This window comes from Corynebacterium sp. HMSC062E11, from assembly GCF_001811845.1.
GTDB lineage: Bacteria > Actinomycetota > Actinomycetes > Mycobacteriales > Mycobacteriaceae > Corynebacterium > Corynebacterium hesseae.
Genome location: NZ_KV806781.1, coordinates 1 through 56,050 on the forward strand (window position 1 = coordinate 1; position 56,050 = coordinate 56,050).

General features: G+C 60.1%; 53 protein-coding genes, 1 tRNA gene and 2 pseudogenes (1 of these 56 cut by a window edge). 26 read left to right on the plus strand and 30 right to left on the minus strand.

Features of this window, described 5'->3' with window-relative positions; translation table 11 throughout:
* Both HMPREF2822_RS13835 and HMPREF2822_RS02700 read right to left on the minus strand, forming a co-directional pair.
* Window positions 1–170, minus strand: a 170-nt coding sequence (locus tag HMPREF2822_RS13835) for a transposase (RefSeq protein ID WP_158014567.1), incomplete at its 3' end; no start/stop codon positions are given.
* Between the two features lie 83 nt (window positions 171–253).
* Window positions 254–1,433 (minus strand): annotated as a pseudogene (locus HMPREF2822_RS02700) (IS1249 family transposase).
* A 269-nt stretch (window positions 1,434–1,702) separates the two neighbouring features.
* On the opposite strand from HMPREF2822_RS02700, the gene HMPREF2822_RS02705 reads away from it, so the two are divergent.
* The 5 genes from HMPREF2822_RS02705 to HMPREF2822_RS02725 are packed head-to-tail and all read left to right on the plus strand — an operon-like array spanning window position 1,703 to window position 6,024.
* Window positions 1,703–2,560 carry an ABC transporter substrate-binding protein gene (locus HMPREF2822_RS02705; RefSeq protein ID WP_070520607.1) on the plus strand — a complete coding sequence of 286 codons (858 nt, stop codon included), beginning with the start codon at window positions 1,703–1,705 and terminating at the stop codon, window positions 2,558–2,560.
* A gap of 29 nt (window positions 2,561–2,589) precedes the next feature.
* Window positions 2,590–3,522, plus strand: a complete 933-nt coding sequence (locus HMPREF2822_RS02710; protein ID WP_209168001.1) for a FecCD family ABC transporter permease — start codon at window positions 2,590–2,592, stop codon at window positions 3,520–3,522.
* A complete protein-coding gene (locus HMPREF2822_RS02715; protein ID WP_046646996.1) occupies window positions 3,512–4,495 on the plus strand; it encodes a FecCD family ABC transporter permease in 984 nt (327 codons plus the stop codon). Before HMPREF2822_RS02710 ends, HMPREF2822_RS02715 begins: the two co-directional genes overlap by 11 nt.
* Before the next feature lie 2 nt (window positions 4,496–4,497).
* Window positions 4,498–5,310: an ABC transporter ATP-binding protein gene (locus HMPREF2822_RS02720; protein WP_046646995.1), complete on the plus strand. Its 813-nt coding sequence runs from the start codon at window positions 4,498–4,500 to the stop codon at window positions 5,308–5,310.
* A 24-nt stretch (window positions 5,311–5,334) separates the two neighbouring features.
* Window positions 5,335–6,024: a kinesin gene (locus HMPREF2822_RS02725; protein WP_070520613.1), complete on the plus strand. Its 690-nt coding sequence runs from the start codon at window positions 5,335–5,337 to the stop codon at window positions 6,022–6,024.
* A 67-nt stretch (window positions 6,025–6,091) separates the two neighbouring features.
* Here HMPREF2822_RS02725 and HMPREF2822_RS02730 read toward each other — a convergent pair whose 3' ends face one another.
* From HMPREF2822_RS02730 to HMPREF2822_RS02755, 6 genes are all read right to left on the minus strand, one after another.
* Complete coding sequence (locus tag HMPREF2822_RS02730) at window positions 6,092–6,373, minus strand: DUF1990 family protein (RefSeq protein ID WP_369815742.1); 282 nt, start codon at window positions 6,371–6,373, stop codon at window positions 6,092–6,094.
* 275 nt (window positions 6,374–6,648) lie between these two features.
* Window positions 6,649–8,421: an ABC transporter ATP-binding protein gene (locus HMPREF2822_RS02735; RefSeq protein ID WP_029158873.1), complete on the minus strand. Its 1,773-nt coding sequence runs from the start codon at window positions 8,419–8,421 to the stop codon at window positions 6,649–6,651.
* The gene (locus tag HMPREF2822_RS02740) at window positions 8,414–10,162 is read right to left on the minus strand and encodes an ABC transporter ATP-binding protein (RefSeq protein ID WP_012714929.1); all 1,749 of its coding nucleotides are present in this window, start codon (window positions 10,160–10,162) and stop codon (window positions 8,414–8,416) included. Before HMPREF2822_RS02740 ends, HMPREF2822_RS02735 begins: the two co-directional genes overlap by 8 nt.
* A 7-nt stretch (window positions 10,163–10,169) precedes the next feature.
* Window positions 10,170–11,639, minus strand: a complete 1,470-nt coding sequence (locus HMPREF2822_RS02745; RefSeq protein WP_012714930.1) for an ABC transporter ATP-binding protein — start codon at window positions 11,637–11,639, stop codon at window positions 10,170–10,172.
* The gene (locus tag HMPREF2822_RS02750) at window positions 11,636–12,361 is read right to left on the minus strand and encodes an energy-coupling factor transporter transmembrane component T family protein (protein WP_070520616.1); all 726 of its coding nucleotides are present in this window, start codon (window positions 12,359–12,361) and stop codon (window positions 11,636–11,638) included. Before HMPREF2822_RS02750 ends, HMPREF2822_RS02745 begins: the two co-directional genes overlap by 4 nt.
* The gene (locus HMPREF2822_RS02755; RefSeq protein WP_012714931.1) at window positions 12,358–12,993 is read right to left on the minus strand and encodes an MptD family putative ECF transporter S component; all 636 of its coding nucleotides are present in this window, start codon (window positions 12,991–12,993) and stop codon (window positions 12,358–12,360) included. Before HMPREF2822_RS02755 ends, HMPREF2822_RS02750 begins: the two co-directional genes overlap by 4 nt.
* 140 nt (window positions 12,994–13,133) lie before the next feature.
* On the opposite strand from HMPREF2822_RS02755, the pseudogene HMPREF2822_RS12885 reads away from it, so the two are divergent.
* Window positions 13,134–13,411, plus strand: a pseudogene (locus tag HMPREF2822_RS12885) (IS481 family transposase); the annotation flags it as partial.
* Window positions 13,412–13,432: 21 nt separating this feature from the next.
* Here HMPREF2822_RS12885 and HMPREF2822_RS02765 read toward each other — a convergent pair.
* The 5 genes from HMPREF2822_RS02765 to HMPREF2822_RS02785 all read right to left on the minus strand — a co-directional run bounded on the left by HMPREF2822_RS02765 (window position 13,433) and on the right by HMPREF2822_RS02785 (window position 16,017).
* A tRNA-Arg gene (locus HMPREF2822_RS02765) sits at window positions 13,433–13,505 on the minus strand.
* Between the two features lie 71 nt (window positions 13,506–13,576).
* Window positions 13,577–13,870, minus strand: coding sequence for a mycoredoxin (locus HMPREF2822_RS02770; protein ID WP_010187687.1), 294 nt, complete (start codon window positions 13,868–13,870; stop codon window positions 13,577–13,579).
* Window positions 13,870–14,415, minus strand: coding sequence for a dihydrofolate reductase (locus HMPREF2822_RS02775; protein WP_070520619.1), 546 nt, complete (start codon window positions 14,413–14,415; stop codon window positions 13,870–13,872). The genes HMPREF2822_RS02770 and HMPREF2822_RS02775 overlap by 1 nt, the downstream gene beginning before the upstream one ends.
* Window positions 14,415–15,221 (minus strand): thymidylate synthase, encoded by an 807-nt coding sequence (locus HMPREF2822_RS02780; protein WP_070520622.1) that lies wholly within the window; start codon window positions 15,219–15,221, stop codon window positions 14,415–14,417. The genes HMPREF2822_RS02775 and HMPREF2822_RS02780 overlap by 1 nt, the downstream gene beginning before the upstream one ends.
* Before the next feature lie 37 nt (window positions 15,222–15,258).
* Window positions 15,259–16,017, minus strand: coding sequence for a 3'(2'),5'-bisphosphate nucleotidase CysQ (locus HMPREF2822_RS02785; protein WP_198530949.1), 759 nt, complete (start codon window positions 16,015–16,017; stop codon window positions 15,259–15,261).
* A gap of 34 nt (window positions 16,018–16,051) precedes the next feature.
* Here HMPREF2822_RS02785 and HMPREF2822_RS02790 point away from each other — a divergent pair, with 34 nt between their 5' ends.
* From HMPREF2822_RS02790 to HMPREF2822_RS02810, 5 genes are all read left to right on the plus strand, one after another.
* Window positions 16,052–21,001, plus strand: a complete 4,950-nt coding sequence (locus tag HMPREF2822_RS02790) for an Lhr family ATP-dependent helicase (RefSeq protein ID WP_070520626.1) — start codon at window positions 16,052–16,054, stop codon at window positions 20,999–21,001.
* An 87-nt stretch (window positions 21,002–21,088) separates the two neighbouring features.
* A complete protein-coding gene (locus tag HMPREF2822_RS02795) occupies window positions 21,089–22,357 on the plus strand; it encodes an alpha-hydroxy acid oxidase (RefSeq protein ID WP_070520631.1) in 1,269 nt (422 codons plus the stop codon).
* Window positions 22,358–22,384: 27 nt separating this feature from the next.
* A complete protein-coding gene (locus tag HMPREF2822_RS02800) occupies window positions 22,385–23,206 on the plus strand; it encodes a DNA-formamidopyrimidine glycosylase family protein (RefSeq protein WP_070520633.1) in 822 nt (273 codons plus the stop codon).
* A 10-nt stretch (window positions 23,207–23,216) separates the two neighbouring features.
* The gene (locus HMPREF2822_RS02805) at window positions 23,217–23,630 is read left to right on the plus strand and encodes a YccF domain-containing protein (RefSeq protein WP_049155174.1); all 414 of its coding nucleotides are present in this window, start codon (window positions 23,217–23,219) and stop codon (window positions 23,628–23,630) included.
* Between the two features lie 52 nt (window positions 23,631–23,682).
* Window positions 23,683–24,750 (plus strand): HNH endonuclease signature motif containing protein, encoded by a 1,068-nt coding sequence (locus HMPREF2822_RS02810; RefSeq protein WP_070520636.1) that lies wholly within the window; start codon window positions 23,683–23,685, stop codon window positions 24,748–24,750.
* A gap of 142 nt (window positions 24,751–24,892) precedes the next feature.
* On the opposite strand, the gene pgi is transcribed toward HMPREF2822_RS02810, so the two are convergent.
* The 3 genes from pgi to HMPREF2822_RS02825 all read right to left on the minus strand — a co-directional run bounded on the left by pgi (window position 24,893) and on the right by HMPREF2822_RS02825 (window position 27,962).
* Window positions 24,893–26,527: a glucose-6-phosphate isomerase gene (gene pgi / locus HMPREF2822_RS02815; RefSeq protein ID WP_070520639.1), complete on the minus strand. Its 1,635-nt coding sequence runs from the start codon at window positions 26,525–26,527 to the stop codon at window positions 24,893–24,895.
* 101 nt (window positions 26,528–26,628) lie between these two features.
* Entirely contained in the window at window positions 26,629–27,531 is a 903-nt protein-coding gene (locus tag HMPREF2822_RS02820) for a chymotrypsin family serine protease (RefSeq protein ID WP_070520642.1), read from the minus strand.
* A 68-nt stretch (window positions 27,532–27,599) separates the two neighbouring features.
* Window positions 27,600–27,962, minus strand: a complete 363-nt coding sequence (locus tag HMPREF2822_RS02825) for a chorismate mutase (protein WP_070520647.1) — start codon at window positions 27,960–27,962, stop codon at window positions 27,600–27,602.
* Window positions 27,963–28,083: 121 nt separating this feature from the next.
* Here HMPREF2822_RS02825 and pcrA point away from each other — a divergent pair, with 121 nt between their 5' ends.
* Complete coding sequence (gene pcrA, locus HMPREF2822_RS02830) at window positions 28,084–30,609, plus strand: DNA helicase PcrA (protein WP_070520652.1); 2,526 nt, start codon at window positions 28,084–28,086, stop codon at window positions 30,607–30,609.
* A gap of 4 nt (window positions 30,610–30,613) precedes the next feature.
* Here the strand turns inward: pcrA and HMPREF2822_RS02835 are convergent, their stop codons facing one another.
* The 5 genes from HMPREF2822_RS02835 to HMPREF2822_RS02855 all read right to left on the minus strand — a co-directional run bounded on the left by HMPREF2822_RS02835 (window position 30,614) and on the right by HMPREF2822_RS02855 (window position 36,723).
* Window positions 30,614–31,369 (minus strand): M23 family metallopeptidase, encoded by a 756-nt coding sequence (locus tag HMPREF2822_RS02835; RefSeq protein ID WP_070520656.1) that lies wholly within the window; start codon window positions 31,367–31,369, stop codon window positions 30,614–30,616.
* A 386-nt stretch (window positions 31,370–31,755) separates the two neighbouring features.
* A complete protein-coding gene (locus HMPREF2822_RS02840) occupies window positions 31,756–34,452 on the minus strand; it encodes an FtsX-like permease family protein (protein ID WP_070520661.1) in 2,697 nt (898 codons plus the stop codon).
* A gap of 1 nt (window position 34,453) precedes the next feature.
* Window positions 34,454–35,170 carry an ABC transporter ATP-binding protein gene (locus HMPREF2822_RS02845; RefSeq protein WP_070520666.1) on the minus strand — a complete coding sequence of 239 codons (717 nt, stop codon included), beginning with the start codon at window positions 35,168–35,170 and terminating at the stop codon, window positions 34,454–34,456.
* The gene (locus HMPREF2822_RS02850) at window positions 35,167–35,718 is read right to left on the minus strand and encodes a PadR family transcriptional regulator (RefSeq protein WP_070520673.1); all 552 of its coding nucleotides are present in this window, start codon (window positions 35,716–35,718) and stop codon (window positions 35,167–35,169) included. The genes HMPREF2822_RS02845 and HMPREF2822_RS02850 overlap by 4 nt, the downstream gene beginning before the upstream one ends.
* Window positions 35,719–35,970: 252 nt before the next feature.
* Complete coding sequence (locus tag HMPREF2822_RS02855; protein WP_070520676.1) at window positions 35,971–36,723, minus strand: M23 family metallopeptidase; 753 nt, start codon at window positions 36,721–36,723, stop codon at window positions 35,971–35,973.
* A gap of 348 nt (window positions 36,724–37,071) precedes the next feature.
* Between HMPREF2822_RS02855 and HMPREF2822_RS02860 the strand changes: the two genes are divergently transcribed.
* Genes HMPREF2822_RS02860 through purH form a run of 3 tightly spaced genes read left to right on the plus strand, consistent with a single transcriptional unit; the run spans window position 37,072 to window position 41,021 of the window.
* Complete coding sequence (locus tag HMPREF2822_RS02860) at window positions 37,072–38,802, plus strand: cell division protein PerM (protein ID WP_070520678.1); 1,731 nt, start codon at window positions 37,072–37,074, stop codon at window positions 38,800–38,802.
* Between the two features lie 41 nt (window positions 38,803–38,843).
* Complete coding sequence (purN, locus tag HMPREF2822_RS02865; RefSeq protein WP_070520680.1) at window positions 38,844–39,449, plus strand: phosphoribosylglycinamide formyltransferase; 606 nt, start codon at window positions 38,844–38,846, stop codon at window positions 39,447–39,449.
* Between the two features lie 39 nt (window positions 39,450–39,488).
* The gene (gene purH / locus HMPREF2822_RS02870) at window positions 39,489–41,021 is read left to right on the plus strand and encodes a bifunctional phosphoribosylaminoimidazolecarboxamide formyltransferase/IMP cyclohydrolase (RefSeq protein WP_070520683.1); all 1,533 of its coding nucleotides are present in this window, start codon (window positions 39,489–39,491) and stop codon (window positions 41,019–41,021) included.
* Window positions 41,022–41,136: 115 nt separating this feature from the next.
* On the opposite strand, the gene HMPREF2822_RS12890 is transcribed toward purH, so the two are convergent.
* Complete coding sequence (locus tag HMPREF2822_RS12890) at window positions 41,137–41,580, minus strand: hypothetical protein (RefSeq protein WP_232755556.1); 444 nt, start codon at window positions 41,578–41,580, stop codon at window positions 41,137–41,139.
* 277 nt (window positions 41,581–41,857) lie between these two features.
* Here HMPREF2822_RS12890 and HMPREF2822_RS02875 point away from each other — a divergent pair, with 277 nt between their 5' ends.
* Entirely contained in the window at window positions 41,858–42,772 is a 915-nt protein-coding gene (locus HMPREF2822_RS02875) for a hypothetical protein (protein WP_070520686.1), read from the plus strand.
* The gene (locus HMPREF2822_RS02880; protein ID WP_230310895.1) at window positions 42,772–43,731 is read left to right on the plus strand and encodes a serine hydrolase; all 960 of its coding nucleotides are present in this window, start codon (window positions 42,772–42,774) and stop codon (window positions 43,729–43,731) included. Before HMPREF2822_RS02875 ends, HMPREF2822_RS02880 begins: the two co-directional genes overlap by 1 nt.
* 17 nt (window positions 43,732–43,748) lie before the next feature.
* Here the strand turns inward: HMPREF2822_RS02880 and HMPREF2822_RS02885 are convergent, their stop codons facing one another.
* Window positions 43,749–44,414, minus strand: a complete 666-nt coding sequence (locus HMPREF2822_RS02885; RefSeq protein ID WP_070520688.1) for a hypothetical protein — start codon at window positions 44,412–44,414, stop codon at window positions 43,749–43,751.
* A 144-nt stretch (window positions 44,415–44,558) separates the two neighbouring features.
* Between HMPREF2822_RS02885 and HMPREF2822_RS02890 the strand changes: the two genes are divergently transcribed.
* Complete coding sequence (locus tag HMPREF2822_RS02890) at window positions 44,559–45,881, plus strand: serine/threonine protein kinase (protein ID WP_070520691.1); 1,323 nt, start codon at window positions 44,559–44,561, stop codon at window positions 45,879–45,881.
* A 134-nt stretch (window positions 45,882–46,015) separates the two neighbouring features.
* Window positions 46,016–46,696, plus strand: coding sequence for a DNA-binding response regulator (locus tag HMPREF2822_RS02895; protein WP_118790669.1), 681 nt, complete (start codon window positions 46,016–46,018; stop codon window positions 46,694–46,696).
* Here the strand turns inward: HMPREF2822_RS02895 and HMPREF2822_RS02900 are convergent.
* The 6 genes from HMPREF2822_RS02900 to rpmB form a co-directional block, all read right to left on the minus strand.
* On the minus strand, window positions 46,693–47,409 hold the full coding sequence (locus tag HMPREF2822_RS02900) for a TetR/AcrR family transcriptional regulator (RefSeq protein WP_070520700.1): 717 nt from the start codon (window positions 47,407–47,409) through the stop codon (window positions 46,693–46,695). The genes HMPREF2822_RS02895 and HMPREF2822_RS02900 overlap by 4 nt on opposite strands.
* A gap of 88 nt (window positions 47,410–47,497) precedes the next feature.
* On the minus strand, window positions 47,498–48,292 hold the full coding sequence (locus tag HMPREF2822_RS02905; RefSeq protein WP_070520707.1) for a hypothetical protein: 795 nt from the start codon (window positions 48,290–48,292) through the stop codon (window positions 47,498–47,500).
* Between the two features lie 241 nt (window positions 48,293–48,533).
* Window positions 48,534–48,788, minus strand: a complete 255-nt coding sequence (gene rpsR, locus HMPREF2822_RS02910; RefSeq protein WP_010187626.1) for a 30S ribosomal protein S18 — start codon at window positions 48,786–48,788, stop codon at window positions 48,534–48,536.
* Window positions 48,789–48,803: 15 nt separating this feature from the next.
* Window positions 48,804–49,109, minus strand: coding sequence for a 30S ribosomal protein S14 (gene rpsN / locus HMPREF2822_RS02915; protein ID WP_010187625.1), 306 nt, complete (start codon window positions 49,107–49,109; stop codon window positions 48,804–48,806).
* Window positions 49,110–49,112: 3 nt separating this feature from the next.
* Complete coding sequence (gene rpmG / locus HMPREF2822_RS02920; protein WP_010187624.1) at window positions 49,113–49,277, minus strand: 50S ribosomal protein L33; 165 nt, start codon at window positions 49,275–49,277, stop codon at window positions 49,113–49,115.
* A 2-nt stretch (window positions 49,278–49,279) separates the two neighbouring features.
* Window positions 49,280–49,516, minus strand: coding sequence for a 50S ribosomal protein L28 (rpmB, locus tag HMPREF2822_RS02925; RefSeq protein WP_005279911.1), 237 nt, complete (start codon window positions 49,514–49,516; stop codon window positions 49,280–49,282).
* A 474-nt stretch (window positions 49,517–49,990) separates the two neighbouring features.
* On the opposite strand from rpmB, the gene HMPREF2822_RS02930 reads away from it, so the two are divergent.
* The 7 genes from HMPREF2822_RS02930 (at window position 49,991) to HMPREF2822_RS02965 (ending at window position 55,550) form a co-directional block, all read left to right on the plus strand.
* The gene (locus tag HMPREF2822_RS02930) at window positions 49,991–50,260 is read left to right on the plus strand and encodes a type B 50S ribosomal protein L31 (protein WP_070520710.1); all 270 of its coding nucleotides are present in this window, start codon (window positions 49,991–49,993) and stop codon (window positions 50,258–50,260) included.
* Between the two features lie 15 nt (window positions 50,261–50,275).
* On the plus strand, window positions 50,276–50,449 hold the full coding sequence (gene rpmF, locus HMPREF2822_RS02935) for a 50S ribosomal protein L32 (RefSeq protein ID WP_010187615.1): 174 nt from the start codon (window positions 50,276–50,278) through the stop codon (window positions 50,447–50,449).
* Window positions 50,450–50,688: 239 nt separating this feature from the next.
* On the plus strand, window positions 50,689–51,387 hold the full coding sequence (locus HMPREF2822_RS02940; protein ID WP_070520714.1) for a response regulator transcription factor: 699 nt from the start codon (window positions 50,689–50,691) through the stop codon (window positions 51,385–51,387).
* Window positions 51,384–52,994, plus strand: a complete 1,611-nt coding sequence (locus tag HMPREF2822_RS02945; RefSeq protein ID WP_083306800.1) for a HAMP domain-containing sensor histidine kinase — start codon at window positions 51,384–51,386, stop codon at window positions 52,992–52,994. Before HMPREF2822_RS02940 ends, HMPREF2822_RS02945 begins: the two co-directional genes overlap by 4 nt.
* Before the next feature lie 111 nt (window positions 52,995–53,105).
* The gene (locus HMPREF2822_RS02955) at window positions 53,106–54,608 is read left to right on the plus strand and encodes a S1C family serine protease (RefSeq protein WP_246817342.1); all 1,503 of its coding nucleotides are present in this window, start codon (window positions 53,106–53,108) and stop codon (window positions 54,606–54,608) included.
* Window positions 54,609–54,717: 109 nt separating this feature from the next.
* Entirely contained in the window at window positions 54,718–55,311 is a 594-nt protein-coding gene (locus tag HMPREF2822_RS02960; protein ID WP_070520727.1) for a MogA/MoaB family molybdenum cofactor biosynthesis protein, read from the plus strand.
* The gene (locus HMPREF2822_RS02965) at window positions 55,311–55,550 is read left to right on the plus strand and encodes a hypothetical protein (RefSeq protein WP_070520730.1); all 240 of its coding nucleotides are present in this window, start codon (window positions 55,311–55,313) and stop codon (window positions 55,548–55,550) included. The genes HMPREF2822_RS02960 and HMPREF2822_RS02965 overlap by 1 nt, the downstream gene beginning before the upstream one ends.
* 87 nt (window positions 55,551–55,637) lie before the next feature.
* Here HMPREF2822_RS02965 and mscL read toward each other — a convergent pair whose 3' ends face one another.
* Window positions 55,638–56,050 carry the 3' portion of a large conductance mechanosensitive channel protein MscL gene (mscL, locus tag HMPREF2822_RS02970; RefSeq protein ID WP_070520733.1) on the minus strand. Its footprint extends 16 nt past the window's final position, so only the last 413 of its 429 coding nucleotides appear in the window; the start codon falls outside the window, past its right edge; the stop codon is at window positions 55,638–55,640.

Sequence of the window (56,050 nt, forward strand, 5' to 3'; positions counted from 1 at the left end):
GCTCCTCGGCGTTCACGCTCGAGTTTGACCCACCGGCCTAAAAGCCCGGCGGAAACACCGATTTCCTTAGCCACATGAGCGATCGGTCGCTCTGACTCGATTACCAGGTTCGCGGCTTCACGCCGGTACTCCGGCGTGTACTTCTTGCGCTGTTGACTCACAATGAACATCCTCTCCTACGGACACAAGATCCGTACAAATAGGGTGTCCACTAAACGAGGGTAACCTCATCTGGCTCGGCGTGTCGCTGGGGTTAGATTTGGCCTTTTTGGATGCCGATTGAGTGGGTGTACTCGGTGTCGATACCGTTGTCGTAGAGGGCTGGTCGTCCTGTTTCGTGGTCGGCTTGGTTCTCGGTGTGGGTCAGGATGGATACTTTGGCGAGTTGGTCCTGGCCCCAGTGGGACTGTCTGGCGATGCGTAGTGGATCGTCGGGCAGTTCTGTTTTTAGGTACAGCCACCAGTCCAGCATTTTGCGCTGGTGTTCATTTGTTCTGCCCCGGTGAGCACGCGCAATCTCTTTCAGGCGAGCGTTAATCCCGCCTTCAAGACTGTTGGTCGTAGATTTGATGCGGGCAGGTTCTAAGACGCCTTTAGGTTGATTGATGTAGACAAAGAGCATGCCTTGGCGCCATAGATGGTTCAGACTGTTGTAGGCCTTTCGCACGTTGGAATGTGTCCATACCCATGTCCAATTTCCTGTATCAGGGTCTTTAACCCTGGTCCTCTCGTCCATCCACCTGCGGTAGACAGTGTTGAAGTTATGGAGCAATACACCCCAGTCAGCTACCTCTTCTTTAGTTCGCACTCGGGTGAGTTTCAGCGCTAGCGTGTAGATAGCTTTGCCGGCATCAGTGCGCGGACGTGAGGTTGTATAGCGGCGAACTACACGCTGTGCGTGGACGAGGCAACGCTGCACATGTGTTGTTGACCAGCAGGTTTTTATTGCACTTGCTGTTCCTTGCCCGCCATCTGTCGTTGCGATTAACGGGGCGGGGATGCGTTCGAGCAGGCGTGTGTAATCGGGAGCGGTTTCGTGTTTGGCACCAGTGCCAAGCAACAACATGATCGAGGGTGGAAGCTACAATCAAGCATCCGCCAGCGGTGTAGGTACCGTCGAGAAATATCTGGTCATAGACTCGGCCTGTATGTGCCACGGTGGGATCCGGTACGTCAATAAGCCAGTACCATGTAAATCTGCGCTTCATAGTGGAATGGCTTACATTGTTGCGTTTAGCCAGTGCAGTTAGCGAGATTGTGGTGGTGCAATGCTCGATAAAATCCGCAAAAATTCTAGCGTTGGTGACGTCGGGGCGACGTTTGATGCCTGATGCCCCACAGGCTTTACATCGCCATCGTGTGGTTCCTTTGCTGGTAGTTCCGTTGCGTTTCATGTCGCCGCCGCAGTGGCAGCGTGGTCGATTCTTCGGCATCAAGCCACCACACCACCAGGGCCTACCACATCCAGGTAGAAACACCGGGGATTTACCGTCAAGGACAGCGATATACGGTCGTGAAGCCTATACTTTCAACAATCACACTGGACAGTGACTATAAATCACCGATCCCAGACACACTTTCTGACCCTTAACCCATTTTAGCGGACGTGCGGCAACATGGTCCGTATCGGGAACGTGGCAATCAGACCCTTGACAGCAAACCCTTACCTAAGTAAGGTAAGGCTATACAAAAGAAAGACTTCATGAATGTGCGTGCAGTTATCGCACTCGTAGCCACTCTAGCCCTAGGCGCAGGCCTTGTTGCGTGTTCTTCTGATTCTTCTTCTAAGGAAGGAAACGGAGAAAAGAAGATCGAGCGAGTTGTGGCGCTTGATTGGCGCTACGAGGAAATTCTCAAGGCCCTCGATGTGGACCCAGTGGGAATCGTGGAAATCGGTAAGTCGGAGGCACCGACCACTTTGAAAGGGCAGCTGGGTCAAGCGACCTCTGTGGGCCAGGCCAAGCAGCCGAATCTAGAGGTTATCCAGTCCTTGGAGCCGGATCTGATCCTGGCTAGCCCTACCCGTCAAGCCGATATCATGCCGCAGTTGGAAGAGATTGGGCAGACCGAATCCTACCCAGATGAGACTTACTTGGACGTGCTGGACTCGATGGATGAGATCGCGGCCAAGCTAGGTAAAGAGGAAAAGGCCAAAGAAATCCGTCAGCGCATCGAGGACAAGATTGCTCATACCAAGGACGCGGTAAAGCCGGGGAGTCGTGCGGTCGTGGCTGGCTGGTCCAGTGAGATGCTCTATACCTGGGTCAACCCTTCCTTCCCCCAGTCGCTACTAAGTGAGGTGGGCTATGACTATGCCTTCGAAGGTGAGAAGTCATCCATCGAATCTAAGACTGATGTAGCGGAACTGACCGGCGATAAGCTCCCTGGTATGAAGGCTGACCTAGTCTTTATGTACAAGGACGTCGATGCGTTTAAAAAGACGCCCTATGCCAAGGGTAGCGGCGACATCGTAGAGGTGGACCAAGATATCTGGTCGCGCGCCCGCGGGCCGCTTTCCGCCGAGCATATGCTCGATGACATCATCGCCGCCGAAGAGTAGTGGCACCTCGAACTAAAACCAGCGCCTGCCTGGTCCTTGCAACCGCTGCCGTCGCCTTCGTGTGGTGGTGGCGGCTTCGCCATGTTCAGGTGCCAGCTGATACCCCGTGGCTGGAAGAAGAGCTGCATAGCGTGGCCTTTGACCGTCTCCTTGCCACCACGGTCGTCGGTATCGCATTAGGGGTAGGCGGGTTATTGCTGCGGACGGCAACTGCGAATCCGCTAGCCGATCCGTCCATCACTGGTGTGAACTCCGGTGCGGCACTCGGCGCAGTCGCAACAGCAATGTTTATAGGAAGCGAAACCTCGAGTGTTGACCAGTTGCCCGGTGCGCTGTTGGGTGCGGGGATTGCTGTGGGGGTGACGGTGGGCGTCGGTAAGAGCGGTGCGATCCAGCGCATGGTACTCGTTGGCGTTGCTGTTTCCGCGCTGTGTAGCGCATTGACCTCCATTTTCTTGGTAGTAGATGAAGCTCAACTGGCTACGGTGATGTCATGGCTTTCTGGTCGGCTTGCCGGTGTGCGCCTAAGCGGTATCATGCCGGCGCTGATTGCCGTGCTGGTCGTGGTTCCCTTGACCTTAGTCGGTGCAAAAACGCTGGACTTGCTCGTAGCAGGCGATGCCGTGGCTGGTGCTGTCGGCGCGAAGCCGGAGCGCATTCGGTTGGCAGCCATTGTGGCGGCGGTAGTGCTTATTGCTCCGGCCGTAGCTGCAACTGGGCCGATTGGCTTCTTGGGGTTGATGGCCGCGGCCGTAGCGTGGCGGGTGTGCGGCTCACACCACCGCATGGGGCTGTGCGTGGCTGGAATTGTTGGAGCAGCGGTGCTTTTGGTGGCCGATTCGGTTGGCCAGGCAATCTGGGCGCCAGCCGAGACCCCAGTGGGCATCGTGACTTCTTTGGCTGGCATGCCATTAGTGTTGTGGGCCGTCCATGCGCTGGGGAGGAGGAAGCATGCGGCATAAGAGATTTGTTGGGGTGCTAGTAGGACTCATCCTGGCGTTGGCGTTGAGCGCAATCATCGGCATGGGCGTCGGTGCGGTGATGAAACCGCCGGGCGAGGTGATCACCGCCTTCGTTACCGGAGAGCCGCTCATCTGGAAGTACCGCGCCCCGCGGATCTTGGTGGGAATCTGCGCTGGTATTGCCATGGCCGTCTCTGGCTGTCTATTGCAGTCCGCGCTACGCAATCCTTTGGCCGCACCAGATACGGTGGGTATTACCTCCGGCGGCGGACTCGCGGCCGTTGCGGTACTCATGGGATCAGGCGCCCTGCCGGCCCACCTGCTGACTTTCATAGCCTTTATTGGAGCGTTGGCTGGAACTGGGCTGGTTCTTCTCCTCGCCGGGCGCGGGGCAAGTGATCCGGTGCGCCTGCCGCTTACCGGGGTGGCGGTATCTTTTGGGCTGGGCGCCATCACCGAATTGCTCCTGGTGCGGGCTGCCCCAGAGGCAGGAGCGGCCATGACATGGTTGAAAGGTTCGCTTTACGCCCGCTCGCTTGGCGATGCCACCATTGTCGCCCCCTTTATCCTTCTCGCCCTAACCGTCGCGATGGTGGTGGCAAAACACCTGGATATGCTCGCGCTGGATGATTCCACCATGGCCGGCATCGGCGTGAGCACCAAGATATGGCGCCTAATAGCAGTAGCCTTAGCCGTCATCCTCGGTGCCGCGGGAGTCGCCGCGGCCGGGGTCTTGGGCTTCGCCGGACTCATCGTCCCCCATGCTGCTCGCTTGGTTGTTGGCGCGAACCTGCGCTGGCAAATACCCGTGGCAGCCCTAGGCGGCGCGGTCCTTGTGACCGCATGCGATACGCTCGGTCGCTGGGCCTTCGCCCCCACGGAAATCCCCGTTGGCGCGCTCATCGCGCTGATCGGTGCACCGTATTTCATTTTCCTATTGACTCGACTGACCCGAGTGCGAAACGGAGGCTAGACATGACACTGACGTGCAGCGGATTAACCGTGGGCTACGGTGGACCCGATGTGGTCAAGGACGTAAATCTTCACTTATCCAGCGGTCAAGTAACCGCTCTGATCGGGCCGAATGGCTGCGGCAAGTCGACGCTTCTCAAGACATTGGGCCGCCAACTTACGCCCAGCGCAGGTGCGGTGTACCTCTCGGACCAAAATATCAGCAAGTATTCCTCGCGTGCCTTTGCCCGTGAAGTTTCTTTTCTGCCACAACATCCCGTGGCTCCGGAAGGGGTATTAGTGCGTGACGTCATCGGTTACGGCCGCTATCCCTATACAGGGGCGCTAGCGACGATGCGGGCCGGAGATCATGCAGCGGTTGAGCGTGCTGCCTCGCGTGCTGGGGTGAGCGAGCTTCTCGACGCCCCCGCGGCAGACCTTTCCGGTGGTCAGCGCCAGCGCGTCTTCCTCGCTATGACTTTGGCCCAAGAAACGCCAATTACCTTGCTTGACGAGCCGACTACTTACCTCGACCCCGCGCACCAATTGTCCATTTTGGATCTGATTCGAGATCTCAATGGCGCCGGGGTCACAGTGGTCATGGTGGTCCACGATATGGTCCATGCCGCGCGTTACGCCGATAGAATCGTAGCCATGCGTGAGGGACGCATTGTGGCCGAAGGGGCCACCGAGGAGGTGATGACCGCTGAACTCGTACGCGAAACCTTCCATGTTGAGTGTTTAGAGATGACTGATCCCTCCACCGGTCGACGCTTTCCCATACCCATTTCCGTGCACGCTCCTGAATTTTCTGGAACCCTAGAAGGAAGAAGATAAATCTATTTAAAGGAGTACGTAGCAATGGCAAACGAACTAGGCCACGAAGTTGACCTGGATCGCAACGAATACAAGTACCTGGCATCTGAGGACACTGTGTCTTCGGCAGCTAACTCTGGCACCTCCGCTCGGTCCGGCGCGGCTGCAGCAGGTGCAGGGGTTGCAGCGGCAGGCGCCGCGGGCACAGCCGGCCTATCTACCGCCAGCAAGTACGAGCCGCAGAATCACGTCGTTGCTGGCGCCGACGAAGAGCATGTAGGCTCTGCCTCCGAGCAGCCGGACCTGCAGGAGAAGCTGGACGAGGAGAACTCGGACTATGCGCCGAGCCAGCACATCGTAGGCGGCGCGCAGGAAGAGCACATTGGTTCCGCCCCGCAGCAACCGGACCTGCAGGAGAAGCTGGACGAGGGTAACTCTGACTACGCCCCGAGCCAGCACATCGTAGGCGAAGCAAACGAAGAGCGTGTTGCTACTGCGCCGAACCAGGACAACGTCAACGGTCAGCAGTCCTCTGAGCGCCTGGATCAGCTAAAGGACAAGGCATCCGAGGCTGGTAGCGCCGTCGGCGATGCGTTCCAGCGCGCTAAGGGCTTCGTGGAGGACAAGGCACACGAGTACCAAGAGGAGTCCACGAAGAAGGGTGGCTTCTTTGACCGCGTCAAGGGCGCTGTCCGTGATGCTCGCGAGTCCATCGAAGACAAGCGCAAGAACTAACCAGCGCTGATACTAAGCCGCTTTCCCAGGGCTCGGGGAGGCGGCTTTTGTCGTATGCGCAATCCTGCTAATCGTCTAAGGCGTGAAGGTAGAGTTGGCTAATCAGCAGGCGCCTTGGCACGTCCACAAGTGGGCGCAGGGAGGGGAGGAAGGGCTCTGAGGCGGCGTCGATAAGCAGCAGTGTGCGGCCATCGCGCAGGCGCTCCAGAGCGAAGGTCTCCTCGCCGCGCTCAAGGTGTCCGGGAAGGGTGCCGTAGGTGAACCCGCAGCGGCCGTCCTTGTGGAATACATCGACCACGCGGCAGCGAAAATCCCATGGGCCAAAGCCACGTTTCGCGGCGGCCTCTATTTGTTAGAAAGGTCGCTTGACTGATTCGGCTTCACAGTGCTTCGTGGGCCCGAAATCGCTAGGGCAGCATGTGCTTGCCCGTGCGCAAGGAACTGAAGATTAAGGAGAACCATCATGAACAACAAACTGGCGAAGGCATGGCCAACGCCGCGCAGTGGTCGCTCGTAGCCGCTACCGCATTCTTCGCTCTGAGCTTTGTCGGTGCACTTAGGGTGCTCCGTGCTGCGGGGGGGAGAAGGGTGCCCCCGCAAACAACGCCGATCTCGGTGCCCGCGTTAATCGCGTCCCGAACTGATTTTCCACCCGCGTGCTGCTTTGCGTTGCTGCCAGAAGTGACGGTAGATACCGGGGACATCGGAAAGCTCAGAATGCGTGCCCAGCTGGCTGACTTGCCCGTGTTCATCCAAGACTACGATTTGATCAGCAGATTTGATTGTATCCAGCTTATGGGCGATGACAATAAAAGTAGATTGCTCCCGTAGCTCGTCCATCGCAGCAAGAATGTTTGCCTCATTTTCTGCATCGAGCGCGGAGGTAGCCTCATCAAAGAGTACAATCGGCGCTTGCTTGAGAAGCGCGCGAGCTACAGATACGCGCTGGCGTTCACCACCGGATAGAAGCCGACCGCCTTCACCAACAGGAGTATGCCACCCTAGGCGGTTGGCAATAGAAGTCACGCCTGAAAGATCAGCTGCGCGGAAGACTTCCTCATCGGAGGCGTCGGGACGACCAACGCGGATATTAGCGATTAACGAGTCGTCGAAGAGGTAGACATCCTGAAAAACCATGGACAGTCTGGACATTAACTGTTCGGTTCCAAGCTCGCGGATATCTACGCCGTCAACCATCACCGCCCCGGAATCTACATCCCAGAATCGCGAAATAAGGCGCGCAATTGTGGTCTTTCCGGAGCCAGAAGGACCGACAATGGCGGTAACGGTGCCTGGTCGAGCATGGAAAGCGATATCTACCAATACTGGTTTATCGCCGTATCCAAACGTGACATTACGCAGCTCTACACTTCCCGAACCATCGCCTGGGCGCGGAGTAGTGGGTTCCGGTAGGGAAGGGGCATCGGTGATGAGCTCAGTTTCTGTGAGCGCGATACGGCCGGCATCTAAACCGACGAAAGAAGAACCCAGCTGCTCAAGCGTGCGGGTAAACCTCAAGCTGATTCCGATGATCGCAATTGTTTCTAGTGGCGATAGGGCGCCTTCAACGGCAAGATCCGCGGAGACCATAATGAGAGCCACAATGAAGATCTGCACTACTATGCCGTTGAGTAGCAAAGCTAATGTGGATACCCATAGCTCGCGTATTCGTGCTTTATGGTCGATTTCTAGCGCTTGCTCTAGTGGCGCAAAAACTTGTGATTGTCCTGCCGCGCGCAGGGCTGGTTGACGGTTAGCAAATTCTACGATGCGCTGGGAGAGCTCTTTACTCGGCCCCAGTGCGCGGTTCGATGCTTTCTCACGAATCCATGCAGCCAACTGCATCACCACGAGCGCCAATGGTGCGATGATAAGAAGGACCAAGCCCAGCTTCGGGTTCCAGAAACACGCTCCTACTAACAAGGTGACAAGTGCCGCGCTATCGCGGTATATCGTTCCTTGAATATGCGCAATGGTCTCGGCCGCCACCATAAAGCGATCTGAAACGAGGCGAGATAGGCCGCCGGTATTAGCCGGTACGAACCAGCCGAGCGGTAGCGTTGCTAATTTATCGCCCACAGTCGTGTGCGCGGCTCGGATGAAATCCAAGGCCGTGTGGTAAGAGGCCATGGTTGCGAAAAATCGTAGCGCAAAAGCTACGAGCGCAATTGCCAAAAGCGTCCACATCCATGGTGCGATCGTCGTATCCCCATCGAGTGCCTTTGTAAGTGGCACGAGCGTGAGAACGGCGAGGCCATCAAGCACGCCAACGATAAGCGATAGACAAGCATACCTTTTATTGAGCTTATGGCCTACAGGACTTTGCAGCTTTTTGACACTGCGAGTGAGTAGCGGATCACGAAGACGCGAACTAACAGGCGTAGTGGCATTAGACATGAGAATTATCCTTCATAGGCTTGAGGCAGATTATTTGGTCTGCTCCTTGGATGGACTCCGGCTTGTGGGCGATGACTAAGACGGTCTTGCCTCTGACGAGTGTGGCTAGAGCTGCTTGAATTTCTGCTTCGCAGTCAGGATCAGTTGCCGCAGTAGCTTCATCCAGGATCAAGATTGGGGCATTGGTAATGATTGCCCGGGCAATAGAAATGCGTTGCTGTTGTCCACCGGATAAAGAGGTGTCCTCACCAACAACGGTGTCGAGCCCAGCCGGTAAAGCGCGAATATCAGCAGCTATGTGCGCAGCCTCTGCGGCTTGCCAGATCTCTTCATCGCGGGCTTCTGGGCGTGCAAGGCGAATGTTTTCCCGAATACTCATACGCAGTAAGTGAGGATCTTGTAAGACGAAAGCCACAGTGCGGTACAAACTGTCGAAAGTGAGATCACGGATATCCACGTTGTTGATAGTGATTGTGCCCGAATCTGGATCCTGGAAACGCGCCAACATCGTTGCTGCTGTGGATTTGCCAGACCCGGAGGGGCCAATCAATGCCGTGACAGTGCCTGCATTTAGTTGCGCAGAAAAGTCTTGGAGGACTGGTGTGTCTGGGGCGTAGCTAAAGCTGACCTTATGGAACTCCACCTCCATGTCTTGACTATTGGCGTCGAGGCTCTTTTGGCCTTCTTTCACATGGGAAATTGTCATGACTTCATCAAGGCGCAACGCCGCATTGCCAGCGAGCTGGTAAGACCACATCATTTGGCCGACGGTTTGAATCGTGCCCGGGAGCACCAGCGCAATTAACGTTGTTGCGATGACTTCAGCGACCGTGACATAGCCACCAGCTATCAGCAGGGAACCGACTCCTAGATTGATAAGGATGAGGACAGGAACCGCCACCACAGACTCTGAGATTGCGGAAACACGCAGAAGCGGACGTACCCACTCGTAATAGAATTCCGCGAATTTTTGGGCAGCTTCGCGATATCGAGCGTGGGCTTTGCCAACGGTGCCGAAAGCCTTGACGACGGAAATACCTTCGGAGAACTCCACCGCAGTCGCAGAGACCTCACCCAGATAATTATCCATTTCCGCAGTTTTTGTGCCCATATCTTTCATTGAATATGCTTGGATTGCTAGGAAAATGGGCACAGTGGCAATAGAAAGTAGACCAAGGCGCCAATCCAAGATAAAGGCATAAACCAGAAGCGCGAGGGGCGTAAAGATCGCGGCGACCTTCTCTACAGGAGCATGGGCTGTCAGGGTGTGCAGAGTTAACGTATCGTCCTCGACGGCTTTGCGGACTTTGCCGGAATTAGTCTGGCTAAACCACGAGAGTGGTGCTTTCGCAATAGCGGTAATAATTCGGCGCCGGTTAATCCCCACCAACTTTGCATCAGCGAAGTGGGTGATTGCAAGGGCAAGGAAATAGAAGAATAGCTGGCCCAAAAATGCAGCAAGTAGCCATTTCACAATGGACGCGACGTCATCAGTATTGCCGTCGATTAGAGCATTTCCCAGTGCCACCAACGCGACGTAGGGTGCTACGGCGAGTACCGAGGATATAAGCGCGAGAAACTGTGCGAAGTAGATGGTTGTTTGCACTGGGGCCAGTAGTTTTTTTAGAGCGACCTGGCCGGCTTTTAGTTTTGCGCGAGCCTCTTCTTCCGGTGACGCACCGTGTGATTCTGGTGCGTGGGTTCCGCTTGATTCTGTGGAACTTTGTTTTAGTTCAGACATTTCTTTCTCAATTCTTGTTGATGTCAGTCATATCGATGATTCTGGTGACTGATTCTTGGATGAATTCGTGGTCATGGGTGATGACGATGACCACTGCTCCGCTTGCTGCAAGAGATCGAAGTAGCGCAGAGATGGATTGCAGTTGGCGCCAGCCCACGCCAGAGGTAGGTTCATCGAAGATGTAGATCGCTGCTTGCTCGGCTTGGGCTGAAGCTATGGCTAAGCGTTGCCGTTGCCCACCGGACAGAGACTGCGGATGCCGTTGGGCCATTCCTGCCAGATCGAGGCGATGGAGAATCTCATTGACATCGATGTGGTCCCGCTTCTTCTTTGCCAGTCCGAGCGTGACTTCTTCTTCGGTGGTGGCTGCGAATAATTGGCGGCCAACATCTTGCATCACCATGTACGCGGCACGTCTGCGGGCAGCCGCTCCTACTCGTTTGCTGTTCAAACGGAGACTACCGCCGCGTTTGGGAGAAGCAAGACCACAAATGATCCTGGCGAGGGTGGTTTTTCCAGCGCCGTTGGGCCCGATTAAGGCGGTGACTTCGCCGCTGGGGAAAAATGCGTGGTCAATGTTTAATACCTCATGTGCGCCATAAGAAAAACAGATGTTGCTTAGCTCGAGTCCGCTCCGCTGGGGATCGGCGTTTTCGAGCGTGGGTGGTACCGGCACGCTCGCGGGCAGGGGAACATGGTGTAAGCTGCGTAGCCCCAATTGTTTGCGTTCGGGTTCGTCTAAGGCATAAAACTCCTGAGCGCGGAAACTCCGCGTTATTTTTCCCTGAGTCAAGTAAATAACTTGGTCAGCGATATCTTTTAAGAAAAAGAGACGGTGATCAGCGATAATGATCGTTGTGCCTAATTCCTTCAAGCGGTGTAGCACGCGTGCAAGAATATCGATGCTTTCCATAGAGAGATTGGACGTGGGTTCATCGAGAAGCACGAGACTGCCCGGGGACACAAGCGCGCATGCGCATGCCACGGTTTGTAACTGCCCACCGGATAATTCTTTGAATCGCCGGCCCCGAAGATCGTTAATGCCTAGTAGCTCGACCGCTGATTGAATCCTCGACTCAATTTCTTTGGGATCTACACCAAGGTTTTCTAGCCCGAAGGCCAATTCTGCATTGACGCTTTCAGTGAAAAATTGTGTCCTTGGATTCTGGAATACTGAGGCGCTGAACTCGATGGCTCGGGACAGCGGTTCTTCCGCAGGGGTAAAAGCCTGGTCATCCTTTATAATAGTGATGGTGCCTAGTAGCTCTCCTGGATTGAAATGGGGGATGAGTCCGTTGATCAACTTGAGTACCGTGGACTTTCCCGATCCGGAATCACCGGTAATCAGTAGACACTGTCCTGGAGAGACAGAAAAAGACACATCAGATACACCTTGAATACCTGGCCGAGCTCCCAATGGATATGTAAAAGAAACGTTGTGGGCGTCTACACTGGTTGCGATACTGCGTTCGTTCATAAGTGGACCTCCGTGGGAAGCCAGACAGAGGCAACAACGAGGCCCAACCCAGCTAGTGCAGTTGCATCGACAAGCTTGAAGGAAAGATCGGCGGTGGTGGTTGGGCGTGCGGGTCCTCCCAATCCCCGGACAAGAGCAGAGGCAGCGAGCTCATCACCAGCGCGGACGACGGCACCTAATAAGGGGATGATCAACATCGCGGACGATTGTGTGGGCTGTGTGATCCAGCTTTTTACTCCAGGCTGGAGACCCCGAAGGACCATGGCATCGCGGATGGCTTTGGCTTCTGCCACGATGATCGGCAAAACGCGCAGGAATACCGCCGGTGGAATGGTGGCCCAGCCTGGTAAACGCAGGTCCCGCAGTGCTGAGGTCAACGTGGATGGTGTGAGAGTGAGCAAGCCGAATGTGCCGATGGACATGCTGATGACAAAACGGCTTAGCCACGAAAAAATTGCCGCTGAAAAAGCGAAAAATGTGGAGCCAGGAAGCTGTAATAGGCCCCAGTACCCTAGATAGGATAATGCAAAAGCGAACAGGCAAATAAGACCATAGTGTGGCTTTACTGTAGCTAGTGCGATGGAGCTGAAAGCGATAGAAATCAGCAGTGTCGGTAGGTGGCCTTGGCTGAGAGCTACCGCATTGATTACTAGAACAGAAAGCAGCACGGTCCGTGGATCGATCGAAGATCGATGAAGCACGCCCTGTTTTGGCAGGCTCACAGGAGACCAGCGCTTTCAAAGTGTTTGCGGCTGACGCGAACTCCGACCTTTCCTCCGATAAAGCCGACGATGAGCGCACAAATGGCCAGTACTCCAATGGTCCATGGCTGGAAGATATCCGACATGGCATCGGCATATTCTTGACCCATTTGGTCTGCGATATCGACGTAGTAGGAGTCCGTATCCAGAATTAGCGGGATAAAAGGCATAGAAATCCAGACACAGAAGACGCTGTAGGCAATAGGGAAGGATTTGGCAATACTGAGGTGGCTTTTTGTAATAATCAAATCCGCGATAAACCCTAGAATTATGCTTCCCAGCAGGGTCCAGAAGTAGTGTCCGGTGAGCATGAATGCTAGTCCGTTAATACCACCGACGAGGGTGAAAGCACCCATTTTGGGCGTGCGGGCGGCATAAAGCGCTAGCACGATTCCGTTTGCGATTGCCGCGATGAACCATCCAATAAACATGAATTGTGGTCCTGCGAATCCAATCATTCCGCTTACAAAGGTGATTACAAAGTAAAGTGCAGCAAAGATGCCAGCGTTGATGAGATCTCTGGTGTTTAAACGTGCCGTCGACCCACTGGATGAGCTTGCACTCCGTGCGGGCGTAGAGGACTGTTGGGTCATAGTAAACCTCGATTTATGAACAGCAGGAAAGGTAAGGCTTACCTAAGTTAGGTAATACTGTTTATAAAACATTTCAAGTTTTGATCTGAAGATTCACCCTTAATGGGGGTGAATGCAGATAAGTAGACATCAAACCAGACCACGACTACCGACTAAGTACCGACAAAATCGGCACCAACGGCAAGACAACCCTGCGATGGGGAGGCAAACTACGCCGCCTCTACATCGGACGCAGATGGGGCGGGGAACCAATCACCATGGTCTGCATCGACAACCACGTCGACGTCAAAATAGCCATCACTGGGGCACAAATCGCCGCCTACACACTCACCGAAGAAAAGATCTACTACAACTAGAAAGACAACGAACTCAACCCCAGTCGGGGCAACTAAAAAATCTCGAGACACCGACCGGAACGATGTCTCGAGACTTCACAGCGTGCCCCAGAGAAGATTCGAACTTCCGACACCGGCTTTAGGAGAGCCGTGCTCTATCCCCTGAGCTACTGGGGCGGGGGTGCGTTGCGCACCTAGGTAAGACTAGCAGCCCCGCGTGGGGCGGCGTTAAATGCGTCGCCTTTCGTTTATTCGCCGGCCAGCTCCGCGTACTTGGCGCGGACCTCGCTGGCGGAAGGGTTGGTGGCGTGGGTGCCGTCGGAGTAGAGGACGGTGGGCACGATGCGGTTGCCGTCGTTGACGGACTCGATCCAGGCGTTGATGTCGGCGGTGTCGGGGGAATCCGCTTCGACGTTGACGAGCTCGTATGGGGTTTCGGTGCGGTCCAGGTTTTTGATCAGCTTGGCACAGAACGGGCACCAATCGGCGAAGAAGATGGTGACGTGCTCAGTGGTTTCGGGAGTGGCAACGTTGGTGCTCATTAAGCAGCAGCCTTTCTGTCGTAGGTGAGGAAACGGTATTTCATCGGCAGCTCGCTGGGCGGCTGGCCGGGAATGGTGAGGTGGCCTGATTCGGAGGTCAGCCAGTCACTATCGGCAGATAGGCTGAATTCCTCCGGAACGCTCGGGGCCAGGACGGCATCTGCGCCGTAGGCATCGCCGACTTGTACACCCATGAGGGTGAGCTCGATTGTATCCACGCGGTCGAGGGCGGAGCTGTAGAGCTGGCCGCCGCCGATGATCCAGGCGTCGTCAAGCGTGGCGTCAAGTGCGGCGTCGAGGTTGTCCACCACGGTGGCACCCGCGGACCATTCGCCCGGCTGACGGCTGGACAGCACAATGTTCTCCCGGCCTGGCAACGGGCGGAACTTGGGGTTGAGGGACTCCCACGTCTTGCGGCCCATGATGACAGGCGCGCCCATGGTGACCTCTTTGAAGTGCTTGAGGTCCTCCGGCACGTGCCAGGGCATGACCACGCCGTCACCAATGACCCCGTCGAGGGATTGAGCCCAGATTGCGCCCAGCATTAAACGGACACCTGCGCCTTGATGGTGGGGTGGGGGTCGTAGCCGATGACCTCAAAATCATCGAAGCTATAGTCAAAGAGGCTTTCGGCCTTGTGGAGGATAAGCTGCGGGTACTCGCGGGGCTCGCGGGACAGTTGCTCCTTGACCTGTTCGATGTGGTCGTTGTAGATGTGGCAATCCCCACCCGTCCAGATGAGATCGCCTACCTCTAGACCTGCTTGCTGGGCGAACATGTGGGTCAGCGCGGCATAGGAAGCCAGGTTGAAGGGAACGCCGAGGAACATGTCGGCGGAGCGCTGGTAAACCTGCATGGAGAGTTTGCCGTCCGCGACGTAGAGCTGGAAGAGCAGGTGGCAGGGCATGAGCGCCATCTTGTCCAGCTCAGAAACGTTCCACGCGGAGACCAAGTTGCGGCGCGAATCCGGGTTGTTCTTGAGCGTGTCCAAGGCGACCTGGATCTGGTCGATGTGCTGGCCATCCGGAGTGGGCCAGGAGCGCCACTGCACGCCGTAGACAGGGCCCAGCTCGCCGTCCTCATCGGCCCACTCGTTCCAGATGCGGACCTTGTTTTCCTGCAGCCACTTCACATTGGAGTCGCCGCGCAGGAACCACAGCAGCTCACCAATCACGCCGTGGAAGTAGACCTTCTTGGTGGTCAGCAGGGGAAAAGACTCCGCCAAGTTATAGCGCAGCTGGGCGCCGAACAGGGAGAGGGTGCCGGTACCAGTGCGGTCGCCTTTGGGTGCGCCTTCTTCGAGGACACGGCGCAGGAGGTCCTCGTACGGAGTCTCAATCATGGTCGCCATGATAGCGGCCTTGCGCCCGCACCATGTGCGCGGGGGCTTAGTAGCCGCCGTTGGCCTCCGCGTAGGCGGCGGCGTGCTCCAGAATCTCGTCTGCTAGCTCCGGGCGGCAGATCAGCAGATCCGGGATGAAGGTGTCTTCGTTATTGAACTTGATGGGGGAGCCGTCCAAACGCGAGCAGTGCAGGCCCGCGGCCAGAGCCACGCCCACCGGGGCGGCCTGGTCCCACTCGTACTGGCCACCGGCGTGGATATAGGCGTCATAGTCACCCAAGAGCACGTGGATGGCCTTCGCGCCCGCGGAGCCCGCGCCGACAGTTTCAAAGCCCATCTTCTCCGCGACATAATCCGCAACCTTTGGCGGGCGGTTGCGGGAGACCACGAACTTCTTCGACAGCGGGCCCGTCACCGCGCGCACATCGGAGGACTTAAAAGTCACGCCCATGTCCGGCATGCCGACGGCCGCGTGGATCGGGGTACCGTTTTCCACCAGCGCGATGTGCACGGCCCAGTCCTGACGGCCGGTAGCGAACTCCTTGGTGCCGTCGAGCGGGTCGATGATCCACACGCGGTCCTTCTTCAAACGGCTCAAATCATCGGCAGCCTCTTCCGACAGGACGCCGTCCTTGGGACGGTGCTGCTCAAGGACGCGGGCGATCCATTCCTGAGCGGCTTCATCGCCGGCATCACCCAGCGCCAAGCCGCGCAGCAGGCCACCGTTGCGCACGCCTTTGAGGATCTCGCCACAGCCATCGGCGAGGGAGTTGGTTAGACGGGAATCAGAAATCTCAACGGTCATAGTGACCAGATTAGCGCGCGCGATACAGTAGGGCATGTCCAAAAACGTTCTGGCGAAGTTCCGCCCGCAGGTGGCCGGTTGGTTCCAGGACGTTTTCGCCGCCCCCACCCCGGTCCAAGAGCAGGCGTGGGAGGCGATTTCCGGCGGCGCGAACGCACTGGTTGTGGCGCCAACCGGTTCCGGTAAGACGCTCGCGGCTTTCCTGTGGGCCTTGAATTCCTTGGTGGAGCGCGAAGGCCAGACCGCCCTGCCGCTGAGCAATGAACCCTCCCGCGAGGGCGCGCATGATGGCGTGAGAGTGCTGTATATCTCACCACTCAAGGCTTTGGGCGTGGACGTCGAGAACAATTTGCGCGCCCCGCTCAACGGCATTGCCCGCACCGCTGAACGGCTGGGCCAGGAGGTGCCGGATATTACCGTTGGCGTGCGCTCCGGGGATACCCCGCAGGCAGAGCGCGCCCGCCAGGTGCGCAAGCCACCGGACATCCTCATCACCACGCCGGAATCGGCCTACCTGATGCTCACCTCCAAGGCGGCGGGCATTTTGAAGACCGTGGATACCGTCATCATCGATGAAATCCACGCCCTGGCCGGCACTAAGCGCGGCGTGCACCTAGCGTTGACTTTGGAGCGCCTCGGGCTCATCGCAGGGGAGTTCCAACGCATCGGGCTTTCCGCCACGGTGCGCCCGCTGAGTGCTGTCGCGAACTTCTTAGGCGGCGACCGCCCCGTGGATATCATCGCCCCGCCCGCAAAGAAGTGCTGGCAGCTCGACGTCCACGTGCCGGTCGAGGACATGTCGGACCTGCCCACCCCGGAGCAGGGCTCGCCCATCGGGGAGGCGACTGTCGACGACCCCCTTGGCATCACCGAAGGCCCCCAAGACGCGTTGCGCTTACACGCGCAGCGCGGGGAAACTAACACGCAGGGCGGGGTTGGAGATTCCGCCCTGCCCACGGCGAAATCCATCTGGCCCTTCATCGAAGAAGAGCTCTACGCCGAAGTCATGGAGAAGCGCTCCACGCTCGTCTTCGTCAACTCGCGCCGCACCGCCGAGCGGCTCACCAGCCGGCTCAACGAGCTTTATGCCCAGGAGCACGATCCGGAGTCCTTGAGCCCGGCTACCCGGCGCGACCCAGCCCAGCTGATGAAGCAGGTCGACGTCGCCGGCAAGGCCCCGGCTGTCATTGCCCGCGCGCACCACGGCTCGGTGTCCAAAGATGAGCGCGCATTGACGGAAACCATGCTCAAGGAAGGCACGCTCAAGGCCGTGGTGGCCACGAGCTCCCTGGAGCTGGGCATCGACATGGGTGCGGTGGAACTAGTAGTGCAGGTGGAATCGCCGCCGTCGGTGGCCTCGGGCCTGCAGCGCGTGGGCCGCGCCGGGCACTCCGTCGGCGCGGTCTCGCATGGTTCCTTTTATCCCAAGCACCGTGCGGACCTCGTGCAATCAGCACTCACCGTCGCCCGCATGGAGGAGGGCTTCATCGAAGAGATGCACTCCCCGCGCAACCCGTTGGATGTCTTGGCGCAGCAGACGGTGGCGGCGGTGGTGGCGTCGGCAAGCGCGGGCACGAGCGAGGGACTAGAGGCCGACACATGGTACGACACCGTGCGCCGCGCCTGGCCTTATAAGGACCTGGCGCGCGAGGTCTTCGACTCCGTGCTGGACCTGGTCAGTGGTGTGTATCCTTCGACGGATTTTGCGGAGCTGAAACCCCGGGTGGTCTATGACCGCGTGACGGGCGTGCTCACCCCGCGCCCCGGCGCGCAGCGCGTGGCGGTGACCAACGGCGGCACCATTCCGGACCGCGGCATGTTTGGGGTGTTCCTGGTGGGAACTGGTGAGGCCGGTTCCGCGCCGCGCCGTGTGGGTGAGCTTGATGAGGAAATGGTCTATGAAACTCGGGTGGGGGATATCTTCACTCTGGGCGCGACGAGCTGGCGCGTGGAGGAGATTACGCGCGACCAGGTGCTCGTAACTCCCGCGCCGGGGCACACGGGGCGTTTGCCTTTCTGGAACGGTGACTCTGCGGGGCGGCCCTATGAGCTGGGCAAGGCGTTGGGTGCATTCCGGCGGGAGGCGTACGCGGATCCGTCCGTGGTGCGCGGCGCCGATGAGAACGCGCGGCGCAACATCGCCGCCTACTTGCACGAGCAGAACGAGGCCACCGGGCTCATCCCGGATGAAAAGACGCTGCTGCTGGAGCGCTTCACGGATGAGCTGGGGGATTGGCGCGTGCTATTGCACACCCCGTTTGGCAGGCCGGTGAATGCGGCGTGGGCGCTGGCGGTGGGTCAGCGCGTGGCGGAGTGCACCGGTATGGACGCGCAGGCCGTGGCGGGCGACGACGGTATCGTGTTGCGCCTGCCGCAGGGGGAGGCGGACCCGGATGCTGCGCTCTTTCTTTTTGACGCCGATGAGATAGCGGACATCGTCACCGAGCAGGTGGGAAACTCCGCGCTCTTTGCTTCTCGTTTCCGGGAGTGCGCGGCGCGAGCGCTGCTTCTGCCGCGGCGTAACCCGGGCAAGCGCGCGCCTTTGTGGCAGCAGCGCCAGCGCGCGGAGCAGCTTCTCGACGTCGCCCGCAACTACCCCTCGTTCCCCATCATCCTGGAGACCGTGCGCGAGTGCGTGCAGGATGTCTATGACCTGCCGGCGCTCACGGAGGTCATGCGGGAGTTGGCGCACCGGCGCATTCGCATCGCGGAGGTCACCACGGAGCAGCCTTCGCCGTTCGCATCTTCGCTGCTGTTCAACTACACCGGCGCGTTCATGTACGAGGGGGATTCGCCCCTGGCGGAAAAGCGCGCGGCGGCCTTGGCGTTGGACCCGGCGTTGCTGGCGAAGCTTCTGGGGACGGTGGAGCTGCGCGAGCTTCTCTCCGCTGAAGTCATTGCTGAAGTCCACGCCCAGCTGCAGCGCACCGCCCCGGAACGCCAGGCGCGCACCACCGAGGAGGTCGCGGACCTGCTGCGCGTGCTGGGCCCCATCCCGGTCGAGGAGTTCGGCGCGCACGCCACGGTGCCATTGAGCGCACTCGATGCGCTCGGTGCGCGGATCATGCGGGTGCGCATCAACGGCCGCGAGCACGTGGCCCAAGCGCTTGATGCACCGCTGCTTCGCGACGGCCTGGGCATCCCCGTCCCGCCCGGCATCCCCGCCCAGCAAGCCACGATTACCGACGCCCTGGATCAACTAGTCAGCCGCTGGGCGCGCACGCGCGGGCCGTTTGTGGCGCGCGATGTGCAGGAGGCCTTTGGCCTGTCGGCCGCGGTGGCGTATTCCACGTTCAACGGTCTGGACTCCATTTTGGCTGGGCACTACCGCCAAGGCGTGGAGGAGCAGGAGTACTGCGCGGCGGAGGTGCTCAAGGTCATCCGCTCGCGCTCGCTGGCAGCCGCGCGGGCGGCCACGCAGCCGGTTTCGCCTGCGGCCTTTGGGCGCTTCCTCCCGGACTGGCAGCAGGTGGCGGCGGTGGGCCGGCACCCGGTACTGCGCGGGGTGGACGGCGTCTTTGCGGTCATCGAGCAGCTGGCCGGCGTGCGCATGCCGGCCTCGGCCTGGGAGAGCCTCATCTTGCCTGCGCGCGTAGGGGATTATTCACCGACGATGCTCGATGAGCTCACCGCCAGCGGCGAGGTCCTCATCGTGGGCGCGGGCAAGGCCGGCTCCAACGACCCCTGGATCATGCTGTTGCCGGCGGACTATGCCGCACAGCTCGCCCCGCAGGTTTCTGCGGAGGAAGCGGGCTTGTCCATGCTGCAAACCCAGCTGCTGGAGGCCTTGCAAGGCGGTGGCAGCTACCTTATCTCCGATATTCAACCGCAGCTGAGCGGTACGCCCGAGGAGGTCCGCGAGGCCCTCTGGGGATTGGCGGAGGCAGGTCTGGTCAGCCCCGATTCCTTCGCTCCTATCCGCGCGCACTTGGTGGCTGGTGGTGCTGGGCGTGCAGCGCATCGCGCGCGGCGCAGACCTTCGCGCTCGCGCCTGCGCATGGGGCGCACCTCCTTTGCACAGGCGCACAATGTCTCCAGTGCGTCGACCGCGCCCGACGTGGTGGGGCGGTGGTCGCTGACCGTGCCCGCCGCTACGGATGCGACGTCGCGTTCCATCGCGCACGGCGAGGCCTGGCTGGACCGGTACGGCGTGCTCACCCGCGGATCCGTGGTGGCCGAGGACGTCCTGGGTGGCTTCGCCCTGGCTTATAAAGTGCTCTCCGGTTTTGAGGAATCCGGCAAGGCCATGCGCGGCTATGTCATTGAAGGACTAGGTGCGGCGCAGTTCTCCACGCCTGCGGTCATTGACCGCCTACGCGGGGTGGATGATTCCCCCGACGTCACGGGCTGGCCCTCTGGCACCCGCGAGCCGCAGACTTATGTTCTGGCCGCGACGGACCCTGCGAATCCCTATGGTGCGGCGCTGTCGTGGCCCACTACCGACGCCGGCGAATCCGCGGCCCGCCCGACCCGCGCCGCGGGTGCCTTGGTGGTGCTCATGGATGGCTTGCCGGTGGCTCACCTGACCCGCGGCGGGAAGACACTGACCACGTTCTTCAACGCTTTGCCCGAGGGCATCGAGCGCACCGAGGTACTAGCCGCAGTGCTTGCAGGACTCAACGAGCTGGTTGCCGCCGGGCGCTTGAACAAGGTGGTTATTGAGAAGGCGAACGGGCGGCCTATCTTCGAGTCGAAGCTCGGCGGCGAACTGCGTGCACTGGGTGCGGCACTGACCCCGAAGGGCGTGCGGATTACTGGGGCTGCCCACACCGCCTCTTCCGGCCGTGCAGGACAGCACGGCCAATCTGGAGAAGCCGCGCGCTCCGCCGAGCCTTACCGTCCCGCACGTCGCGGTGGGCGCCGTGCTGTCGAGGCGATGGAGGAACTCACCTTCGATGATCCGGAGGATTCCACTGAGTCTGGTGGCCGATCGACTGCACCAAGCAGCCCAGGTGGTTTCCGCCCGCGCCGTCGACGCCGCTGAATGATATTCACCTTCATTTAGCCCACGGGCTTTTCATGGGTCTAACCTCAAAAGCTGATAGCCCAATAGAAAAGGAGTCTTGTTTCCATGCGGCTGAAGCGCCAACTGCCCAACGTGTCCGAGCTCAAGAAACTCATGCGGTTCGAAGCACCCAACCTCGACCGCCGGGCAGCACGCCTGGCAGAGGCCGCTGATGTGTGGGATCTGCGCAAGATTGCCAAGCGCCGCACCCCGAAGGCGGCCTTCGACTACGTCGATGGTGCCGCCCGCGATGAGGTCAGCTACCGCGAATCCCGCGATTTCTTCCGCGACGTTCGCCTCATGCCCAACGTGCTCAACGGCGCACACGACATCAACCTTGGCACCGAGATCGCCGGCGAGCCGGCAGCATTGCCCTTCGGCATCGCGCCGACCGGCTTTACCCGCTTCATGCATGCCGAAGGCGAGGACGCCGGTTCCCAAGCAGCCCGCGATGCCGGCATCCCGTTCACGCTCTCCACGATGGGCACGCGCTCGGTGGAGGAGGTCGCGGCGTCGCAAGGCAATAGCGGGCGCCGCTGGTTCCAGCTTTACCTGTGGAAGGACCACTCCGCCTGCCAAGAACTCATCGAGCGTGCTGCCGCCAACGGCTACGACACCCTCGTGGTTACCGTCGATACGCCCGTGGCGGGCCAGCGCCTGCGCGATACCCGCAACGGCATGCGCATCCCGCCGCGCCTGACCGCCGGCACGATCTTCGATGCCGCGTGGCGTCCCGAGTGGTGGTTCAACTTCCTCACCACGGACCCGGTTACGTTTGCCTCCCTGACCTCGACCACGGGCACCCTGGGCGAGCTGGTCAACACCATGTTTGACCCCGGCCTCAACTTCGAGGATCTGGCGTGGATTCGCAAGCAGTGGACGGGCACGCTCTTCGTCAAGGGAATCGTCAACCCAGAAGACGCACGCAAGGTCATCGACCTCGGCGCCGACGGTATCGTGGTGTCCTCCCACGGCGGGCGCCAGCTCGACCGCGTGGTCAACACCCTCCAGGCCCTTGAGGCCGTGCGCGCAGAGGTGGGACCGGATGTGGAAATCATCTATGACTCCGGTGTGATGTCCGGCGTCGACATCGCCATTGCGCTGGCTCTGGGGGCGGACTTCGTCCTTATCGGCCGCGCCTACCTCTACGGGCTGATGGCCGGCGGCAAGGAAGGCGTGGACCGCGTCATTGAGCTGTTGGCGGAAGAGTTCAAGAACACCCTCCAGTTGCTCGGCGTGAAGCGGATCGAAGACCTGGGCCGCCAGCATGTGGTCACCCCGTGGGAGCCGGGCGTGTTGGCATTCGGTGCGGGAAAGGATGCGCCGGTAGAGTAGGCACCCGTTTGGTGAGGAGGTTCTGCTGTGCCCGAGGGTGATTCCGTACTGCAGCTGTCGAACCGGCTGCAGTTCATGGAAGGCCGGCGCGTGACCCATTCCTCCCTGCGCGTGCCGCGCTATGCCACCGTGCGCTTCGACGGGCTGGTGTGTGAGGAGGTCTGGCCCTATGGCAAGCACCTCTTCATGGATTTCGGCGGCGAGCTCATCCTGCATACCCACCTCAAGATGGAGGGCACATGGGCCATCCACTATGCCGGGGACCGCTGGCGCAAGCCCGGGCACAGCGCGCGCGTGGTGCTGCAGATGGAGAACACCCCGCGCGATATTGAGTTGGTGGGGCATTGGCTAGGGCTGGTCGAGGTCTTTCCAGCCCGCGAGTTTGAGCAGCGCATGGCGCACCTAGGCCCCGACATCCTCGCGCCAGAATGGGAAGAAGGCGGATTCGAGGAGGCCGTTCGCCGCATCGAGTCGCGCCCCCAACGCAGCATCGGCGCCGCACTTTTGGACCAGCGCAACGTGGCGGGTTTGGGCAACGAGTACCGCGCCGAGATCTGCTTCCTAGCCGGCGTTCATCCAGCAACACCGGTAGCGCTTGTCGACGTCCCCCAGATCCTCACCATCTCCCGCCGCCTCATCTGGGCCAACCGAGACTCGCCGGTACGTGTGACCACCGGCGTGAAAAGGGCAGGGGAGACAACTTACGTCTTCGGGCGCAACCGTCAACGCTGCCGGCGCTGCGGAATGCTCATTGAGAAGTCCACGCTGGGTGGTGTGGATGCCGGCGGCGATGAAGGGGAGTTAGAGCGCGTCATCTGGTGGTGCCCACACTGCCAGCCACGTCGCTAGGCTGGGATGCATGAAGATCATTTTGAACATCATCTGGTTGGCAACTGGTGGCCTTGTCCTCGCACTGGGCTACTTTCTCCTAGGCATCCTGGCCTGCATCCCCGTCGTGACGATTCCTGCCGGTGTGGCCTCGATGCGTATGGCGAATTTCGCGCTGTGGCCCTTTGGGCGCTCCGTCATTCAACCGGTCAAAGGTACCGGTGGCATGTCTCGGTTCTCTAACGTTGTCTGGTTCCTTGTCGCTGGCCTGTGGCTGGCCATCGGCCACGTCACCACTGCAGCGGCGCAGGCCGTGACCATCGTGGGCATCCCGGTGGCTCTGGCCAACCTGAAGATGATCCCGGTGACCTGCTTCCCGTTCGGCCGCAAGATCGTAGACTCTGACCACATCCCCTTTGGCTGGGAATCGATGATCAAGCTCTAACGAGTATCTCTCCGGTTGCGGGGTTGCCTGGGGTGCCTTAGGGTTCTGAGTCATGGGGGATTTAGAAACCTACTTCTCCTACCGCAACTCGGGGATCACACTGGTGAAGCAAGCGGTAGGAGGCGAGAAGCGATTACGCGCACTCGGCGCTTCATCAGCTGACGCCGTCGAACTGGCGCGCTTAAACTACATCTACTTCGGCGCCACCAAGTTCACGGGTAAGCAACGCACGGCCCGCAGCCGAGCTTTAGAACAAGGCCATGACCTGGCCACGCTGAGCCTCATCGAGGCCTACACGAAGAAGCTGCAGAATCAGCTTCATGTGTGGAACCTGCGTGTAAAGCTCGCCGGCACGCCCGCCCACAGCATTCCCGCCGTGGCGGCAAAGCGCTTAAAGGAGCTCAAGCCCAAACGTATTCCCACGCCTGGGGTGCGCATGACCTACCGTGCTGATGGGCCGCACTCGCTGACCATTACTGATGACCCTCTGACTGTCACCGAGATGCGCGGCGTGCTGGAATCCATCAACCAGAGCAATCTGCTGGAAGCAGCCAACCACGTCTTCTTCAATAAATCCCACGGCGGAACCAAACCTGCTGTTCTCACCAGCGTGGTCGTCACCTTGGACAAGCTCGACAAAATTGTTAGCGGCGATGGTGATGACATCGTGCTTGAGCTAACTAATGGCGGCCGGATGACCGGCGCGGAGTTTCTGAACTACAAGTTCGCCGAGATCGGCTACGTAACCCTCATCCACCCCACGATCGGGCCGGTGTGGCTGCACCGGATGAAGCGTTTAGCCGGGTTTGAGCAGCGCATGATGGCCAGCGCCGAGCATCCCACCTGTGCCAGGAAGGGATGTAATAAACCTGCTGATTATGCCCAGGTGCATCACCTAGTGCCGTGGAAAGCAGGAGGTACCACCGATCCACCGAATCTGACAATGTTGTGTGCCTATCACAACGGCGTTAATGATGACGACCCAGAGAAACCAACAGGTGCTGGCTACGTGTTTAGGATTCGCGGCGGTGTGGACTACATCCCGCCCTGGGGAGAACCAATCACCGCTCAAGTGGCATATCAAGCCGCGCAACGCGGACTCGGACCGCCCGGCGGGTAAACCGCCACGAAATACAAAGGACACGCACCACCACGCGGATGCCCACAGGGCATCCGCGGCCTTGGCGATCTCGCACGTCGATTGCCCGCTAAAAACGGGTGAGCCCCCGACCGTTCGGCCGGGGGACGTCGCCAAGCAGTGCTTAGCGGTGGTTGCGATACCAACCGATCAGAGCATCGGTCGAGCCGTCGCCGGATGCGGCCTCCTCCTTGCCGGAGACTGCCGGTGCCAGGTCATTGGCCTGCTGCTTGCCCAGCTCCACGCCCCACTGGTCGAAGGAGTTGATGTCCCAAATGATGCCCTGGGTGAAGACGATGTGTTCGTAGAGTGCGATGAGCGCGCCGAGGGCCTGCGGGGTGAGCTCCTCCGCCAGGATCGTGGTGGACGGGCGGTTGCCCGGCATTACCTTGTGCGGGACCACAGCCGGGTCCACGCCCTCGGCGGCAATCTCTTCCGCCGTCTTACCAAAAGCCAGCACCTTGGTCTGTGCGAAGAAGTTACCCATGAGCAGGTCATGCATCGAACCGGTGCCGTCCGCGGTAGGGAAGTCCTCCTTCGGGCGGGCAAAGCCGATGAAGTCCGCCGGGATGAGGCGGGTGCCCTGGTGCATGAGCTGGAAGAAGGCGTGCTGGCCATTGGTGCCCGGCTCGCCCCAGTAAATCTCACCGGTGCCGGTGGTGACAGCGGTGCCGTCGCGGCGCACGGACTTGCCGTTGGACTCCATAGTCAGCTGCTGCAGGTAGGCCGGGAAGCGTCCGAGGTCCTCGGAGTAAGGCAGCACCGCGTGGGTCTGCGCGCCAAAGAAGTTGGAGTACCAAACGCCGAGCAGGCCCATGAGCACCGGCACGTTCTGCTCCAGAGGCGCAGTGCGGAAGTGCTCGTCCATGGCGTGGAAGCCCTCGAGGAAACGCATGAAGTCCAGCGGGCCGATGGTGCACATGAGCGACAGACCGATAGCGGAATCAACGGAGTAGCGGCCGCCCACCCAGTTCCAGAAGCCAAACATGTTCTGGGGGTCGATGCCGAACTCCGCGACCTTCTCCGCGTTGGTGGAAACGGCAACGAAGTGCTTGGCGACGGCCGACTCATCACCATCAAACTGCTCAATCAGCCAGCGGCGTGCGGCGTGAGCGTTGGCCAGGGTTTCCTGGGTGGTGAAGGTCTTGGAGGCCACGATGAAGAGGGTGGAGCCGGCGTCGAGGCCGTCGAGAGTCGCGGCGAGGTCCGCCGGGTCGACGTTAGAAACGAACTCCGCGCTGATACCCGCTACCTCGTAGGAACGCAGCGCCTTGGCAGCCATCGCGGGGCCCAAGTCGGAACCGCCGATGCCGATGTTGACGACCTTCTTGATGGTGTGGCCCGTATGCCCCAGCCACGCACCGGAGCGCAGCGCAGTGGCGAAGTCACGCATGCGGCCCAGAACCTCGTGGACGTCGGCGGCGACGTCTTGGCCGTCGACGCTCAAGTCCTTCTCCACAGGCAGGCGCAGCGCGGTGTGCAGCACAGCACGGTCCTCGGTGTTGTTGAGGTGCTCGCCGGTGAACATGGCGTCGCGGCGGCCCTCGACGTCCGCGGCGCGGGCAAGATCCACCAAAGCGGTGACGACTTCCTCATCGATGAGGTTCTTCGACAGGTCCACGTGCAGGCCCGCAGCATCGAAAGAAAAGTCTGCGGCGCGGGAAGCGGAGTTGGCAAAAAGCTCACGCAGGTTGAGGTCCTTCTTGCTCTCAAAAAGCGAGGTGAGCGCGGCCCACTGCGGCTGAGCGGTGATGTCCATTGCAAAAGCCTTTCTGGCAGGTAGCAGACATGAAACTTACTGTGTCCACCGTAGTCCAGAAATCTCTTCGGTGCCGAGACAGAAGGCTGCGCTGGGTTGAGCTAGGCGTAAAGCTTGAGGCCGAATTGCTTCATTGTGTTTGCGATCTCCATGGCGCCCGTCTCGGAGCCGGAGTAATCGTAATAGTCGCCAAAGGACACGACTCCTGCTGCATATAGTTTGCCGTCGATGGAGGCGTAGACAGGACCACCGCTATCACCGGTATCGCTGTAGCTGCCGAAGGTGAAAAGCCCTTGAGCACCGAATCGGTCGATGAAAGGGTCGCAGGCAATGCCTGCTGTGGAACCGGCAAAGCACAACGTGGGCTTCTTTCGCGTGATTTCTTCCAGGCTCATCCATCCGGCTAAAGGCGCATTGAGCGCCGGTGAGGTAGATACTTCGGCGTCGGGGTTGGACACTTCGATCAGCGCAATGTCGGCCGAGTTGATGCTATCTGTGTTGGTGTTGCTGGCCTTCATTACCATCTGGCCTATCTCTACCTCGCTGCCGGAGCGATCTTCATAGTAGAAGCTGTCGCCCTTGTCCCCGCAGTGTCCGGCGGTAAGGATAAAGAGGCGCTGCCCATCGCCGGCGAAATGACCGGTAGAGCACCGGCCATCATTCGTGCGGTTATAGATAGCCGCACCCGGCGTCAATACTCCCACGTCCATGTAGTAGTCGGCTTTTAGTGCGTTGTACAAGTTATTGCGGGGCTCAAGCAGCTCTGCATGGGGGATTTCAGTGGAGTTAACCCAGAGCGCATCGCCGTCGAGGACCTCTTCGGAGCCTTGCATTGTTCCGGATGCTCCGGAACCTTGTCTGCGTTCGGAGTCGCTGACGGAGGGATGGTCGAGTGGAGTAGCGGAATTTGAGGTCTCAGGTGAAGAAAAGCTGCCGCAGGCGGTCAACACTAAGGCAGTGGCAACTGCGGTGAGAACTACAGCGGAGCGAGAGTACACATGCATGCTGAGAGCCTAAAACACCGCTACTTCAGGTGCGCGTGCGTTGGGGATTAGTCCGAGTTGGTGCTAGATTAGCCGAGCTTGCCGCGCCCCAACCGCAGCAGGGCAGAGGCAATCGCGGGGCCCTCCTCGCCAAGCTCGTCGCGGAACTCATTGAGGATGGCAATTTCGCGGGTGTGTACCAAACGGGTACCGCCCGAGCTCATGCGCGTCTTACCAATCGTGCGGGAAATATCGGTGCGGCGCTTAATAGCGTCGAGGATCACGCGGTCGAGGCGGTTGATCTCCTCGCGGTAGCGTTGGATTTCAGCATCGCTGAGCGGGTCATCCGTGCCCGAGGGCATGCGGATGTCGAGGCCGTTGTCCACGACGTTGGGGTCTTGGTGCTCGGGGGTTAAGCCCGAATCTGCGGTGTCAGGATGTGAAGCGCTCATGAGTGAAGATTGTGCCACCACGTTAAGACAAACGGGAATCGCGTGCCGTGACGTCGGTATTCGTCGATAAGAAGCGGCGTGGACGGCAATGTCCGGTGGTGCTAGTAGGTTGGAGAGCATTATGAACAACACTTCTCCGTTTAGGCCTCGTTCTTCGTCTGATCCTTCCGCCGACACCTCCGCCGGTGGCCTGTTTCCCGCGTCCGGGCACAACGCGGATGCCCCTTCCAGCCAGGGAAATGATCTTCTGCTGGAAGGTTTAAACCCGCAACAGGAGGAGGCCGTGACACATTCGGGCTCGCCGTTGCTCATTGTGGCCGGCGCGGGCTCGGGAAAGACCGCGGTGTTGACCCGTCGCATTGCCTATCTCATGCGCGAGCGTGGGGTAGCGCCGTGGCAGATCCTCGCCATTACCTTTACCAACAAGGCAGCCGCGGAGATGAAGGAGCGCGTCGGCCAGCTTGTCGGCCCCGTGGCGGAGCGGATGTGGGTGTCAACCTTCCACTCCATCTGCGTGCGCATCCTGCGCAACAATGCTCAGCTGGTGCCGGGGTTGAACACGAACTTCACCATTTATGACGGCGATGATGCGCGCCGGCTGCTCACCATGATTGCCAAAGACATGCAGCTGGACCTGAAGAAGTACTCTGCGCGTGTTTTGGCTAACCAGATCTCGAACCGCAAGAATGAGCTCATTTCCCCGGAGCGGGCCCGGGCGGAGGCAGAGCGGACGAAGAATCCTTTTGAGCTCACTGTGGCGAGCGTGTACGAGGAGTATCAGCGCCGCCTGCGCGCCGCGAACGCGGTGGATTTCGACGACCTCATCGGGGAAGTGGTGCGCATCTTTAACCAGCACCCACAGGTGGTGGAGTTTTATCGCCGCCGCTTTAAGCATGTGCTTATCGACGAATACCAGGACACCAACCACGCGCAGTACGCGCTCGTTTCGGCCTTGGTGGGCAGGGGCGAGCTGCCGCCGGATGCCCCGGAACTTTGTGTGGTGGGTGATTCTGATCAGTCGATCTATGCCTTCCGCGGAGCCACCATCAGGAATATCCAGGAGTTCGAGCGGGACTACCCGCAAGCGCACACGATTCTGCTTGAACAAAACTACCGTTCGACCCAGACCATCCTGAACGCGGCGAATGCGGTGATTGCGAAGAATGAGGGCCGCCGCGAGAAGAATCTGTGGACCGCCCACGGCGAAGGCGACAAGATCGTCGGGTATGTGGCGGATAACGAGCACGACGAGGCGCGGTATATCGCCTCGGAAATTGATTCCCTGGCGGATAAAGGCACGGCGTATTCCGATATTGCGGTGATGTACCGCACCAATAACGCCTCCCGCGCGTTGGAAGATATCTTCGTGCGCTCGGGTATCCCGTACAAGGTGGTTGGCGGCACGCGCTTCTACGAGCGCCGCGAGATCCGGGACATGGTGGCTTACCTGCGCATTATGGATAATCCGGATGACACGGTGAGCTTGCGCCGCATCATCAACGTGCCAAAACGCGCCATCGGTGACAAGGCGCAGGCGCAAATCGCTCTACATGCGGAGAACCTTGGCGTTAGTTTTGGGGCGGCTCTCCGTGATGCGGCCGAAGGAAAGGTCGCAGGCCTTGGCACGCGGGCGGTCAATGCCGTCACCAAATTCAACGAGATGATGGACGGCGTGCGCGCACAGATTCCGGGCATGGTCAATGAGGTGACGGGCCAGCCGGATTTGGGGGAGCTGCTCAACGCGCTTTTGGACGCCACCGGCTACCGCGCGGAGCTGGAAAACTCCAATGACCCGCAGGATGGGGCACGCCTAGACAACCTCAACGAGTTGGTATCGGTGGCCCGCGAGTTCAGCTCTGAAGCCGCCAATGAAATGGCCTTTATGGGCGCGGACGCAGAGGCAGCCCCGGAGCTTTCGGAAGGCGAAGCCGCGCCGGGCTCGCTTCAAGCGTTCCTCGAAAAGGTTTCGCTCGTGGCTGATGCGGACCAGATTCCAGATCATGAGTCCGGGGTAGTAACGTTGATGACCCTGCACACCGCGAAGGGCCTTGAGTTTCCCGTCGTTTTCCTCACCGGTTGGGAGGATGGCCAATTCCCGCACATGCGCTCCCTGGGAGACCCGAAGGAGCTCAGTGAGGAGCGCCGCCTTGCCTACGTGGGCATTACGCGTGCTAGGGAACAGCTCTACCTCACGCGTGCGATTCTCCGCTCGTCTTGGGGCAACCCGGTGACGAACCCGGCCAGCCGCTTCCTCGCCGAGGTCCCTGAGGACCTCATCGACTGGCGCCGTGAAGAACCGGACAGCTCGCTGTCCAGTGCGTGGGGCGGAGATGATTCCTACCAATACGGGCGAACCTTCGGCTCAGATAGCGGGTTCTTCCGTTCCCGTGGCGGCGGCTATGGCTCGCGGAGCGCTGCGTCTTCCCCTTCGCAGCGCTCGCGCAAGCCAGCTTCGGCGACATCAATGCCGAAGAATAACCATCTCAATTTAGTTGTGGGGGACCGTGTCAACCACGCAAAATACGGGCTAGGCACGGTCATCGAAGCCTCCGGTACCGGCGCGCGGGCGACAGTCACCGTGGACTTCGGCTCAGCAGGCAAGGTCCGCCTCATGCTCATCGGTGGTGTGCCGATGGAAAAGCTCTAAGGCTTTAGATGTGGATGCCGCGCTCGCTGAACCACTCCACCGGGTCAACGGCTGCGCCGCCGCCCGGGTGAACCTCGAAGTGCAGGTGCGGGCCGGTGGAGTGGCCCTCGTTGCCGATGACGGAGATTTGGTCGCCGGCCTCGACGCGGTCGCCGACGTCGACCAGCAGCTGGTCGCTGGGCATGTGGCCGTAGACGGTGATGGTGCCGTCGTCGTGCTGGATGCGGATCCAGTTGCCGAAGCCCTGGGCTGCGCCGGAGGAGATGACCTCTCCATCCATGACGGCGTAGATGGGCGTACCGATTGGGTTCGCCACGTCGATGCCATTGTGGAAGGAACCCCAACGCGGTCCGAAGCCGGAGGTGAAGGTTCCGGAGGTCGGAAAGACCACGGTGTTACCGTTTGCGTCCTGGCTGCGGGTAGGGGTGAGGCCGGAGTGATCGCCTTGCGGCGCGAAGGCTTCAGCGAGTCCGGGAATGCTGGAGGGGTCGAGGACGATATCGAGGCCGTCCTGCGTGGAGTTGATCTCTGGAGTGGATGCCCCGTTGAGGGCCCCGGCCGTCGAAACGAGCAGCCCGGAGAATGCTTTGAAGAGGTCGGCCTTGGAGTCTTCCTTGACTTCGACGTCGTCGGCAGTCGGGCCCTGGCTGGACCCGTCGGAGACATCCACGCTTGCTGCCGGTTCGGCAGCGAACGCTGGGGCCGTCACGGTGGCGGTGGTGACCGCCATGGCGGCGAGTGCGCTGAGCGTGCGCTTCATTACTTCACGTCCTTAAGTCCTGCGGTGGCTCGCTTCCGCCGTCGTAGCCGGCGGAAAGCCTGTGAGCGATAGGATGCGGCCATATCAGCCGCGTTGTGCCTCGAAGTCTGCGACACGCCGGTGCGGTTTCGGCCGTGTGCTGAGCTTCCGTGGCAACGAGATACAAACTATCCCGTGCTATCACCCTGCGCAATGCGCAAAAATGCAGGTAAATACAGGAATTGTTCGAAAAACTATCGAACAGCCCAGCGTGTTACGTGTGTGAAAGAAGTGAAAATTGTTACAGGGGTAAAGTGAAGGTTTAAAGAATGGGGGTAGGGGTTGGGGGTGTGAAAAGAGTTGTTCCCCGGCCGAAGGCTCGGTCGGGGAACGGTGGGCCACGAAGGCTAGGTCAACGAACGCGACTCGCTGCGATCCCGTGCGGTGAGCGGGGCTGTCTTATCGCTGCGATTGACCGCGGCCGCTATAGCGGCGGCTATGAGCGGCACAACAAGCACGGCGAGGAACTGCCACCAATCCGGGGTGAAGTAGTCCTGCGGGCGCAGGCCATGTGGGGGTTCAGAGAAGGTGAAGGCGGACCTATCAGTGAAGAGGAACGTGCCAAGGTGTCCCGCGATCACTCCGAAGAGCATGCTTGCGGTGGCCACTATCCAGGTTTGCCACGCGGCTACCTTGGACATCAGCGAGGGGTGCGCGCCAATCGACTGCAGCACGGTGCTTTCATGGCGCATGGTGTTAGCCGCATTGGCGATGATGAGCGCGAGCACGATGAGGCAGATGATTCCCATTCCTAGGCCGAGGTAGTAGCGGAAGCTCTCGGGGGAGGAGACACCGAACTCCAGTGAGTATCGCGACTGCGAAGCGCTCGCTGTTAGGTCTCGCAGCTCCTCTCGCTCTGCTTCGCTCGGCGCCTCATCCAACGCCAGGGCCTGGCCTACGTAGAAGGGCTTCATGTTCAGCTTTTGAGCGGCCTGCTGGCTAATCAGGACCACGTCACGATCCACGGTAGGCAAGGCCTCAACAACTGGCAGATCGGCGTTGTGGGCTCCGCTTGGCTCTTGACTGTCGACGCGGTTATACGTCTTTACGGTTACCGTGCCGTGTGTCTTGTCCCCGACGTGGCTGCTGTGGGGGAGCACGATGCCGCCGGCCTCCAATGTTTGTGCCGCCGCACGTCGATCCTCTTCCGAGTCGAACTGCCACAGCTCGAGCTGCGAGGAATCAGCTTGGATCATCCTGCTTTGATAGATCAACGGGCTATAAGGGAAGGTCGTCATCAACTCGTGCGCGCACTCTTGGCGGGCCTCCTCGGACTCATCGGTGCGCCGCCCTTGGTTGTCCACGAAGACTGCCCTCTCAACCGGTTTGCTGAGATCGACCTGTGAGCACTGGTAGTCAAATTCGGTGCTGAGCTCATAGAATTCACCATCGTCAGGAAGGCTAAAAGACGTGGTCCACGAGGGGAAAGCATAGAAGGAGTGTGTGCGAGCACCGGTAGCCTGCTGGATGGCCTTTACCGCTGCGCGTTCTTCCGGCGTAGAAGCCTGCGTAGGTTGGTCAAACGTCGTCTCCTCAATCAGCGCTGTGGTCTCCGGCATAACAAGCGCTTCTTCGGCTACGCTCTTTGCGCTATCGGTCATGACGCCTACACCAAACAGGGAGGCTGTGAAGGAGACCGATACGAGAGCGATGGACGTCGGCAAGGCATGCATGCTGCGCCGGGTAAGGCCGCGCCCGGCAAGGCGCAATGCGAGTGGGCCTCGGCGAGACAACAGGGAGCACAGGAAGACCAAGGCCGGGGCAGACGCGGCAACCGCGATGACTCCGAAGAGAGCCAGCACCGTGGGGATGTACTCTCCCCAGGGAGTGAAGCTGAATAGTACGAGCAGAAGAAGGAATGCAGGGCCGATGGCCATCCACTTCCTAAAGCGCAGCAGGCGGTCGGGAGAGGCTCCCTGGATTGCAGCGGAGAGGGCACCACGTTGTGCCAACCATGCGGGAACGATGGAGACAATGACACAGCCTGCCACCGCCACGAGCCACGCGAGAGCAACCGCTAGGAAGGGCAGGCGTGCAGCAAAGCCCGGATAGCGGGCTGTCCACCACACCCACGAGACCGTGAGGCCAACGATCCCACCGATGGTGGCGCCGATTAGTCCCATCAGCAGGCCATAGGCCATCACTGCGAACATGATGTGGCGTGGTAATGCACCCTGGCTCGACATCAGCGCGTACAGGCGCGTATTGCGTCCGGTAGCCAGCGTGAAGACGGGCGCGAGAAGGAAAAGGATGAGCAATCCGGCGATGGCGTAGAGGCCGAAGAAGAAAAGCACGAAAAGAATGCTGCTCAGGATTCCACCAAAGGAATCCGACTCAGAATCGGGTCGGTCCGTATCTCGCAGCTCCGGTGCCCAGATTTCCAGCCCAGCTTCATGGGCGCGGTCGGCGTCCTCTTTGGTCAGCGGCGTGTCACCCACGATGACCCAGGAGGTGCGTATCTGAAAGGACGGGTCGCTGAGAGCGTCATTGAGGGTGGGGGAGGTGACAAAGTCATAGTTTTCGGGAGCAATGGCCGCGACTGTGGCTTGGCGATCGCCGCTGAGGGCGTTGGTGCGCACGGTGATGACGTCTCCGACGGAGGCGTCGATCTTGCGTGCGGTCGAACGCGACAGAACTGCCTGGTTGGGGCCAAGGTTGAATTTATCGACGGCCTCCTGTGCCGGTTCCGGCGGATTCTCTGTGTCGAACTGATCTACCCAGGAGTTGGTTGACTTCCCATTATGGATAAGTGACGTGCTAGAAAAAGTGGTGACCGGGCTGACGCTGAGGCCTTTTGGCAGCACCTGGGCGGCCAGGCGGGGAACGTCTTCGTTGGCAATGTCCTGACGCTCGTTGCTCACCTGAAGGGACCGATCGGGCGAGCTCAAGGCTGCGGAGAGCCGTCCGGAGGAATTATCAAAGAGCGCAATTCCGATGACTAGGGCCACCGGCAAGGCAATGAGCATCACGGCGGCCAGAGTGCGCCATGGATGAAGCTTGAGATCACGCCTCGTCGGGCGGGTAGCGGCATTAATGCCGGACATATTAGCGCACCTCCTCGCCGGTGAGGCGCCCGTCGCGAACCATAACGACGCGGTCGGCCCAGCCCGCGAAACGCGGCTCGTGGGTGACCAGAATGCCGGAAGCACCGGCGTCGATACGCGCGCGTAGAACCTTCATGATCTCCTCGCCCGTCGAGGTATCCAAGGCACCGGTGGGCTCATCCGCGAGCAGAACTTTGCGCGGTCCAATGAGCGCGCGGGCAATCGCCACGCGCTGGGCCTGACCACCGGAGATTTCCTCGGGGAAGCGGTCAATGGTGCCGTCGAGGCCGACCTCGCTCAGCGCTTCCTCTGCTGCCTCACGGCACTGCGCAGGCGATAGGCCATCGAGTTCAAGGGGAAGGGAAACGTTTTCACCAACGGTCAGGGAAGAAACCAGGTTGAAGTGCTGAAACACGAGGCCCAAGTGGCGGCGTCGGGCAATTGCGGCCTTGGCTTTGGAGAGCTGGGAGGCATCGGCGCCGTCGAGAAGCACGCGTCCCGATGTCGGCGGTTGCAACAGTCCTGCGACGTTGAGCAGGGTGGATTTGCCGGAGCCGGAGGGGCCCATGACGGCTACCAACTCGCCCGGTTGTAGCTGCAGGTTGACGGAATCCAGCGCGGTGACCTGGCGAGCGCCGCTGCCGAAGATACAGGTGATGTTTTCGAGTTCGAGCGGGAAAGGAATGTGCTGGGTGGTGGGCACGGAGTCGGGGGTCATCGCGGTTCCTCCTCGGCGGCGGTGGGGGTGGTCGGGTTGGTCAGAGATTCCACGCGGTCGAGCCAACGTGAGAGAGATTCCAAGTCGAAGATTTGGCGCTCCACGGCCAAGCGCTGGGCGCTGCGCTCCGCAGGCAATTCCGAGGCTCGGCGGTTGAGTTCGCGGAGCTGGCGAACGGTGGCGAAACGCTGGGCGTCAAGGACGGCGATAACGTCGACGTCGGAGCGCCGAGCGGCAAGGGACACTTTGAGCACGAGCTCATCGCGTTCGATGGCGTCACTGTGCAAGGTGGACTTCCACCATTGCGAGAGCTCTGCGCGCCCGTCAGGGGTGATGGCGTAGCTGGTGGCGCGGCGCCCGGTGGGGCCGGTGAGCTCGCCGTCGGTGGCGATGAGCCCATCGCGCTCTAAGCGGCTTAGGGTTTGGGCTACTTGGCCCATGTTGAGCGGCCAGAGGTTGTCGAAGGTCTCCGCAAAGCGGGTCTTGATGTGGCTGGCTGTGGAAGGTTGATCACTGAGCAGCGCAAGAACGGAGTGTTTGACGGACATGGTCACCTCCTGCGCGGAGGACAAGGGGAGGATTAGTTAGGTGCATACCCGGTAAGTTACCGGGTAACTATCGGCTTGGCAAGAGGTTCCGGAACGGAGAGTGGTGTTTACCCCCGCCCGGTGTCCCGCGAGGTGGCGCGCGACCCTACGCGCCTGACCATCGGTGAGTGGGGTGAAATACGCAAAAGACGGCATAGAGCAGATTCGCTCTATGCCGCCTACGTGGTGTTGGAAGGTTTGGTCGCGTGAGTTTTAAGCGACGTCGATGCCGCGCTCTGCGAGCCACGGAACCGGGTCCACGGCACCTTCACCGGTGGGGTGAATTTCGAAGTGCAGGTGGGAGCCAGTAGAGAAGCCGAGAGAACCCATGCCGGCGATCTTCTGGCCAGCGTGGACGCGCTCGCCAACAGCGACGTCAAGGGTCTGCATGTGGCCGTAAACGCTCATGGAGCCGTCATCGTGCTTGATGCGGATCCACTGGCCGTAGCCGGAAGCCGGGCCGGAATCGATGACGGTTCCATCCATAACGGAAAGGATCGGGGTGCCCACGGCATTAGCGATGTCGATGCCGGAGTGGAAGGAGCCCCAGCGGGGGCCGAAGCCCGAGGTGAAGGTACCTTCTGCCGGGCGGGCTACGGAAGGCGCGCGGTTTGCCTCATCGGCGGCGGCGCGGGCATCAGCGGCCTGAATGGCCTTATCCAGCTGCGTGGACAGGTCAGCGACCGGCTTGGTTTCCGCGATGGAGAGGATCTGCGGTGCTGCGTCCTCGACGGCGGCCTGTGCGTCCTTGAGCGGATCGGTGTCTGCCTGCAAGGTGTAATCGATGGACTGCGCCTTGGTCTCGCCGGTGCCGGCGGATTGAATGGTGCCAGCTGCGGCACCGCCAACGCCTGCGGTAGATACGGCACCAGCCGCGATGGTCATAACCGCCAGGCGTCCCTTTGCGGTCTGCGAGGTGGTGATTTTGCGGTGGCGACCTGCGCTTCGCTGAGTCTTGCTTCGCATGAACTCTTCTTCCGTCTTAATTCACTATCGTCCAACCAAAATAATCGTTACGTCTAAATCTGGTTGGTTATCCGATTGTGACCTTCCTGTTACCAACGAGATGTAACAGTAGCGTCTCGACGGATGCAGAGCAACCCGGATTGCAGTTTTTCTTCTGAATATGCCGAAAGATTTCTATGTCATGATACGACAGCTGTTTCCTGTGAATGAAGTGAAGCTATGGTCAGGGAACCGGGCAGTCAGCGCAGAGGACGCAAGTAAAGGAGTCCCGCAGAGTTGTTGATTCGGGGGTGTATCGGATCAATCGGATCGGATATCGACGCGCCACCCCCGGTGGGGGAGGTGCTCGTGGCAAAGTGGACGCCGATGAATAAGAACACGAGCCCCCAGTCCAGGACGTCAGCTCGCCCCCGCGCGCATGTGCGTGGACGCGGCGATGGCGCTGAGCGCTCTGAGCGAGGCTACCGGCGAGACCGCCGGGCTCCTGCTGAGCGCATCAAGGGAATTGAATCGGATAAGGCTCGCGCTCGTCGCGCGCAGGCCCCGACGACGTTGCGCGGGCGAATTCGCCGCATGCTTATCGTCGTCGGCATCCCGCACCTCGTCGTGGTTCTGGGCATACTCGTGGTCGCTATCGCCGCGCTCCTCCTCACTAGCTCCCCCTTCGCGTGGCTGAACACCATCGTGGGGGAGGCGTGGATGGTGTTTAACCTGGCTCCAATCCGCGCTGGCGGGATTGATATCGGTGTCCTACCTGTTCTTCCTGCCGCCTTCTTGGCCTGGCTGGTAGGCCGCCGCGTTCGAGCGGCGGTCAAGGACAAGGTGAGTATTAATGACTTGCTTGTCCTGAGCTGCTGCGTGCTGGCAGTGCCGGTGGTTCTGACCATTATTGCGTGGTTGATGCTCTGGGATGCCGGAAAGGTTTACGACGTCTCTCCGCCGGAGTTGTATCGCGTTGTGCCCCGCATGCTCCTTCTGCATGCCGCTGCTCTCATTGGAGGCATGGGCCCGCGCTTGTGGAAGGCCTTGGCTAAGCGCAGCGGAGTTCCCCGCGTATTCGTCGACGCCGCCCAAATCGGCCTGAGCTACCTTGGCTACCTTGGCGCCGCAGGGCTGGTTCTCGTTGTGATTATGTGGGGGTGTGGCTGGTCGCGCCAGGCTGAGATGCTCGCTAGCTATCCGGTTCTCACAGCGATGGGGACCGTGGGGCTTTTCCTGCTAAGTATTCTGTACCTCCCGAATGCCGCAGTTGCTGCGGGGGCGGTGCTGAGCGGCTCGGAACTGCACATTGGTGAAGGTACTAGCGTGAGTCTGTTCAGCGGCCACGTAGTTCCACTTCCGCCGCTGCCGTTGGCCGCAGCCGTTCCTCCTTCCATCAGCTCGTGGTTCGCGGTTCTCTTGGTTGTTCCAGTACTCGCTGCGGTGGCGGCGTTTTATCGTCGCCGAGCGCTGGTGTCTTTCCACGTAGCGCTTGTTGCAACCATCACTGTTGCCGTGTCCTCTCTCGTGGCGTACTACGCCGTGTCCGGCGCGCTAGGCGTGTACGGCTACACCGGGCCGGAGCTGTGGACAGCGGTGGGGCTGAGCTCCCTGTGGTGCCTCGTCGTGGGGTGTGCCTTTGCGACGTCTCAGGCGGTGTCCGCATCGCGTGCTCGCCGCGCTACCGCCCCGGCTGCTGAGGCAGAAGCCCCCGCGGCTGCCGAGGAGACGACGACAGACTCCACCGACACTGCTCAGCCGGAGCAGGATTCTGCAGTGCTTGGCGACGCCACCGCTGCCGAAGCGGAAGAAGCAGAGACTGACGCGGAGGAATCCAACCCCGACGAAGAAAGCGAAGCCGAGGCCGACGCTGAGGACGAAATAGAGGACGAGCAAGAGGGCCAGACTAAGGAGCAAGCTGAGGCGCCAGCTGAGGAACAGGTCGAAAGCCAGACTGAAACCGACGTAGTTGACGCAGAAGTCGTGGACGTAGAAAGTGCCGAAACCGAGGCTGAAACCGATGAGACCGCTGAAGCCACGGGGAAGCTCGACACAGACGCAGAGGAACACCAAGAAGCTGAAGGCCCCACAAAAGAGTAAAAATTCCGCGGTTCACGGCGGTAGCGGCTAGGCTGTAGCGCGTGACTACACCGCATCAGCCCGCTGCTATTGCCCACCTCAACGTTGTTGTTCTGGTTTCCGGAACTGGCTCGCTATTGCAGGCCATCGTCGATGGCCAGGATGAGCATTACAGCGTCGTGAAAGTCATCGCGGACGTGCCTTGCCGGGGCATTGAGCGCGCGAGGGCGGCGGGAATTGCCACCGAAGTCGTAGAGATGGGCGCTGACCGTGCCGAATGGAACCAACGTCTGGTTGCCGCAGTGGATGCTGCGCAGCCAGACGTTGTTGTTTCTGCAGGCTTTATGAAGATCTTGGGCAAAGATTTCCTGGATCGCTTTGAAGGTCGCACCATTAATACCCATCCAGCGCTTTTGCCTGCCTTCAAAGGCGCGCATGGCGTACGCGATGCGCTGGCTTATGGTGCCAAGGTCACAGGCTCGACCGTCCATTTCGTTGATGCCGGCGTCGATACCGGCTCCATCATTGCCCAGGAACCCGTCCGGATTCTGGCAGAGGATGATGAGGCCAGCTTGCACGAGCGCATCAAAGTGGTCGAAAGAGAACTTATCGTTAGCGTTCTCCGCGCGGCGCGCGTGGAGGGCGAAGCACTCAGCATTCAGCTCTAATTAATTCATTACCGCAAGGAAGGCTTAAGTCCCCGTACCATGAGCGAAGATCGTAAGAACATCAAGCGCGCGCTGATTAGCGTTTATGACAAGACCGGTCTAGAAGACCTCGCCCGGTCCCTCGATAACGCTGGCGTGGAGATTGTTTCCACCGGTTCCACCGCGAAAAAGATCGCAGACTTGGGCATTGACGTCACGCCCGTCGAGAAGCTCACCGGCTTTCCAGAGTGCCTTGAGGGCCGTGTGAAGACGCTGCACCCCCGCGTGCATGCGGGAATCCTGGCGGATACCCGCAAGGACGATCACCTCAAGCAGCTTGAGGAGCTGGAGGTAGAGCCCTTCCAACTCGTCGTGGTGAACCTGTATCCCTTCCGTGAGACGGTGGCCTCCGGAGCCGACTTTGATGGCTGTGTCGAGCAGATCGATATCGGCGGCCCGTCCATGGTGCGCGCGGCCGCCAAGAACCACCCCTCCGTTGCTGTGGTTGTAGACCCTGCGCGCTATGGCGAGGTCGCAGACGCCGTGGTCAACGGTGGCTTCACGCTGGAACAGCGCCGCGGCCTAGCCCGCGATGCCTTCCTGCATACCGCTGATTACGACGCCGCGGTGTCTGCGTGGTTCGTCGATCAGCTCAGCGAGGGCGAGGAGACCACCCCGCTGCGCTACGGCGAGAACTCGCACCAGTCCGCGACCGTGACCCGCATCGGTGCCAAGGGACTGGCCAATGCGACGCAGTTCAACGGCAAGGAAATGAGCTACAACAACTACCAGGATGCTGACGCCGCGTGGCGCGCCGCCTGGGATCATGAGCGCCCGTGCGTGGCAATCATCAAGCATGCCAACCCGTGTGGCATCGCGGTGTCTGACGAGTCCATCGCGGCTGCTCACCGCGCGGCCCATGCCTGCGACCCGATGTCCGCATTCGGCGGCGTCATCGCTGTGAACCGCGAGGTCACCGTGGAGATGGCGGAGCAGGTCAAGGAGATCTTCACCGAGGTCATCGTGGCCCCGTCCTACGAGGAGGGCGCCATCGAGGTTCTTAAGGCCAAGAAGAACCTCCGTGTGCTGCAAGCTGAGTACGAGGCTCCGCAGGTGGAGCGCAAGTACATTTCCGGCGGTGTGCTCACCCAAGAGCCGGATACCTACCAGGCGGAGGGCGATAACCCGGCCAACTGGACGCTGGCTGCGGGCGAGGCCCTGAACGAATCCGATCTAGCGCAGCTCGAGTTTGCTTGGCGCGCCGTGCGTGCGGTGAAGTCCAACGCCATCCTGTTGGCTAAGGATAATGCCACCGTGGGCGTGGGCATGGGCCAGGTCAATCGCGTCGACTCCGCCAAGCTCGCGGTTGAGCGCGCCAACACGCTGGCCGACGGCACCAACCGCACCGAAGGTTCCTTCGCTGCATCGGACGCCTTCTTCCCGTTTGCGGATGGTCTCGAGGTTCTCCTCGATGCCGGTGTCAAGGCCGTGGTTCAGCCGGGTGGTTCCATTCGCGATGAAGAAGTCATCGAGGCCGCTAAGAAGGCTGGCGTGACCATGTACCTCACCGGAACCCGCCACTTCTTCCACTAGAGCCTGAACCAAAGCGTTCCAGCAAACTTCAACTGCCCTAGCTGACGAATCTAGCCGCGTAATTCGACGCGGAAGCGCAAGATTTGGCGGCTAGGGCAGTTATGATCTCAGTTTCTTAAGCGCCCGTGATGGTCATAGGCGTGGTCGCAAGCGCGGCCGTCGAGGTTGGCTCGGAGCTTGTACCAGTCTGCTCCGTATTGGATGATTCGCGGCCCCAGATAAACCACGCGCCGACGCCAAGGACGACAGCCAGGATGAGGAGCAAAGCAATCAGCGCCGCGATGGCGCCGCTGAAGCGCCCTGTGCCTTTCGGCGGGGTAGGAGCGGCATAAGAGTTGGGCTGGGGTGGATTTGGGGGTGTTGGCGCGCCACCACTGAACGGCTGCGGGGCGGGGCTAGCGGGGTGCCCACCGAACGGGGGAGTGCTTCCGAATCCGCCGCTCGGACCATTTGTGCCGCCGGGATGGCCCGGGCGGCCAAACCCGGGAGCAGGTGAACCGAAGCCGGAGGAACCGGAGTCGCGTGGAGGGGTGCCCGAAGGACCAGTAGGAAATGACATGGCGGGAGATCAGCAACCTTTCCGTGCACAGGAAGTTAGAGCATCGAGATACCTCTAACAATCTAAACCCTTAAGCACCGTCCGTGGGGACTTCAATGGAAGCTCGTGGGAATACTCCCCAGTGGGGCAGGAAGCGCTGGCAGCACAGCAGAGCACACACTGTGCAAAGCGCGAGTAAAGACGTAAACGCTGCGCAGAGAATTGTGACTGTGCAAAGATAGGACAGATAGAAAACGCCTATTGGCAATTGCAAACGTCACGATCTACGGAGGCTTCGGTGACTGATTCAGATCGCAATCATGGATTCGGCGCGCATCCCCAGCAGGGAAACGGCAGCCAGCCACAGCCTTCTCATCAAGAAACCCACCCGGAAACCGCGGATTTTGAAGCCCCGCCAACACAACAGCGCCCAGTACAGCCCCAGCAATACCCCCAAAACATGGGAAATAATCCGGGCTACTCGCAATCGGGTGAGCACAACTACTCAAATCCTTTTGCTCCCTCCGGATCCCAGGGCCAGTATCCTCAGCAGCAGCAATTCCCCACGCAACAGTTCCCGCCCCAGGCGGCGCCGCAGGACGGATTTGGCCAGTACGATCAGCAGCCGGCTGCCTATGCGAATTCCTATGCACAGGACGATGCCGGAAACCATGGTTCCTCTAATTCCGGAAAGCTTGTGCTCATCGGCGTGCTGATCTTGGCAGTAATCCTCGTTATTGCCGCGTTGGCCTACCTCATTTTCTTTAAACACGCTGACTCAGGATCCCAGGCTGAATCGCCCCAGGCGCCAGCCCAACTCACCGAGCAGAATGAGGGTCCACAAGACAGCACTTCAGCTGCGGAGGAACCTGAGAAGACCTCAGAGCAGTCCACGACGACCTCCAAGGCGCAGAAGCGCCCCGAGCACCCTGACCTGCCCGCGGGCGCTATCCCGGCGAACGACGCCGCGCGTAACAACGAGCCCGGCGGCAACTTCAACAGTGTCTATCGCGGCACTGAGGTGACGACGGAGCCGTTCGCCAACTCCGTGCGCGATGAATACGTCAAACACTACGTCGATACCCACGAGTTTGACGCCACGATTAGGGCTTTTAGCCCGAAGACCAAGCTGTTCTACACCATGGATTGTTCCGATAACGGCGAGTATGTGACCTGCACTGGCGGCAATAATGCGGTTGTATACATCCTCTAATGTGTAAGCGAGTATCGATGAAATTCGGAACACGACCAAGCCGCACGCATGAACACCCGCGACGCCGGCCGGCGGCACTGGCAGCGCTGGTGGGGATCGCGGTGGCGTCGCTCAGCGCCTGCACCATTGGGGACGTCTCTCAGCCGGAACCAAGTGCTCCAGCAAGCAGCCCGCAGCCTTCCCTTCCTGATTCTGGATCCGGCTCGTCCGCAAGTCCTGCCCCTGATTCCATCCTCGACAAGGAACCATCCGTGATTAAGGCCACCGACCTTCAGGAAGCCGTCGACGCCATCGCCGCCGACAACCCAGGAACCGGAATCGCGGTGGCTGGGTCACAGACCGTCGCGGCTGCCGGCATCACCGACCCGCGGCCCGCATGGTCCACGGCGAAAGTCCCCCTGGCCATCGCCGCCGAACGCGCCGGGGTAGCGGATCCGGACGCTGTGTCTCGAGCAATTACTTTTTCCGATAACGCTGCGGCAGATTCTCTCTGGGAAGCCCTCGGCGGGGGAGCGCAGGCGGCACAGGCTACCCAGGAAATCATCGGAACCGCCACCGTTCCCGCCACGCCACCGCGCCCCGGGTTTAGCGCCTTCGGCCAAACTCAGTGGCCGGTGTCCGAGCAAGCAAAATTCGTCGCCGCGCTGGGATGCCAGGAAGGCGCAGATCCCATCCTCGCGGCCATGGGTGACGTTGATCCGGCACAGCAGTATGGCCTTCGCACCCTCGACGGGGCGGTGGTGAAGGGCGGCTGGGGGCCTGCCGAGGACGGTTCCTATGAGGCCCGTCAGATGGGGCTTATCACGCTAGGTGGACACACGGTGGCGGTGGCAATTTTTGCCGCAGCACCATCCGGTGATTACGGCGAAGCCCAGCAGATGCTCACCCGACTAGCCAGGCAATTAGAAACCGCTCAGGTGGAGTGGCCGGACGCGGGATGCCAGCAGGGAGCTGTCTAAAAGCCCTAGTGCGGTTCCTAGTGAGGCCAGTAGTCCTCGAATTTTCCGGCCTCCCCGTCGATGTCATAGTCCGTACCCCGGATGTTGAGCACGGAGCCGGTGTCATCCCCGCTGGTGGGATCGAGGATTGTGGCGCTAAAGGAGCTTCCCTCACCGCGCGCCGGACCAAAGGCAGCACCGCTGGACCAGACTCCGCGGTAGAAAAGGGAGTCCTGCTTTTCGCAGACCACAATGTGCGAATCGGGATCCGAGCCATGGGCAGCGAAAACCATGCTCTCGCCTTGCTGGCAGCGTGCCTCTGGGTAGTCGGACCATCCGGCCGCGGTGAGTCCTTCGGGGACATCGGCAGCATCAGGATTGAGAGAAGTCTTCGGCGCCTGCTCATTTGCAGTTTCCTCGTCGTCAGCTGTTCCTTCTTCTGCGGCCGTCTCCTCCGGCGCAGCCCGGCCTACGCGGGTGGGTTCCTGCTCCGTTGCGCTGCCGGCTTCGGGGCTTGCCTGGCTGGTGGAACGGACATCATTCCAAATCACGATTCCGGCAATCAGCAGTGCGATAAGGATCGCAATGGCGCAGATGATCGGAACGAGGTTGCGTTGCTCTGACTGGGGCCGTTGAGTCTGGCCCGACGCCGGCGTAGGGGGCTTATGCGCGTAATGGTTAGTGCCAAATCCTGGGGTGCTCATAGGGTCCTTGGAAAACAGTAGAGAACTACAGGTAGCATATCTGGCTCCGCACAACCAGACGGAACTGCGGGGTAGCACCCTCCATTTGGGGGCGATGGGACATGGCAACCTCAAGCCTTGCTATGCATATGGTGCAATGGGGCGGTGACTAATTCCTACTTCGTGCAATGGCTTACCCAGCAAAAGCGGTATACCACCGTGTACCTGCTGGGCGAGGGCGGCATGGGGCAGGTTTTTCATGCAACCGATCCGGACCTGTCCCGTGAGCTCGCGGTTAAAGTGCTGCTGGATGATGTTCGGGATGAGGCCTCTCGAGCCCGTTTCCACAACGAAATGAAGGCTCTCACCAGGATCGGTAGCCACCCGGGGGTGGTTCAGTTCTATTCCAAGGAGTCGACGCCGCGCGGGGATGACGTGATGGTCATGGCGTTCATTGACGGTGGAACCTTGGCGCAGGCGATCCGGGAACGAGCCAACAAGGGGAGGGGATTTACGGTCGCCGAGGTGGCGTACTACCTCAAACCGATTGCCGCGGCGCTGGACTATATGCACCACGAGCTGCACCCCGGGTGGGTGCATCGGGACATCAAGCCCGCCAATATCTTGCTGCGCAAAAACCCGGGCAGCCTGCCGCCGGCTGTGCTGAGTGACTTCGGGATCAGTATCGAAGAAGGCCAGTCGCGCCTGACCAAGGTCGGTCACATCGTGGGTACCGAAAAGTATTTGGCCCCAGAGAATAACGGCCATGCTTATGGTGATGATGACATGTCGGCGCGCGCGGACGATTACTCGCTGGCGCTTATCGCTTTCGAGATGCTCACGCTTCACCACCTCAAGGACACGATGCCGCGCAGCGAGTGGGAAGGACAGCGCCGTATCCCGGATCTGTCCAGCGATGCCTTCGCCGTATTCCTTGCAGAAGACACTGCTCGCGTTGCCTCGGAGCTACAGACCGTGCTGAACAAGGCGCTCAACAGCGTGCCCATGCAGCGCTATGCGCGGGCCCAGGATTTCATCGCCGCGCTTGACGACGTCTCCCGTTCCCGCCCCTCCCAGCCCGCTTCCGGCCCTACTTCCTCTGCCCTGCGTAGCGCCCCAGCACCGCAGCCTTCGTCGCAACCAGAGCAGCCGCGGAATGCACGAAGCACTGCGCGGACGGGACAGTTTGGCCAACAAGGGCAATCACCCCAGCGTTGGCCGGAGCCCTCCGCCTCCTTTGGGTCCATGGATCGGGCAAGGCCAACTGGCTTCGTCGCTCCCTCTAACCCGATCGCGTCTTCGGGAACCGTGTCACCCTCCACACCAGTTACCCCGGCGATGCCAGGGTCTACGGTGCAGCGACGGTCTACTCCTCAACGGGCAACCCGCAAGCCGGCCGCGAAGGATAATTCGAATGCCCTCATCATCACGGTCACCGTCGTGGTCATCATCCTTATTTTCTTAGTGACGTGGGCTATCGTGGCCTAGCGCCAGCTGAGGTGGGGTGTGGCTTAGCACGCCGAAACAAAGTGAATGCCGCTACACTGAAGAGCACTGTTTGAAGGCGCCTCGCCGACATACCCGGCGAAGAGCGCGAGTTGTCCAGCCCTACGGAGGTGTCCATGAGCCAGCAACAACCACGCACGCCGCAGAACGCACCGCGGGGGCCCAGGCTGCGCATCGATGACCTGATCGGCGGCGTGAAGGTTATTTCCCCGGGGGAGGAAGTCATCGTCGGCCGCGCCGGTGACTTCCGGGTGGGTGAGGAGGACCTCAGCCTGCACCGCCAGCTCTTCCAGCTGTGGTATGGCGGCCAGGGGTGGATGATCTGCAACGTGGGCAGTCACATCCCGCTGCGCATAGAGCTGCGCGGGGTCAAAGGATTTTCGCGCATTGATCTCGGCCCCCGCTCGGTCGCGGCGGTACCCCCAGGGCCATCGAGGGTTACCTTTGAGACGCCAGAATGCCCCTATGAGCTGTATATCGACGTAGAAAACAGCAACTATTCGCGCCGTACCAAGCGCGAGCAGGACGTTGATGAAGAGCGCACACGCACCCGTCACGTGCCCAATGATGAGCAAGAAGAGCTGCTGCGCCAGCTAGCCAGCTACCTCAAGAAACCGGGTTCTACCGACGCCGATATCCCCTCGGTGCGCGACATTGCTGAGGCGCTGGGGTGGACCGAAAAGAAGACGAACCACAAGATGGATCGCCTCGTCGATAACCTCCGCGCTGACGGCGAAAAGGCCTACAAGCCTTATAAGACCTTCTTGGCGCACTACGCCATTCGACACGGCCGCTAGCGGGCCGACCTCTTGCGGTCCGCGGCGGCCGCGGCGGCGGAAGAAATAGAGTCGTTGCGGTTCTTGAGCAGCTCCAGGGTGGTCGCCTCAGCATCGTCGGGAGGGGTGGCGCCGAGGACTGCTAGGGCGGCGTCGGCAAGCATGGCGGACTGCTCCGGCACGCGCTGCGAGGCATCAAACGGTGCGTTGCCATCATTGGGGCGCATTTCAATGACGGAGAGCGCGATGTGGAAGGGGAGCTCGATGCGCGGATCGTCCGCGCCCACAATTCCTGCGGCGGCAGTACGGAAGTGATCCTTGAGGCGGTCGCGCTGCTCGTGATATTCACCGAACTCGGGGGAATTAGCCACCGGCAGCTGATAAAGGCGGCCGACGTTCCACGCCGAGGTCAAAAGCAGGCGAGATTCGGCTGCTACCAGTGACCACAGGCGCTGCGCCGGCGCGGCATCGGAGGCCGCAAGCTCATCCGCGAGCTCCAGCGAGGGCTCGATGGTGGAATTCAGCAGGGTGAGGAAGATATCGGTCTTCGAAGGAAAGTGATAGTACAGCGAAGCCTGACGGATGCCGACGGCATCAGCAATTTGGTGCGTGGAAGTTGTAGCAAAACCCTGGGTGGTAAAAAGCTCGGATGAGGCATCCAGGATTTCTTCGCGCGCGGTGTTACCCCGGCGGCGTGGGCTATTCTTCCGTGGCCTGCCAACGCTACCTGCCATGAGGCGGACTCCCTTCGATAATGTTCAAGTAATAACTGACGGCAAATCAGTAATCGTACACTCCGCCGCAAACGGCGATTGCTAAAGCTCAGCTTTCACTACTGCCAACCACATTACCGTGCCGAATCATGATGGATTCAAAGGCAGCGGAGACTGTGCGGCACGCCGATCCATAGGCGGTGCGGTCCAGTGGAGGCAGATCCCCGAGCACGACACTGTGCTGGACGACGCCTTCGTACCACCGCCCCAACTCCAGCGCGATGCCCGTGCCCCAAGCGAGACTCAGGCCCTCCGCCTCCGCGGTGGTGAGCAGCTCACGCTCCACGCCGATGGCAAGACGGTCTTGGGTGGGGCGGGGCGCTGGTGCTGCCCAACGCGCGATGGCAGAAATGGGCGCCAGCAAAGAAAAACGAATTGACACATCGGCTAAACGATCGGGAAGCCCATCCACGAGCTTGAGCGGTGCTGGGCGCTGTGACACGGCCTCGGCGTAGAGCTCCTCCTCGCCGCCAGACCCCAGTGGGAGGCCAGCATCGGCACGGGTTGATGCACAATCCTGTACCGCGCCGCAGGTCAAACCGGCCTCGGTGATGACCTTCTCTAGCTGCTCGTCAGTGCCTAACCACGTGATGGGTAGTGAGGGGAGGAGGTCGCCGCGGGCAGCGGCGCCGGTGAGGCGAACCGGGCTGGCGAGACCTGGAGAACGGACGATGTCCGTGACCACGCGAGAAAACCACGCAGCGAGTTCCACACCGTCTCCCCGGTGGGCGGTAGCGTTGCGCACCAAATCCTGCGCTTCTTCCAACAAGCCGCGTGCATGGGCGGGGGACTGGCAGTGGGTAGCGAGTTCGCTGAGGTCTGTGAGTGATGAGTGCAGTGGCATAAAGGCTTAAGTTCCCTTTCCATCAGGGGCGTTCTAACCCTTCAATGTAGCACTCGGGGGTGCCAGTTCTGAGTAAGACAGGTGCGGTGCACGATCCCCAAGAGGACAGGCGGAAAACGAAAGCCGCCGCCTACCGTGCCCCTTAAACGGGGAGGTAGGCGGCGGCTTAAAAGCTCTTTTGTCCTGTCCTAGTGAGTCACGAGTACAGCGGCAAAAGTGCGCTGTTGAAACCAGCTAGTGTTTAGCGGGACGTGAACGGCAGGAGAGCCATTTCGCGAGCGTTCTTGACGGCAGTAGCAACCTGGCGCTGCTGCTGCGGGGTCAGACCGGTGACGCGACGGGAGCGGATCTTGCCACGATCGGAGATGAACAGACGCAGGGTCTTGATCTCCTTGTAGTCAACCTTCTCAATGCCCTCGGCCTTGAGCGGGTTCTTCTTCGGGCGACGGGTCTGCTCCATACGGAACTTCTTGTGATTATTACGCTTGACAGCCATTGTATGGGTACCCCTTTACCAGCTGGACTTGCGAACGCCCGGCAGCTCACCACGGTGAGCCATGCCGCGCATACGGACACGGGACAGACCGAACTTGCGGAGGTAACCGCGCGGACGTCCATCGGCGGAGTCGCGGTTACGGACGCGGACGCGAGCGGCGTCGCGCGGCTGACGGTTCAGCTCGAACTGCGCCTCGAGGCGCTCTTCGTCCGGGGTGTTCGGGTTCTTGATGATTGCCTTGAGTTCAGCGCGACGCTCCGCGTAGCGGGCGACGATTTCCTTGCGCTGCTCGTTCTTGGCGATCTTTGACTTCTTAGCCATAAATTATCGCTCCTCGCGGAATTCGACGTGCTTGCGGACGATCGGATCGAACTTCTTCAAGGTGATGCGATCCGGGTTGTTGCGCTTGTTCTTACGGGTCACGTAGGTGTAACCGGTGCCCGCAGTGGACTTCAGTTTGATGATTGGACGGATGTCATTACGTGCCATCTTTAGATCTTCTCCCCACGTGCGCGAATCTTGGCCACGACGGACTCGATGCCGTCACGGTCGATGATCTTCATGCCCTTGGTGGAAACATTCAGGGTGATGGTACGGCCCTCAGAGGGCAGGTAGTACCGACGACGCTGCACGTTGGGGTTCCAACGGCGCGAGGTGCGGCGGTGCGAGTGCGAGACCTGCTTGCCGAATTCCGGCTTGCGGCCCGTTACCTGGCAAATAGCCGACATGGGTCTTCTTTCTCCTAGCCGCCCACATCGAAAGCGACTAACGGAGTGCCTATATCCGCGGTGAGGCGCGGCGCTCTAAAAAGTGAGGTTGAGCAGGAGGCTTAATCCGTTGAACACCAGTTGATGGGGCGTAAAACGATTACTTTGACAACAGCAAGGGGAAATCTTACATGCCGCGGCCTGTAGAACCTAATCACCGCTGTCGTGCAACCCGGCTTTGATACCTATTATCCAAGCGCCATTTCCGTCGAAGGTGCTGGCGGGGTGATTGTTTGCGCTTGCCGTTGCGTTGCTCTGAGGAGTATGAACTGCGGCGATTTCGATTTTGATGCCTGCGGCCTGTAGGATGTTTCAAGTTGTCGGCGCGAGCCGCACGTTTGTAAGTATAGAGACCCAACTCGGGCACGATCCTTTCACGCTCTCACGCGTCACGGAAGGAACCGACCCGTAGTTCAACCCTGAGGGAATCGACATATGAAGAAAGACATCCACCCGGATTACCACCCGGTGGTCTTCAAGGACGCCGGTACCGGCCACTCCTTCCTGACCAAGTCCACCGCTACCTCCGAGCGCACCGTTGAGTGGGAAGACGGCAACGAGTACCCGCTCATCGTCGTCGACGTGACCGCTGAGTCTCACCCGTTCTGGACCGGTGCGCAGCGCGTTATGGATACCGCTGGCCGCGTTGAGAAGTTCAACCAGCGCTTCGGTGCAATGGCTCGCCGCAAGAAGAAGAACGCGTAAGGAGGATAGGAAAAGATGGCAACTCCTAAGTTTAAGAAGTCCCGCGCGAACACCCACTCTCGCCGTTCCCAGTGGAAGGCTGACAATGTCGCCCTCCAAGAAGTCACCATCGACGGTCAGACCGTGCGCATCCCGCGCCGCCTGGTCAAGGCTGCAAAGCTTGGCCTGGTTGACGTCGAGCAGTTCTAAGGCCTCTCAGGTCTTCAGTCTGTGACTGTAGCCCCGAAGATTCACCGCTTTGAGTGAATCTTCGGGGCTTTTGTCGTGTGCATGTATTGCGCGCTCGCAGCTCTCCATGATTGCTAAGGCGTGGGCCGCCGAGGCGGCCTTGAATTTTTTGGGGAAACCAGCGGCCTAAGGGGGTATAAGGGGGCGAAAGAATGCGGCCTACTTCGTGAAAACGTCCTAGATAGGACATAATTGAGATTATGAAGATTCTTGTCGTGGATGACGAGCAGGCCGTACGTGAATCGCTTCGGCGCTCCCTGAAGTTTAATGGCTACGAGGTTGTGCTGGCCGCCGACGGCGTTCAGGCTGTCGAGATGGTTCACAGTGATAACCCCGAGCTACTGATCCTCGATGTGATGATGCCGAACATGGACGGCCTTGAAGTCTGCCGCACCCTGCGCAGCGAAGGCTGGGACCGCCCCATTCTCGTGCTGACGGCTCGTGATGGCGTGTCCGATCGCGTTGCAGGTCTCGATGCTGGCGCCGACGATTACCTGCCCAAGCCATTTGCGCTGGAGGAGCTTTTGGCTCGCGTGCGTTCTTTGGTTCGGCGTGCCGCTGCGGACTCCATCGGGGCGAAGCAGCCGGTTGAGACGCAGCTAAGCTTCGAGGACCTCAAGCTTGATGCAGATACGCGTGAAGTTACTCGCGGCGACCGTCCAATTTCCCTGACCCGTACCGAGTTTGCTCTCCTGCGTTTATTGATGGAGAACCCCCGCAAGGTGCTCTCCCGCAACACCATCTTGGAAGAAGTGTGGGGCTATGATTTCCCCACCTCCGGAAATGCGCTTGAAGTCTACATTGGCTATCTCCGCAAAAAGACCGAGGAGAATGGTGAGCCGCGTCTTATCCACACCGTGCGCGGTGTTGGCTATGTCATGAGGGAGGCTATCGCGTGATTTTGCGGAGGCCCGCGCCTGATGCGGTGCCTTCTGAAGACCTGGATACCACTGCGTGGTTAGGCCGCTCAGGCCGACGCGGCTGGGCTTCACGGGCGCCGCTTCGGTGGCGCCTTTCTTTGGTTACCGGTGTTGTTGTTGCCTTCTCCGTGGCAGTAATGACGTTTGTGACCTATTGGCTTGTCGCGGCTTCGATGACGGCGAGCGTCGATAAGCAGATTATGCAGCAAGCCGACGTACTCATACAGCAGGCGCAGGATCCGGCCTTTGTGGAGAACATCGACCAGGAAATTTCCTCATTCAAGCTCTATAACCCCTCGACTCGGATCTCAATCTCCCCACCGTCGGCCGCGTTTGCATTTGGTGACGCACTGCCCGTGGGCGGCGATTTTAAGCCCGACGGGGACACTATGGAAAGCTCCATCCGCACTTTGGGTGGGGAGCGCGTGCTGGCTAAGCATGAGGACGGCGGGGCCACGGTAGTCCTAGCTAAGGACCTAGGGCCGACCGAGGAAATCGTTTCCGCGGTGGGCTCGGCTCTGCTCATTATCGTGGCGTTCGGCGTGCTGCTTTCCGTCTTCGCGGGAATGGTGGTGTCCAAGACCGGTATGGAACCCATCGCGCGCCTCAAGCGCGCGGCAGATTATGTGACGCAGACTAATGACTTGCGGCCGATTGCGGTGGAGAGCAATGACGAGATGTCGCAGCTGACGGTGTCCTTCAACCGAATGCTGTCTGCCCTGCAGCATGCGCGCGTGCAGCAATCGCAGTTCGTGGCAGATGCCGGCCACGAGTTGAAGACGCCGCTAACTTCCATGCGTACCAATATCGAGCTGCTCATGATGCTGAATAAATCCGGCGGCGGATTCGGCATCAGCGAGGAAGATCGTCGTGATTTGGAAGACGACGTGATGGCGCAGATGTCGGAGTTGTCGACCCTGATCGGTGATCTCGTGGACTTGGCACGCGAAGATGCCACTGAGAAGGAACCGGAACCGGTCGAGCTGCACGAGGTCCTGGAGAATTCCCTTAATCGTGCCAAGCGCCGGCGCCCTGACGTGGACTTCCGCGTGAGGTTTATTCCGTGGATGTTGGATGGTGACCCATTTGCCTTGGGGCGTGCCACGCTCAATCTCATGGATAACGCCGCGAAGTGGTCGCCGCCGACGGGTACCGTGCGCGTGTCCATGCGGCAAGTGGCAGAGGACAAGGTGTGCCTGCGTGTGGATGACTCGGGTCCCGGTATCGCGCCCGAGGAGCGCGACAAGGTGTTCGAGCGTTTCTACCGTTCGGCCGAAGCTCGTGCAATGCCTGGTTCCGGATTGGGCTTGGCCATCGTGAAATCCGTCGTTGAGCGGCACAATGGAGAGATCACCATTAAGGATTCCGCGGACGGTGGAACACGCATGGAGGTTATCCTGCCGGGGCATCCCACCGAGGGGGATGCCATGGTGGATGGACTGGAAGAAATTCCGAACGAGTTTCAGCCAGAATCCTTCGATGCGCAAGAAGCAGAGGAGACATCTCAGGAGCCAGCCGAGGAGCACTCGGAGAACCCACACGACCGGGGGCATATCTTTGCAGAGCGGTGGTTTAACCAAAGCTAGTCTGCAAAGTATCGCCCCAGTTCAGTGCGCACAGGAAATGTACAGCTTTTCCTAGCACACTGGCAGAGCAGAGACAGATACACCCCAGCGCAATGGTGCACACTACCTGACATGAATATGAGGAATTCGAACATGGATAATCCCATGGATACCCCGCAGAACTCTGATGGACGGGGACAAGCACAGCAGCAGGGCGGGGCGCCTTCTGCGGGTAGCTCATCAAACGGCTGGAATCAGCCGCGCTCGGACTCGTGGGCACAGGGAAGGCAGCAAGCACCCTACGGTGCACAGGGCGGGCAGGGAAGCCCATCGTCGTTTGGTACTCAGCCCTCTCAGGCTCCAAACGCGGGGCAAGCACCGTATGGCGGCTCAACTTATGGCTTCGGTCAGCAAAGCCAGGTGCGACAGAGCACAGCACAACCATATGCAGGACAGCGCTACGGTGCTGCGCCCGAGGGGAATCAGAACGAACGCTTCCCTGGCCAGCAAGGCGTAGGCGCGCACGTCGTGGAGCCGGGAAGCGAACCGAAGAACAAACGCAAGGTAGGAATGGGCATCGCGTTGGCGATGGTGCTCGTTGCAGCTGGCGGCGTCACCGGTGCCGTGGTTGGCAAAGCCGGTGACGATAAATCCTCCACCTCGACGGTCAACGAGGTTCTCGAGCGCCAGCCGGTGGCCAATAGCACCGGTAACGAGCCGGCCGCCGGCTCTGTGGAGGACGTGGCATCGAAGGTTCTGCCGTCGGTGGTGTCAATCTACTCCATGACCCGCTCTGGCGGTGCCGAGGGCTCCGGTTCAATTATCTCCCCGGATGGTTATGTGCTGACCAACCACCACGTGGTTGCTGGCGCGGATCAGGGCGGGAGGCTCGAAGTGACGATGAATGATGGTTCGCGCCACAGCGCTACGTTTGTCGCGTCCGATGCGACGACAGATGTCGGGGTCATCAAAATCGATGACGTCAGCGATCTTCCTTTCCTCCAGTTTGGTGATTCGGACGCGGCCGCAGTGGGGCAGGAGGTAGTTGCCGTTGGCTCCCCGCTCGGGCTTAACGCCACGGTGACGTCCGGAATTGTGTCGGCCAAGAATCGCCCAGTGCGTGCGTCACAGGAAGGTGGGGAGTCCTCGCTTATCGACGCCATCCAGACCGACGCAGCCGTCAACCCCGGTAACTCCGGCGGCCCTTTGGTGGACATGGAGGGCAACATCATTGGCATGAACTCGATGATCGCCTCGCTATCTGGCGGTTCGAATGCCGAAGGCGGCTCCATCGGCCTGGGCTTCGCCATCCCCTCAAATTTTGCTAAGCGGATGGCCGATGAGCTCATCAATAACGGCAAGGTCAAGCATCCCACGTTGGGCGTTAAGGTCCGTGCGCAGAGCGATACCCTTGGCGCGGAAATCGTTGATGTGGAATCTGGGAGCCCGGCTGATAAAGCAGGACTGAAGTCCGGTGATGTGGTCACTCGCGTCAACGACCGGCTCATTGAAAGCTCCGATGCCCTGATTGCGGCAACCCGCTCGCAGGAATTTGGGGCAACCGTGACACTGGAAGTTAAGGGCCGCGACAACGAAGACGTGAGAAAGGTAGAGGTAACGCTGGCGAGCGAGTAAGTTTACAAATACTCGGGCGGTGCGCAAGCACCGCGTGAATACCGCACCCTGACACCTTTTTAAGCAACTACTTCCGGAAGATTCCGTCCCACCTTTAAGGAGAACCTCCGTGGCAGACAACACCGACGCAGCTGAGCTGTTGGGGCGCGATGCCTCACACGAACTTGATGATGTTACCGAGCCCGATGACGCCTTCCTCATTGCGAGCGAGCAAGAACAAAGCGTTCAGGCGCCGCGTCGCGCGCTCGTCGTGATCGTTACCGACCACCCAGATGAGTCAACGGAGGACACATCGCGTTTGGCGGGTGAATTGCTGGCCGAAGCCGATTTCACCTTCGACGGCGCAGTGATTGTTCGCTCCAAGAAATCCAAAATCCGACAGGCGATTGAAACCGGTGTGGTCGGGGGAGTTGACCTCGTATTGACTATCGGTGGCACGGGCGTTGGCCCCCGCGATAAAACTCCTGAGGCAACCCGCGCGGTGCTGGATCAAATGGTTCCGGGCGTGGCGCAGGCGCTGCGCTCTTCCGGCCAGGCATGCGGCGCGGTGGATGCCTGCACCTCCCGCGGTATTTCAGGAGTGTCCGGATCGACGGTCATCGTCAACGTGGCTTCGTCCCGCGCGGCGGTGCGCGATGGTATGGCAACGTTGACTCCCTTGGTGCATCACCTCGTGGATCAGCTGCAGAAGTCCAGCGTCTAATGGCTGATTCCGCACCACGTGCCCGCCGTCGTCGTGCTCAGCGCCCGTCGACCGCCCAGAATTATGACCGCAGCTTCGACGTGCCCGGCGGGCCAGTATCGCAGGCGGCTGGTACCTCTGCTGGGGCTGGCGCCGATGAGCTGCGCATCGTAAGCCTTGATGGCAACAGCGAAGACGAAGTCACCGGTGAGGCTTTCTACCGCGAGAATATGCCGCCGCACTTTGGTACTACGCAGTAGCGCGTCGAGGGCCTAGAGCGCATAAGGAAATCCCGCAGAGCTTCAGCATTGTGCTGGCTCTGCGGGATTGCAGGTTTTGCTTGTGAATTAGAAGCTGGAACCTGGCTTCTCAGTGGTGGTGCCACCGTTCTCAGCAGCGAGCAGGTCGCGGATCTCAGCGAGCAGCTGCTCGGCGGTCGGAGCCGGCTCCTCCGGGTCAACACCCTGGCGGCGCTTAGCGTGCTCGGTGACGGCATTGAGCGGAGCGACAATGACGAAGTAGATGACGGCAGCGACGATCAGGAAGTTGATGAGTGCCGTGATGACCGCACCAAAGTCAAGAAAGGTCTCGGGATTGTCGGTAATCGCGAAGCCCAGGCCACCGAAGTCCGGGGAACCGAAGGAGTTGATCAGCGGCTGGATGAGGTGGTCCGTGATGGAGGTAACGATTGCGGTGAATGCAGCACCGATGATGACGGCCACGGCCAGCTCGATGACGTTGCCGCGCAAGATGAAATCTT

Bases quoted from the DNA above. Each gene is read 5' to 3' on its own strand.
- HMPREF2822_RS02725 (WP_070520613.1), top strand. From the start codon at position 5,335: ATGGCAAACGAACTAGGCCACGAAGTTGACCTGGATCGCAACGAATAC.
- HMPREF2822_RS12890 (WP_232755556.1), bottom strand. From the start codon at position 41,580: ATGTCATTTCCTACTGGTCCTTCGGGCACCCCTCCACGCGACTCCGGT.
- HMPREF2822_RS02785 (WP_198530949.1), bottom strand. From the start codon at position 16,017: ATGACCGTTGAGATTTCTGATTCCCGTCTAACCAACTCCCTCGCCGAT.
- HMPREF2822_RS02900 (WP_070520700.1), bottom strand. From the start codon at position 47,409: ATGGCAGGTAGCGTTGGCAGGCCACGGAAGAATAGCCCACGCCGCCGG.
- HMPREF2822_RS02895 (WP_118790669.1), top strand. From the start codon at position 46,016: ATGAGCCAGCAACAACCACGCACGCCGCAGAACGCACCGCGGGGGCCC.
- HMPREF2822_RS02795 (WP_070520631.1), top strand. From the start codon at position 21,089: ATGCGGCTGAAGCGCCAACTGCCCAACGTGTCCGAGCTCAAGAAACTC.
- HMPREF2822_RS02840 (WP_070520661.1), bottom strand. From the start codon at position 34,452: ATGTCCGGCATTAATGCCGCTACCCGCCCGACGAGGCGTGATCTCAAG.
- HMPREF2822_RS02835 (WP_070520656.1), bottom strand. From the start codon at position 31,369: ATGAAGCGCACGCTCAGCGCACTCGCCGCCATGGCGGTCACCACCGCC.
- HMPREF2822_RS02845 (WP_070520666.1), bottom strand. From the start codon at position 35,170: ATGACCCCCGACTCCGTGCCCACCACCCAGCACATTCCTTTCCCGCTC.
- HMPREF2822_RS02720 (WP_046646995.1), top strand. From the start codon at position 4,498: ATGACACTGACGTGCAGCGGATTAACCGTGGGCTACGGTGGACCCGAT.
- HMPREF2822_RS02965 (WP_070520730.1), top strand. From the start codon at position 55,311: ATGGCTGATTCCGCACCACGTGCCCGCCGTCGTCGTGCTCAGCGCCCG.
- HMPREF2822_RS02740 (WP_012714929.1), bottom strand. From the start codon at position 10,162: ATGTCTGAACTAAAACAAAGTTCCACAGAATCAAGCGGAACCCACGCA.
- HMPREF2822_RS02780 (WP_070520622.1), bottom strand. From the start codon at position 15,221: ATGGCGACCATGATTGAGACTCCGTACGAGGACCTCCTGCGCCGTGTC.
- rpmF (WP_010187615.1), top strand. From the start codon at position 50,276: ATGGCAACTCCTAAGTTTAAGAAGTCCCGCGCGAACACCCACTCTCGC.
- pcrA (WP_070520652.1), top strand. From the start codon at position 28,084: ATGAACAACACTTCTCCGTTTAGGCCTCGTTCTTCGTCTGATCCTTCC.
- rpmG (WP_010187624.1), bottom strand. From the start codon at position 49,277: ATGGCACGTAATGACATCCGTCCAATCATCAAACTGAAGTCCACTGCG.
- HMPREF2822_RS02825 (WP_070520647.1), bottom strand. From the start codon at position 27,962: ATGAGCGCTTCACATCCTGACACCGCAGATTCGGGCTTAACCCCCGAG.
- HMPREF2822_RS02930 (WP_070520710.1), top strand. From the start codon at position 49,991: ATGAAGAAAGACATCCACCCGGATTACCACCCGGTGGTCTTCAAGGAC.
- HMPREF2822_RS02705 (WP_070520607.1), top strand. From the start codon at position 1,703: ATGAATGTGCGTGCAGTTATCGCACTCGTAGCCACTCTAGCCCTAGGC.
- HMPREF2822_RS02775 (WP_070520619.1), bottom strand. From the start codon at position 14,415: ATGCTGGGCGCAATCTGGGCTCAATCCCTCGACGGGGTCATTGGTGAC.
- HMPREF2822_RS02880 (WP_230310895.1), top strand. From the start codon at position 42,772: ATGTGTAAGCGAGTATCGATGAAATTCGGAACACGACCAAGCCGCACG.
- HMPREF2822_RS02790 (WP_070520626.1), top strand. From the start codon at position 16,052: ATGTCCAAAAACGTTCTGGCGAAGTTCCGCCCGCAGGTGGCCGGTTGG.
- HMPREF2822_RS02770 (WP_010187687.1), bottom strand. From the start codon at position 13,870: ATGAGCACCAACGTTGCCACTCCCGAAACCACTGAGCACGTCACCATC.
- purH (WP_070520683.1), top strand. From the start codon at position 39,489: ATGAGCGAAGATCGTAAGAACATCAAGCGCGCGCTGATTAGCGTTTAT.
- HMPREF2822_RS02810 (WP_070520636.1), top strand. From the start codon at position 23,683: ATGGGGGATTTAGAAACCTACTTCTCCTACCGCAACTCGGGGATCACA.
- rpsN (WP_010187625.1), bottom strand. From the start codon at position 49,109: ATGGCTAAGAAGTCAAAGATCGCCAAGAACGAGCAGCGCAAGGAAATC.
- rpsR (WP_010187626.1), bottom strand. From the start codon at position 48,788: ATGGCTGTCAAGCGTAATAATCACAAGAAGTTCCGTATGGAGCAGACC.
- HMPREF2822_RS02735 (WP_029158873.1), bottom strand. From the start codon at position 8,421: ATGTCTAATGCCACTACGCCTGTTAGTTCGCGTCTTCGTGATCCGCTA.
- HMPREF2822_RS02850 (WP_070520673.1), bottom strand. From the start codon at position 35,718: ATGTCCGTCAAACACTCCGTTCTTGCGCTGCTCAGTGATCAACCTTCC.
- HMPREF2822_RS02885 (WP_070520688.1), bottom strand. From the start codon at position 44,414: ATGAGCACCCCAGGATTTGGCACTAACCATTACGCGCATAAGCCCCCT.
- HMPREF2822_RS02955 (WP_246817342.1), top strand. From the start codon at position 53,106: ATGAATATGAGGAATTCGAACATGGATAATCCCATGGATACCCCGCAG.
- HMPREF2822_RS02905 (WP_070520707.1), bottom strand. From the start codon at position 48,292: ATGCCACTGCACTCATCACTCACAGACCTCAGCGAACTCGCTACCCAC.
- HMPREF2822_RS02745 (WP_012714930.1), bottom strand. From the start codon at position 11,639: ATGAACGAACGCAGTATCGCAACCAGTGTAGACGCCCACAACGTTTCT.
- HMPREF2822_RS02820 (WP_070520642.1), bottom strand. From the start codon at position 27,531: ATGCATGTGTACTCTCGCTCCGCTGTAGTTCTCACCGCAGTTGCCACT.
- HMPREF2822_RS02855 (WP_070520676.1), bottom strand. From the start codon at position 36,723: ATGCGAAGCAAGACTCAGCGAAGCGCAGGTCGCCACCGCAAAATCACC.
- rpmB (WP_005279911.1), bottom strand. From the start codon at position 49,516: ATGTCGGCTATTTGCCAGGTAACGGGCCGCAAGCCGGAATTCGGCAAG.
- HMPREF2822_RS02805 (WP_049155174.1), top strand. From the start codon at position 23,217: ATGAAGATCATTTTGAACATCATCTGGTTGGCAACTGGTGGCCTTGTC.
- HMPREF2822_RS02715 (WP_046646996.1), top strand. From the start codon at position 3,512: ATGCGGCATAAGAGATTTGTTGGGGTGCTAGTAGGACTCATCCTGGCG.
- HMPREF2822_RS02755 (WP_012714931.1), bottom strand. From the start codon at position 12,993: ATGACCCAACAGTCCTCTACGCCCGCACGGAGTGCAAGCTCATCCAGT.
- pgi (WP_070520639.1), bottom strand. From the start codon at position 26,527: ATGGACATCACCGCTCAGCCGCAGTGGGCCGCGCTCACCTCGCTTTTT.
- HMPREF2822_RS02940 (WP_070520714.1), top strand. From the start codon at position 50,689: ATGAAGATTCTTGTCGTGGATGACGAGCAGGCCGTACGTGAATCGCTT.